Annotated in this window: 63 protein-coding genes and 2 tRNA genes (1 of these 65 only partly in view); 20 read left to right on the plus strand and 45 right to left on the minus strand. The window is 62.4% G+C overall.

Features of this window, described 5'->3' with window-relative positions:
* A protein-coding gene (locus EB235_RS25725) for an HPP family protein (RefSeq protein WP_027034587.1) crosses the window boundary here: on the plus strand, positions 1–501 show its final stretch. The gene continues 579 nt to the left of window position 1, outside the view; only the last 501 of its 1,080 coding nucleotides appear in the window; its start codon lies off the left edge, out of view; the stop codon is at positions 499–501.
* A 61-nt stretch (positions 502–562) separates the two neighbouring features.
* On the opposite strand, the gene EB235_RS25730 is transcribed toward EB235_RS25725, so the two are convergent.
* Positions 563–1,453: a crotonase/enoyl-CoA hydratase family protein gene (locus tag EB235_RS25730; RefSeq protein WP_027034586.1), complete on the minus strand. Its 891-nt coding sequence runs from the start codon at positions 1,451–1,453 to the stop codon at positions 563–565.
* A 79-nt stretch (positions 1,454–1,532) separates the two neighbouring features.
* On the opposite strand from EB235_RS25730, the gene EB235_RS25735 reads away from it, so the two are divergent.
* Both EB235_RS25735 and EB235_RS25740 read left to right on the plus strand, forming a co-directional pair.
* Positions 1,533–2,117, plus strand: coding sequence for a TetR/AcrR family transcriptional regulator (locus tag EB235_RS25735; RefSeq protein WP_027034585.1), 585 nt, complete (start codon positions 1,533–1,535; stop codon positions 2,115–2,117).
* 84 nt (positions 2,118–2,201) lie between these two features.
* Complete coding sequence (locus EB235_RS25740; protein ID WP_245268940.1) at positions 2,202–2,891, plus strand: hypothetical protein; 690 nt, start codon at positions 2,202–2,204, stop codon at positions 2,889–2,891.
* Here EB235_RS25740 and EB235_RS25745 read toward each other — a convergent pair.
* The 7 genes from EB235_RS25745 to EB235_RS25775 form a co-directional block, all read right to left on the minus strand.
* Entirely contained in the window at positions 2,829–3,698 is an 870-nt protein-coding gene (locus EB235_RS25745; protein ID WP_027034583.1) for a tetratricopeptide repeat protein, read from the minus strand. The genes EB235_RS25740 and EB235_RS25745 overlap by 63 nt on opposite strands.
* 15 nt (positions 3,699–3,713) lie before the next feature.
* Positions 3,714–4,940 carry an anion transporter gene (locus EB235_RS25750; protein ID WP_027034582.1) on the minus strand — a complete coding sequence of 409 codons (1,227 nt, stop codon included), beginning with the start codon at positions 4,938–4,940 and terminating at the stop codon, positions 3,714–3,716.
* Positions 4,941–5,074: 134 nt separating this feature from the next.
* Positions 5,075–6,037, minus strand: coding sequence for a glycosyltransferase family 4 protein (locus EB235_RS25755; RefSeq protein ID WP_027034581.1), 963 nt, complete (start codon positions 6,035–6,037; stop codon positions 5,075–5,077).
* A gap of 235 nt (positions 6,038–6,272) precedes the next feature.
* The gene (locus tag EB235_RS25760; protein ID WP_027034580.1) at positions 6,273–7,235 is read right to left on the minus strand and encodes a glycosyltransferase family 4 protein; all 963 of its coding nucleotides are present in this window, start codon (positions 7,233–7,235) and stop codon (positions 6,273–6,275) included.
* Positions 7,236–7,462: 227 nt separating this feature from the next.
* Positions 7,463–8,251 carry a GGDEF domain-containing protein gene (locus tag EB235_RS25765; protein ID WP_027034579.1) on the minus strand — a complete coding sequence of 263 codons (789 nt, stop codon included), beginning with the start codon at positions 8,249–8,251 and terminating at the stop codon, positions 7,463–7,465.
* 186 nt (positions 8,252–8,437) lie between these two features.
* Entirely contained in the window at positions 8,438–8,659 is a 222-nt protein-coding gene (locus EB235_RS25770) for a hypothetical protein (protein WP_027034578.1), read from the minus strand.
* Positions 8,660–8,943: 284 nt separating this feature from the next.
* A tRNA-Pro gene (locus EB235_RS25775) sits at positions 8,944–9,020 on the minus strand.
* Between the two features lie 124 nt (positions 9,021–9,144).
* Here EB235_RS25775 and EB235_RS25780 point away from each other — a divergent pair.
* The 3 genes from EB235_RS25780 (at position 9,145) to EB235_RS25790 (ending at position 10,077) form a co-directional block, all read left to right on the plus strand.
* Positions 9,145–9,450 (plus strand): ETC complex I subunit, encoded by a 306-nt coding sequence (locus EB235_RS25780; protein ID WP_027034577.1) that lies wholly within the window; start codon positions 9,145–9,147, stop codon positions 9,448–9,450.
* A 48-nt stretch (positions 9,451–9,498) separates the two neighbouring features.
* Positions 9,499–9,575 (plus strand) — tRNA-Arg (locus tag EB235_RS25785).
* 76 nt (positions 9,576–9,651) lie between these two features.
* Positions 9,652–10,077, plus strand: coding sequence for a cupin domain-containing protein (locus tag EB235_RS25790; protein ID WP_027034576.1), 426 nt, complete (start codon positions 9,652–9,654; stop codon positions 10,075–10,077).
* Positions 10,078–10,550: 473 nt separating this feature from the next.
* On the opposite strand, the gene hdaA is transcribed toward EB235_RS25790, so the two are convergent.
* The 3 genes from hdaA to EB235_RS25805 are packed head-to-tail and all read right to left on the minus strand — an operon-like array spanning position 10,551 to position 12,988.
* Positions 10,551–11,255, minus strand: coding sequence for a DnaA regulatory inactivator HdaA (gene hdaA / locus EB235_RS25795; protein WP_027034575.1), 705 nt, complete (start codon positions 11,253–11,255; stop codon positions 10,551–10,553).
* 1 nt (position 11,256) lies between these two features.
* Positions 11,257–12,459 carry an AI-2E family transporter gene (locus EB235_RS25800; protein WP_027034574.1) on the minus strand — a complete coding sequence of 401 codons (1,203 nt, stop codon included), beginning with the start codon at positions 12,457–12,459 and terminating at the stop codon, positions 11,257–11,259.
* Positions 12,431–12,988 (minus strand): CDP-alcohol phosphatidyltransferase family protein, encoded by a 558-nt coding sequence (locus EB235_RS25805; protein WP_027034573.1) that lies wholly within the window; start codon positions 12,986–12,988, stop codon positions 12,431–12,433. Before EB235_RS25805 ends, EB235_RS25800 begins: the two co-directional genes overlap by 29 nt.
* Positions 12,989–13,224: 236 nt before the next feature.
* Here EB235_RS25805 and purM point away from each other — a divergent pair, with 236 nt between their 5' ends.
* Genes purM through EB235_RS25825 form a run of 4 tightly spaced genes read left to right on the plus strand, consistent with a single transcriptional unit; the run spans position 13,225 to position 15,871 of the window.
* Complete coding sequence (gene purM, locus EB235_RS25810; protein ID WP_027034572.1) at positions 13,225–14,304, plus strand: phosphoribosylformylglycinamidine cyclo-ligase; 1,080 nt, start codon at positions 13,225–13,227, stop codon at positions 14,302–14,304.
* A 44-nt stretch (positions 14,305–14,348) separates the two neighbouring features.
* Entirely contained in the window at positions 14,349–15,008 is a 660-nt protein-coding gene (purN, locus tag EB235_RS25815; protein ID WP_051429899.1) for a phosphoribosylglycinamide formyltransferase, read from the plus strand.
* Positions 15,009–15,020: 12 nt separating this feature from the next.
* Entirely contained in the window at positions 15,021–15,365 is a 345-nt protein-coding gene (locus tag EB235_RS25820) for a hypothetical protein (RefSeq protein WP_027034570.1), read from the plus strand.
* A complete protein-coding gene (locus EB235_RS25825; RefSeq protein ID WP_027034569.1) occupies positions 15,362–15,871 on the plus strand; it encodes a SixA phosphatase family protein in 510 nt (169 codons plus the stop codon). The genes EB235_RS25820 and EB235_RS25825 overlap by 4 nt, the downstream gene beginning before the upstream one ends.
* Before the next feature lie 50 nt (positions 15,872–15,921).
* Here EB235_RS25825 and EB235_RS25830 read toward each other — a convergent pair whose 3' ends face one another.
* The 4 genes from EB235_RS25830 to EB235_RS25845 form a co-directional block, all read right to left on the minus strand.
* Positions 15,922–16,161, minus strand: coding sequence for a DUF680 domain-containing protein (locus EB235_RS25830; RefSeq protein ID WP_027034568.1), 240 nt, complete (start codon positions 16,159–16,161; stop codon positions 15,922–15,924).
* 256 nt (positions 16,162–16,417) lie between these two features.
* The gene (locus EB235_RS25835; RefSeq protein WP_027034567.1) at positions 16,418–16,651 is read right to left on the minus strand and encodes a DUF680 domain-containing protein; all 234 of its coding nucleotides are present in this window, start codon (positions 16,649–16,651) and stop codon (positions 16,418–16,420) included.
* Positions 16,652–17,031: 380 nt separating this feature from the next.
* The gene (locus EB235_RS25840) at positions 17,032–17,259 is read right to left on the minus strand and encodes a DUF680 domain-containing protein (protein WP_027034566.1); all 228 of its coding nucleotides are present in this window, start codon (positions 17,257–17,259) and stop codon (positions 17,032–17,034) included.
* Positions 17,260–17,299: 40 nt separating this feature from the next.
* Positions 17,300–17,503 carry a DUF680 domain-containing protein gene (locus tag EB235_RS25845; RefSeq protein WP_027034565.1) on the minus strand — a complete coding sequence of 68 codons (204 nt, stop codon included), beginning with the start codon at positions 17,501–17,503 and terminating at the stop codon, positions 17,300–17,302.
* A 484-nt stretch (positions 17,504–17,987) separates the two neighbouring features.
* Between EB235_RS25845 and EB235_RS25850 the strand changes: the two genes are divergently transcribed.
* A complete protein-coding gene (locus EB235_RS25850) occupies positions 17,988–18,665 on the plus strand; it encodes a response regulator (protein WP_027034564.1) in 678 nt (225 codons plus the stop codon).
* Positions 18,662–20,020 carry a sensor histidine kinase gene (locus EB235_RS25855; protein ID WP_027034563.1) on the plus strand — a complete coding sequence of 453 codons (1,359 nt, stop codon included), beginning with the start codon at positions 18,662–18,664 and terminating at the stop codon, positions 20,018–20,020. Before EB235_RS25850 ends, EB235_RS25855 begins: the two co-directional genes overlap by 4 nt.
* A 13-nt stretch (positions 20,021–20,033) precedes the next feature.
* Here EB235_RS25855 and EB235_RS25860 read toward each other — a convergent pair whose 3' ends face one another.
* The 10 genes from EB235_RS25860 to EB235_RS25905 all read right to left on the minus strand — a co-directional run bounded on the left by EB235_RS25860 (position 20,034) and on the right by EB235_RS25905 (position 30,423).
* Positions 20,034–20,912, minus strand: coding sequence for an ABC transporter permease (locus EB235_RS25860; RefSeq protein WP_027034562.1), 879 nt, complete (start codon positions 20,910–20,912; stop codon positions 20,034–20,036).
* An 11-nt stretch (positions 20,913–20,923) separates the two neighbouring features.
* Positions 20,924–21,733, minus strand: coding sequence for an ABC transporter ATP-binding protein (locus EB235_RS25865; protein ID WP_027034561.1), 810 nt, complete (start codon positions 21,731–21,733; stop codon positions 20,924–20,926).
* A 105-nt stretch (positions 21,734–21,838) separates the two neighbouring features.
* Entirely contained in the window at positions 21,839–22,795 is a 957-nt protein-coding gene (locus tag EB235_RS25870) for an ABC transporter substrate-binding protein (protein ID WP_432431185.1), read from the minus strand.
* 245 nt (positions 22,796–23,040) lie between these two features.
* The gene (gene dapB, locus EB235_RS25875) at positions 23,041–23,835 is read right to left on the minus strand and encodes a 4-hydroxy-tetrahydrodipicolinate reductase (protein ID WP_027034559.1); all 795 of its coding nucleotides are present in this window, start codon (positions 23,833–23,835) and stop codon (positions 23,041–23,043) included.
* A gap of 9 nt (positions 23,836–23,844) precedes the next feature.
* Positions 23,845–25,938 (minus strand): ATP-dependent helicase, encoded by a 2,094-nt coding sequence (locus tag EB235_RS25880; protein ID WP_027034558.1) that lies wholly within the window; start codon positions 25,936–25,938, stop codon positions 23,845–23,847.
* Between the two features lie 62 nt (positions 25,939–26,000).
* A complete protein-coding gene (locus tag EB235_RS25885) occupies positions 26,001–26,174 on the minus strand; it encodes a hypothetical protein (RefSeq protein WP_080680996.1) in 174 nt (57 codons plus the stop codon).
* Between the two features lie 96 nt (positions 26,175–26,270).
* Positions 26,271–26,483, minus strand: coding sequence for a hypothetical protein (locus EB235_RS25890; protein WP_032926127.1), 213 nt, complete (start codon positions 26,481–26,483; stop codon positions 26,271–26,273).
* A 337-nt stretch (positions 26,484–26,820) separates the two neighbouring features.
* Positions 26,821–27,981, minus strand: a complete 1,161-nt coding sequence (locus EB235_RS25895) for a M20 aminoacylase family protein (RefSeq protein ID WP_027034556.1) — start codon at positions 27,979–27,981, stop codon at positions 26,821–26,823.
* Between the two features lie 4 nt (positions 27,982–27,985).
* On the minus strand, positions 27,986–29,218 hold the full coding sequence (locus EB235_RS25900; protein WP_027034555.1) for a Zn-dependent hydrolase: 1,233 nt from the start codon (positions 29,216–29,218) through the stop codon (positions 27,986–27,988).
* Positions 29,215–30,423: a diaminopropionate ammonia-lyase gene (locus tag EB235_RS25905; RefSeq protein WP_027034554.1), complete on the minus strand. Its 1,209-nt coding sequence runs from the start codon at positions 30,421–30,423 to the stop codon at positions 29,215–29,217. The genes EB235_RS25900 and EB235_RS25905 overlap by 4 nt, the downstream gene beginning before the upstream one ends.
* A 74-nt stretch (positions 30,424–30,497) precedes the next feature.
* Between EB235_RS25905 and EB235_RS25910 the strand changes: the two genes are divergently transcribed.
* Positions 30,498–31,007 (plus strand): Lrp/AsnC family transcriptional regulator, encoded by a 510-nt coding sequence (locus EB235_RS25910; RefSeq protein ID WP_167334911.1) that lies wholly within the window; start codon positions 30,498–30,500, stop codon positions 31,005–31,007.
* An 80-nt stretch (positions 31,008–31,087) separates the two neighbouring features.
* Positions 31,088–32,230 carry a flavin-containing monooxygenase gene (locus EB235_RS25915; RefSeq protein ID WP_032926126.1) on the plus strand — a complete coding sequence of 381 codons (1,143 nt, stop codon included), beginning with the start codon at positions 31,088–31,090 and terminating at the stop codon, positions 32,228–32,230.
* 32 nt (positions 32,231–32,262) lie between these two features.
* Here the strand turns inward: EB235_RS25915 and EB235_RS25920 are convergent, their stop codons facing one another.
* The 8 genes from EB235_RS25920 to EB235_RS25955 all read right to left on the minus strand — a co-directional run bounded on the left by EB235_RS25920 (position 32,263) and on the right by EB235_RS25955 (position 39,806).
* The gene (locus tag EB235_RS25920; RefSeq protein WP_027034551.1) at positions 32,263–34,371 is read right to left on the minus strand and encodes a molybdopterin-containing oxidoreductase family protein; all 2,109 of its coding nucleotides are present in this window, start codon (positions 34,369–34,371) and stop codon (positions 32,263–32,265) included.
* Positions 34,372–34,513: 142 nt separating this feature from the next.
* On the minus strand, positions 34,514–34,717 hold the full coding sequence (locus EB235_RS25925) for a hypothetical protein (protein WP_027034550.1): 204 nt from the start codon (positions 34,715–34,717) through the stop codon (positions 34,514–34,516).
* Between the two features lie 17 nt (positions 34,718–34,734).
* Positions 34,735–35,052, minus strand: coding sequence for a hypothetical protein (locus EB235_RS25930; protein WP_027034549.1), 318 nt, complete (start codon positions 35,050–35,052; stop codon positions 34,735–34,737).
* A gap of 109 nt (positions 35,053–35,161) precedes the next feature.
* Entirely contained in the window at positions 35,162–37,039 is a 1,878-nt protein-coding gene (locus EB235_RS25935) for an ABC-F family ATP-binding cassette domain-containing protein (RefSeq protein ID WP_027034548.1), read from the minus strand.
* Between the two features lie 148 nt (positions 37,040–37,187).
* The gene (locus tag EB235_RS25940; protein WP_080680995.1) at positions 37,188–37,640 is read right to left on the minus strand and encodes a MucR family transcriptional regulator; all 453 of its coding nucleotides are present in this window, start codon (positions 37,638–37,640) and stop codon (positions 37,188–37,190) included.
* A 161-nt stretch (positions 37,641–37,801) separates the two neighbouring features.
* Entirely contained in the window at positions 37,802–38,005 is a 204-nt protein-coding gene (locus tag EB235_RS25945; RefSeq protein ID WP_027034546.1) for a hypothetical protein, read from the minus strand.
* Positions 37,998–38,924, minus strand: a complete 927-nt coding sequence (locus EB235_RS25950) for a DMT family transporter (protein WP_027034545.1) — start codon at positions 38,922–38,924, stop codon at positions 37,998–38,000. Before EB235_RS25950 ends, EB235_RS25945 begins: the two co-directional genes overlap by 8 nt.
* A 45-nt stretch (positions 38,925–38,969) precedes the next feature.
* Entirely contained in the window at positions 38,970–39,806 is an 837-nt protein-coding gene (locus EB235_RS25955; protein ID WP_027034544.1) for a hypothetical protein, read from the minus strand.
* Positions 39,807–39,916: 110 nt separating this feature from the next.
* Here EB235_RS25955 and EB235_RS25960 point away from each other — a divergent pair, with 110 nt between their 5' ends.
* Both EB235_RS25960 and EB235_RS25965 read left to right on the plus strand, forming a co-directional pair.
* Positions 39,917–40,873, plus strand: coding sequence for a LysR substrate-binding domain-containing protein (locus EB235_RS25960; RefSeq protein WP_027034543.1), 957 nt, complete (start codon positions 39,917–39,919; stop codon positions 40,871–40,873).
* 66 nt (positions 40,874–40,939) lie between these two features.
* Positions 40,940–41,530 carry a GNAT family N-acetyltransferase gene (locus tag EB235_RS25965; protein WP_027034542.1) on the plus strand — a complete coding sequence of 197 codons (591 nt, stop codon included), beginning with the start codon at positions 40,940–40,942 and terminating at the stop codon, positions 41,528–41,530.
* Positions 41,531–41,616: 86 nt separating this feature from the next.
* Here EB235_RS25965 and EB235_RS25970 read toward each other — a convergent pair whose 3' ends face one another.
* Positions 41,617–42,246 (minus strand): hypothetical protein, encoded by a 630-nt coding sequence (locus tag EB235_RS25970; protein WP_027034541.1) that lies wholly within the window; start codon positions 42,244–42,246, stop codon positions 41,617–41,619.
* Between the two features lie 229 nt (positions 42,247–42,475).
* Positions 42,476–42,988, minus strand: a complete 513-nt coding sequence (locus tag EB235_RS25975; protein WP_027034540.1) for a DinB family protein — start codon at positions 42,986–42,988, stop codon at positions 42,476–42,478.
* 67 nt (positions 42,989–43,055) lie between these two features.
* Here EB235_RS25975 and EB235_RS25980 point away from each other — a divergent pair, with 67 nt between their 5' ends.
* Positions 43,056–43,748: a glutathione S-transferase family protein gene (locus EB235_RS25980; RefSeq protein WP_027034539.1), complete on the plus strand. Its 693-nt coding sequence runs from the start codon at positions 43,056–43,058 to the stop codon at positions 43,746–43,748.
* A 10-nt stretch (positions 43,749–43,758) separates the two neighbouring features.
* Here EB235_RS25980 and EB235_RS25985 read toward each other — a convergent pair whose 3' ends face one another.
* Complete coding sequence (locus EB235_RS25985) at positions 43,759–44,031, minus strand: DUF2934 domain-containing protein (protein ID WP_080681114.1); 273 nt, start codon at positions 44,029–44,031, stop codon at positions 43,759–43,761.
* A 228-nt stretch (positions 44,032–44,259) separates the two neighbouring features.
* Here EB235_RS25985 and ndk point away from each other — a divergent pair, with 228 nt between their 5' ends.
* Positions 44,260–44,682: a nucleoside-diphosphate kinase gene (gene ndk, locus EB235_RS25990; protein ID WP_027034537.1), complete on the plus strand. Its 423-nt coding sequence runs from the start codon at positions 44,260–44,262 to the stop codon at positions 44,680–44,682.
* A gap of 65 nt (positions 44,683–44,747) precedes the next feature.
* Here the strand turns inward: ndk and EB235_RS25995 are convergent, their stop codons facing one another.
* On the minus strand, positions 44,748–45,554 hold the full coding sequence (locus tag EB235_RS25995; RefSeq protein WP_032926125.1) for an alpha/beta fold hydrolase: 807 nt from the start codon (positions 45,552–45,554) through the stop codon (positions 44,748–44,750).
* Between the two features lie 24 nt (positions 45,555–45,578).
* Positions 45,579–45,953, minus strand: coding sequence for a hypothetical protein (locus tag EB235_RS26000; RefSeq protein ID WP_027034536.1), 375 nt, complete (start codon positions 45,951–45,953; stop codon positions 45,579–45,581).
* Positions 45,954–46,129: 176 nt separating this feature from the next.
* Here EB235_RS26000 and EB235_RS26005 point away from each other — a divergent pair, with 176 nt between their 5' ends.
* The gene (locus EB235_RS26005) at positions 46,130–46,933 is read left to right on the plus strand and encodes a helix-turn-helix domain-containing protein (RefSeq protein WP_027034535.1); all 804 of its coding nucleotides are present in this window, start codon (positions 46,130–46,132) and stop codon (positions 46,931–46,933) included.
* 5 nt (positions 46,934–46,938) lie between these two features.
* On the opposite strand, the gene EB235_RS26010 is transcribed toward EB235_RS26005, so the two are convergent.
* The 6 genes from EB235_RS26010 to EB235_RS26035 all read right to left on the minus strand — a co-directional run bounded on the left by EB235_RS26010 (position 46,939) and on the right by EB235_RS26035 (position 52,081).
* Positions 46,939–47,703: a YbaY family lipoprotein gene (locus tag EB235_RS26010; protein ID WP_027034534.1), complete on the minus strand. Its 765-nt coding sequence runs from the start codon at positions 47,701–47,703 to the stop codon at positions 46,939–46,941.
* A gap of 97 nt (positions 47,704–47,800) precedes the next feature.
* Positions 47,801–48,280: a molybdenum cofactor biosynthesis protein MoaE gene (locus tag EB235_RS26015; RefSeq protein WP_027034533.1), complete on the minus strand. Its 480-nt coding sequence runs from the start codon at positions 48,278–48,280 to the stop codon at positions 47,801–47,803.
* 5 nt (positions 48,281–48,285) lie between these two features.
* Positions 48,286–48,543, minus strand: coding sequence for a molybdopterin converting factor subunit 1 (gene moaD, locus EB235_RS26020; protein ID WP_027034532.1), 258 nt, complete (start codon positions 48,541–48,543; stop codon positions 48,286–48,288).
* 1 nt (position 48,544) lies between these two features.
* Positions 48,545–49,141: a CDP-diacylglycerol--glycerol-3-phosphate 3-phosphatidyltransferase gene (pgsA, locus tag EB235_RS26025; protein ID WP_027034531.1), complete on the minus strand. Its 597-nt coding sequence runs from the start codon at positions 49,139–49,141 to the stop codon at positions 48,545–48,547.
* A gap of 97 nt (positions 49,142–49,238) precedes the next feature.
* Positions 49,239–51,320, minus strand: coding sequence for an excinuclease ABC subunit UvrC (uvrC, locus tag EB235_RS26030; protein ID WP_027034530.1), 2,082 nt, complete (start codon positions 51,318–51,320; stop codon positions 49,239–49,241).
* On the minus strand, positions 51,317–52,081 hold the full coding sequence (locus EB235_RS26035) for an SDR family oxidoreductase (protein WP_027034529.1): 765 nt from the start codon (positions 52,079–52,081) through the stop codon (positions 51,317–51,319). Before EB235_RS26035 ends, uvrC begins: the two co-directional genes overlap by 4 nt.
* A 413-nt stretch (positions 52,082–52,494) precedes the next feature.
* Between EB235_RS26035 and EB235_RS26040 the strand changes: the two genes are divergently transcribed.
* Positions 52,495–53,157, plus strand: a complete 663-nt coding sequence (locus EB235_RS26040; RefSeq protein ID WP_027034528.1) for an outer membrane protein — start codon at positions 52,495–52,497, stop codon at positions 53,155–53,157.
* 63 nt (positions 53,158–53,220) lie between these two features.
* Here EB235_RS26040 and EB235_RS26045 read toward each other — a convergent pair whose 3' ends face one another.
* Positions 53,221–53,817 (minus strand): glutathione S-transferase family protein, encoded by a 597-nt coding sequence (locus tag EB235_RS26045; RefSeq protein WP_027034527.1) that lies wholly within the window; start codon positions 53,815–53,817, stop codon positions 53,221–53,223.
* Positions 53,818–53,845 lie beyond the last annotated feature (28 nt).

Genomic DNA, 53,845 nt, shown 5'->3' on the forward strand with positions numbered 1-53,845 from the left:
CCCGAGGATATTGACGCCGCGCTGACCACGCTTGACGAAACCTTCGACATTGACCGCAACGACCTCGAACGGCTGCTGAGGCAAGTCGAGCTGCAGGCCATGGTGCGCTCGCACCGGACGCTGCTGTGCAAGGACATCATGTCCCGCGACGTGATTTCAGTGGCTGAGGGAGCCACGGCCGACGCGGCGCGCCAGCAGCTGCTTGATCACAACATCCGCACCTTGCCGGTGATCGACGCGGATGCCCGGCTGGTCGGCGCGGTCGGCCTGCGTGAGCTGACGAAGGCCACCGACACGGTGAAGGGCGTGATGTCGAAGGCCGGCACCGCCTCGCCCGAGACGCCCGCGATGAGCTTGCTTCCGGTTTTGACCGACGGCCGCAGCCATGCCGTGGTCATCGTCGACGGCGAGCGGCGCATTCTCGGCCTGATCACGCAGACCGACCTTCTGGCTGCGGCAGCACGCGTGCTGGCGGCAGACAAGGGATCTGCGGCAGCTTAGGATATCGAAGCCGATTGAGCAGCACCTGTTTGGAGGAGGAAGCGGGCTCTTCCGCCGGGCATCAAGGGCCAAGTGGCGGTGACGGTGCCTCGATCCGTGAGCCAGGCCGATCGCGTGCCGCCGAGGCTCGCCTGGCCTCGTCCGGCCGCGTGATATGTGTCCACGAGCCGTCGTAATTTGGCTTTCGCCGCTCGATCCAGGCATCGAGCCCTTCGCGCAGGTCTGTTGTCAGTGCCATTCGTGCGAACTGCTCGGCTTCGACAGCCAGGCCTTCGGCGATGCTCTGGTTGAGGCCCCTTGCCACCGCGGTGAGGATGCTGGCGACGGCCGGCCGGGAATGCCGCACAATACGCCTGGCCAGATCAAATGCCGCCGGCATCAGTTCGGCATGCGGGACAACCTCGTTGACGAGACCCAACTCAAGAGCCCGCGGCGGTGGAAACCAGTCGCCGGTCAAAAGCAGCTCCAGCGCCCGCTTGCGCCCGGCCAGCCTCGGCAAGCGTTGCGTTCCGCCAAAGGTCGGCGGCATTGCAAGGTTGATCTCGGGCTTGGCGAACAAGGCGCGGTCGCTGGCAATGGCAAGCGGCACGGCTTCCGTGATTTCGCAGCCGCCGCCGAAGGCGATACCGTTGACGGCGGCAATTATAGGCTTGCGGAAGGCTTCAAGCCGCGCGGTCAGCCGTTGGCCGCGCATGACGAAGTCGCGCATCGCGACATCCGCGCCACGTGCCACGCTCGCCGAGAATTCGTGGATATCGCCACCCGCCGAAAATGCCCGCTCGCCAGCTCCGGTGAGAATGACGGCGCGGACGCGGTCGTCGATTTCAATGTCGTCCAGAACCGCGAGCAGGCGATCGATCAGGGCATAGTTCAGAGCGTTGAGCTTTTCAGGGCGATTGAGGGTAAGGACGGTCACCCCGTCGCGGGTGTCGTTCAGGACAAGATCGGCCATTGTTCTTCCTTTCCAGGTATGGCGGAAAGGGATCACGCTTTCGATTGCGTGTATATTCACTAGTCGGTATACTTAACCCATGTCAGAAGCTGCCAGCCCGACCCGCAAACGCATCGTCGATGCAGCGACCAAGCTGTTCTATGCCGAGGGAATCGGTCGCGTCAGTGTCGACGCCGTTGCCGAGGAGGCGGGCCTCACCAAGCGGACACTTTATTACCACTTCAAGAGCAAGGACGACCTCATCGCGGCCTATCTCGACGGCCGCGATCAACCCAATCTGAAACGCATGGCCGGTTGGTTCGATGCCGCGGAAGGCGGCGTGGATCGCAAGGTCGAAGCGATTTTTGTCAATCTAGCCCGGTCCGCGCGCCATCCTAAGTGGAAGGGATGCGGCTTTCTGCGCACGGCAGCCGAACTCGCCTCGCTGCCCGGCCATCCGGCGGTCAAGGTCGGAGCGCGCCACAAGTTGAATTTTGAAGCGTGGCTGGCCGGCGCCTTGTCCGACCACGGCATTGAGGAACCACAGACGCTGGCGCGCGAGATCGTGCTTCTGATCGACGGCTCGTTTTCGATCATGCTGATCCACCGCAATCCCGACTATATCGAAGCCGCGGGACGCGCTGCGGCGACACTTGTCCGGGCGAGATCCCGGAACAACGACTGACCGGCGCCGCTTGGAGCGTGGCCGGCAAGCATGCTATCGCAAGGCCAGGAGGCGGCGATGCGTGTGATTTTCCGATGCGATCCAATGCTGGTCGAGCACTTGCCGCGCCCGATCCTGGCGCGCGGCACGCTGCCGGATTGGCTGCGCGCAATGCCCGCCACCGCCTATTCGGCGATCCATGGCCGCGACATTCGCACGCTCAAGCAGTGCCCGCCGGTGGTTGACGCGATGACCTATGGCTTCATGGTGCTGCTGCCGTGCGACGTCGTCGTCGACAAGGGTACTTTTTCTTGGAACTGGAATATCCCGGACCCGGTCACCAAAAACCACCCGAGAGCGCCTCTGAGCTTTCACACTCCGGGCCAACTCGCCGGCAGCCCGTTTGCCAATCCAGGCCACGCCGCCCTTAAATTCAACAGCTTCTGGACCATTGAGGTCGAGGACGGTTGGTCACTGTTCGCGACCCACCCGGTCAATCGCGGGGATCTTCCCTTCAGGCTGGTGACGGGTCTGGTGGATTCCGACCGGTTCAGCGACGGCGGCATCAATTTCCCGGCGGTCTGGACGGAGCCCGAATTCTCCGGCGTGCTCCGGAAAGGAACTCCGGTCGCGCAATGCTTTGCGGTTCCGCGGGCCACGCCTCAGCTCGAATACGAGGTGTTCGACGAGAAACGGCAGGCATCCTATGCGCAGACGGTCGCGGATGTCCTGTCAACGCCCGGCGTCTACCGCAAGCGCTTTCGCGCCCGGCGGGGGCGCGCCGCCGGCGAGTGAGCGACGCAGCGCTTCCTCATCGAGCCACAGCCTGCCGCTCGGTACCGATGTGAGCGCCATGGCGATCACGCCGAACGTGGATGGGCGCAGACGATAGGCCATCGAATACGCCGCCATGGCCCCGTCGAGGTCGCCGGTTTCCTGCAAGACGACGCCCAGATTGACGGCTGCCTCCGGTGCGTCCGGGTTCATCTCCAGCACCCGTCGATAGGCCTGGGCAGCACCGCCGAACTTGCGCATGTCCTGGCGCACTAGCCCGAGGTCGAACCAGGCAGCCGGATGCCCACCGCCGGCGACGGCGCGTTCGAGGAAGGCTTCCGCCTCCAGCGGCTCGCCGCGTCCCCACGCAAGGCGCCCGAGGCGGGCCATTGCCTCCTCGGATTTTGGTTCCCTTTGCAAGGTGAGTGTCCAGGATGCACGAGCGGCCGAGGCATCGCCTGCCTGATCGAGAGTGCGTGCCCGCTCGAGCAGGATCTCCGACTTCGACGATTGCCTTGCCGCGCGATCCAGGAGTTGCAAAGCCGCTTCAAACCGGCCTTCGGCCCGAGCAATCCGGCATGCGAGAATCAGGGCTGGCACATTGTCCGGACGAGCGGCAAGGCTCGCTTCGATGCGCGCACGAGCCTCCGGCAAGTCGGCCCGCGCGAACAGGACCGCCGCCATCAGATGGCAAAGCGCCGGATCGTCCGGGTGCTGCTTCAGGCCCAGCTCACATAAATCCGCTGCCTGACCGTGATTGCCGGAATTGAAAGCGGCCACAGCCCGGCGGATCAAATCTCCAGTTTCACCTTGATTGGCGTTCACCATTGCTCTGCCGCCCCTCTAGAACCCCAGCGCCAGCCATGCCGTTCCGGCGACGAGCGTGATCAGCGTCAGCGGCAAGCCGACTTTGAAGAAGGCGCCGAAAGACAGCGGCGTGCCTGCAGTTTTGGCTTGCTCGGCGACGATCAGGTTGGCGACCGAGCCGAGCAGCGTGAAATTACCGGCGAGCGTCGAGCTCATCGCCACCACCAGCCAGGCGCGTTCGGGGTTTTCCAGCCCAGGTATGAACGGCCGCAAGGCCAGCACGGCCGGCACATTGCTCATGATGTTGGACAGCACCGCGGTGAAACCCGACAGACGCCAGACATCGTTGAGGCCGAGATTCTTGGCCGAGGCGATGAGATCAGGCGTCAGCAGCATCTTTTCGGCGCCGGCAACGACCACGAACAGACCGGCGAACATGAACAGCAGCGGCCCGTCGATCTCGCGATAAATGCGTTCCGGCTTGATGGCGCGGGTGAGCAGGAGAATGGCGCCACCGATCAATGCGGCCTTGGCAACGGGAACGCCTGCGAAGAAAGCAATCGCCAGCCCGATGCAGACAATCACTGCCTTCAGCACCTGCCCTCGATGCATGCGGCCACGCGAAACTTCTGGGGTCAATTGGGCGGTGCGGGTGAATTCGGCCCGATAGACGATGCGCACGATGACGATGACGGCGACCAGGCCGAACAGGGCGACCGGCGCCAGCGCCGCCGCAAAAGCCGGATAGGAAATGCCCGACAGCGCGCCGATGACCATGTTCTGCGGATTGCCGGTGATGGTGGCGACGCTGCCGCAGTTTGACGCGGTGGCGGTGGCGATCAAATACGGAACCGGGTTGCGGTTGATGACGCGGGTGACGTGGACGACGATCGGCGCCATGACCAGGCAGATGGCATCGTTGACCAGGAAGGCCGACAGCACACCGGTGAGCAGCGTCACCATCACCAAGAGCATGAACGGCGCATGCGCATGTTCGATGGCGATGGCGCCAAGACCGCGAAAGGCACCGGAGACCTTCAGATGCGCGACCACGATCATCATGCCGAGCAGAAGCGTGATGGTGTCGAAATTGATTGCCCGGTAGGCATCCTCCATGCTGAGCGCGCCGATGGCGATCATCGCGGCGCCACCAAGCAGCGCAATGCCTGCCCGGTCGAGACGAAGGCCAGGGATGCGGCCAATGGCGACGCCGGCATAGGTCAGGACCAGGATCAGCAGTGCCGCCGCGCCCATCAATGTCATTGTTAGGAAGTCCTGCTCGATCTGTTGGCCCACCGATGTCGGCCGCCCGGTGGTTTGATTTGCGCCAGCTTTAGCGCGATGTTGGAAGCGATGCCAAACGGATTGGGCAAACTGTCGTTCCACGGCTTGCGCCGCTAGTGTCGATAAAAATCCAGCCGCTGTTGCAAAGCCTGTGGTGAAAACAGTTGCTCGACGGTCCGCCGCGCTCTGTGGCCCACGGTCGCTCGCAGCGCCGGATCGCTTTTGAGATCGGCCAGGATCCGCAATGCCTGTTGTGTCGTCTCGATCAGAAAACCGCTTTCGCCATGGCTGATGTGGTCGGCATAGCCGCCATGCGAATGACAGACCACGGGCAAGCCACAAGCCATCGCCTCGATCACCACGCGGCCGAACGTCTCCACATGCGAGCCGGTGCGGTAGTACAACACGTCGAGCGTCGGCAGGAATTTTTCTGCCGCAAATTGACCCACCGGCAGGAGTTCTAACTGTGGATGCGGCGCAAGCCTGTCTTTGAGCTGCGTGCCACCCTGGATCCGCACCGCGACGCCCTTCGCCAGCAATGCCTCGTATAGCGACACATCGTCGGCATGATGTTTGTCCGGCGTGTCCCTGCTCATGCGCCCAATCGTGAACGCACCGCCGCCTCTTTCCAGCCGTGGCGAAAATCGCCCGATATCGATCGGTGATGGGTGCACGACGCCGTCGGCCTGCAATATACGTTTTTGAAAATCGGAGACCAGAACCAGTTCGGCGCCGGGCCAACCCAGCAGGGCCGGCATGCGCGTCGTCAGCGCCATGACTTTGGGGTGAAAGGTGCTGAAGTCGTAGATCAATCGGCGTGGGCGCGGTATCAGGTAGGGCCAAATCTTGTTTCGCCAATGCGCACCGATAAAGACATAAGTGCCACCGTCCGGAACCTGTCGCGTCAGCGGCGAGATGCGGCGGATCGGAAATTGGCGCATCAACTCGTCTGACACCCTTGACGATGCCGCCCAAAGACGTGCCCCGGCCTCGGCACCTAGCAGCCGATACAATTCGAGGGTCTTGAGTTCACTGCCGCCAAATGGATCTTGAAAGCCATTGAACAGGTGAATCATGCGCTCTCGCGCTTGACTGGTTCGGCCATCTATCTGCCCCTAATACCCAAGTCCTTGGCCGGAAGCCGGCTCAGGACGCCCGGGCGAAAGAAATAGAGCGGGCTTTGGAAATGGCCATAGCGGCGCGAATGAATGGATTAGATATCACTCATATTTGATGACGGTCGTATCGACGTATCATCGGAAAGCGCTGTCGCACGCATAGCTTCCGCAAAAGCGAGACGACCAGACATCACTATCGTCGGTAGAAATTCAGCCGCTCCAGCTGTGCCTGCGGCGAAAACAGTTGCTCGACGGTCCGCCGCGCCCTGTGACCCACGGTCGCGCGCAGCGCCGGGTCTGCCTTGAGCTCCGCCAGGATTCGCGATGCCTGTTGCGTCGTCTCGAACAGAAAACCATTTTCGCCATGCCTGATATGGTCGGCATAGCCGCCATGCGAATGGCAGACCACGGGCAAGCCGCAGGCCATTGCCTCGAACACCACGCGGCCGAACGTCTCCACATGCGAGCCGGTGCGATAGTAGAACACGTCGAGCGTCGGCAGGAACTGTTCGGCGGCAAATTGGCCTTCCGGCAGGAGTTCGAGCAGCGGGTGCGGCGCGAGCCTGTCCTTGAGCGGCATCCCGCCCTGGATCCGTACCGCAGCGCCATCGGCCAGCAAGGCCTCATAGAGCGCCAAATCGTCGGGATGATGCTTGTCCGCCGTATCGCGGCTCAGTCGCCCCACCGTGAACGGGCCATCGGGTCTTGCCGACCGTGGGGAGAACCGGTCGATATCGATCGGCGATGGATGCACGGTACCTTCGACCTGCAGCAGGCGCCGTTGGAAGTCGGAGATCAGCACCAGTTCGGCATCGGGCCAGCCCAGCAGGCGCGGCATACGCGTGGTCAGCGCGATGATCTTCGGATGAAAGGTGTTGAAGACGTAGATCAGCCGGTGCGGCCGCGCGATCAGGTAAGGCCATATCTTGTTACGCCAATGCGCGCCAAGAAAGACATAGGTGCCGCCGTCCGGCACGTCGCGCGTTGTCGGCGAGACACGGCGAATCGGAAATTGCCGCATCAGTTCATCTGACACGCGCGAAGAGGTTGCCCACAGACGCACATGCTGCTCGGCGCCCAACAGCCGATACAGCTCCAGGGTTTCGCGTTCACTGCCGCCAAACGGGTTTTGAAAACCGTTGAACAAATGGATCATGATCGGTGCGCTTGCCTGGCCTTGTCCGGGGCAGTCTCGTCACTCGTTCACCGGCACCAAAAAGGTCGTGGCCGCACTGGCGGCCTGGACGCCCGAAGAGCTCAAGAAAGCAGAAATATCTCTAGCAATGCCTATACATTACTTGCCGGGAGGAAGCATACCCAAAAGAAAGCGTCAAGGAAGTGGCCTTCATCCGCCCCCCACTCATTCGCTCTGCAAGACTGCGGTCAATGCACCGTGGCGACGCTGGGCTGAGACACCTGGGAGGCTTCCGTCGGGTCGAAACTGACCTGATCGCGTCCGTTCGATTTGGCGGCATAGAGCCGTCTGTCGGCGGCGGAGAATATCGCCTCGTAGGTCGTCGGGCCGCTGAAGCTTGTGCCTCCGATCGAGACGGAGAGCGGACAGGAGCGGCCGCCGGGCGAAAAGTCCATCTCGCGTATTCGTCGGCGGATGGCTTCGGCAACCAGCCAGGATTGCGAGGGATCGACACCGGGAAGGAACACGCCAAACTCCTCGCCGCCAATGCGGCCAACGATATCGCCGCCGCGCAGTTGTCCCTTGATCGCCTGCGCGATCAGCTTGAGCGCCTGGTCGCCACAGTCATGGCCGAGGCGGTCGTTGATCGCCTTGAAGTGGTCGGCGTCGATGATCAGCAACGCGCCGGAACGGGTCTGCTCCTGCTTGCGGGTCTGCTCGAGATAGGCCTCGACCAGCATCGAGAAGGCGCCACGGTTCAGCACCGCCGTCAGGCTGTCCGTCGCGGCAACGATGCTGAGGTCGCGCTGGGCTATGGCCAGTTGGCGGATCTTCCACATGAGAAGAAACAGAAACGACCCGCCCAGCACCAGGGGCAGCATGAGATCTGTCAGTTGCGCCCGCCACACGGCCTCGGGTGAAAGATAGGGGAAATTGAACGAATCGACGAAGAACGCCACGGCAATGAAGAATGCCGTACCGGCAGCCGTGACCGCGATCACCCTGCCCCAGCTCGTCGGCGACAGATCGAGCTTCATTGCGTTCAACTCCGTTAGTCGCCGCTACTATGACGTACCAACGCAAACAAAATGATAAGACTTTCCTTCAATTCGAGATCAGATGACCAGAAACCGGAGCACGCTCACCCCATGGGGTGCCGTGCTCGGGCGATGGAAGCGAGCTCGTTCGCCGAACTTCGGGTAGATCCGGAGAAATCCTTGATATCAGCGGCTGGGCGCCGGTCCACCCGTCTCGACGACGAAGGATGCCGCGATCAGATCGTCGGCATCCAGTCGTAGCGAACCATCGCCGGCCCCCATGATGGCGGCGACCTTGTGGAAGGTCTTCATCTCATGATCGGAAATTTCGGCATCCTGCATTCTGGCCCTGAGTTCAGCGATACGTCGCCCCAACGCAGGGGACGTTCCAATTTCACGTTTCGACATGGCCTGGTTTTCTCCTCCCCCAACCCGCTTTGTTTGCCCCGCCCATTCGCCGGCCGCACTTTGCCTTTTGTGAGGCTCCGCGAATACAAGGCCCCGAACGCGTGGTGTGGGCTAAGGTTCCAGGCTTCGCGGATCACGAAATAATTCCGGCGCGACCACGCCAATGGGCGAAAAATCGAAACCCAACTCCTCGTTGAGCGGGGTTGTGGTGGACAATCAATGACCGGTCGAAAGCGCGGGCCGCTGTCGCGGTGGGCGCCTCGATCGCGTGGGATATGAGATGATGGTCGGAGTGGAGAGATTCGAACTCCCGACCCTCTGGTCCCAAACCAGATGCGCTACCAGCCTGCGCTACACTCCGAACGGTCTGTTGCCTATTCATTTCGGTGTTACATGGCAAGTGCAAAAACCTTGCCGACATGCTCATTGCGCAGTAATGACGGGCGAAGGGTGGCGATGCCGCCTTGGATAATAACGAGGTGGCCATGTCCGCGCGCATTTTCAGCCCTGCCAAAACCGCAATGCAGTCCGGCAAGGCCAAGACTGGTCAATGGGTGCTGGAATTCGACCCGGAGATGCGCAAGAAGATCGATCCCCTGATGGGCTACACGACCTCGGGAGACATGAAGAGCCAGATCAGGCTCACCTTCGACACAAGGGAAGAGGCAGTTGCCTATGCTGAAAAGCAAGGGCTGACCTTCCGTGTCGAGGAGCCAAAAGAGACCAAGCGCCGCCAGATTTCCTATGCGGAGAATTTCCGCTATGACCGCAGGACGCCCTGGACGCATTGATCGGCGGCCAGCGCCAAGTATCCAGCCGGCCCAACGGGGCCGGCCAGCGGTCCCGTAGCTCAGCTGGATAGAGCACCGGCCTTCTAAGCCGATGGTCACAGGTTCGAATCCTGTCGGGATCGCCAATAATTTCAATGACCTGCGCCAGTCTGAATGGCTGACCATCTCCGCATGTGGGTAGCCAACAAAGGTCGAAAGAGAATGAGCACGAACGACAGGCCTGTCATCACCCGAAAAGGCCAGGAGAGCAGCAAGACCAGCCAGTCCGGCGGCATGGCGCTGGTGACCGGGGTTGGGCCGCAACACACGTCGGCGACGAAGCTGTGGTTCGGCAAGGCCAGCAATGCGCCCGGCTTTCGGTCGCTGCCGCACCACCATGGCGAGGCGGAAACCGGCGCTTATCTGCTGTCTGGCAACGCCCGCATCTATTTCGGCGACAACTACCAGGAGTTCGTGGAATTGTCGGCGGGCGACTTCATGTTCGTGCCGCCGTTCCTGCCGCATCTCGAAGCCAATATGAGCACCACGGAAGAATTGTGGTGGCTGGCCTGCCGCACTCCGGAAAACATCGTGATCAATCTGCCTGATGTCGACGACGCGCAACTCGCCGGCTACCGACGCGCCTGAGCGTTGCTGAAGACAACTGGTCCACGCTTTGTCGTCGTCGCCGCCTGCTACGTGGCGGTGCATACCGCGGTCTATCTGCTGGTCCGGCATCTGACTGGGCTGTGGGCGTAAAGGGGCCGCCTTTTAAAGGACACTCCGTCGACCGCGCGGTCTGAAGGCAAGCTCGCCGGGCGAGAACCCCAACACCTCATTCCCGGCGAGCCTACAACCTGATTTGGAACGCAATCAGGACCGGGGTCAGCCGGCAAGCCTGCGCAGCAAGATGGGTGCCAGCTGTTGTTTCCCGAAATGGGACGGTGTCTGGGGACGCCGGAGCGGCTATTTGCAGGCCGGCTCAATATCGAGGTTCTCTAGATCAGGATGACGTTTGGTTGAATCGTCATGCCGATCTAACTCTTTGTTGGAGCATCATCTCTGGACAAACGGAAACCGTTTGTCCGAGAAAACCGGTTCCCACTTTTCAGGATCATGCTCTAAATCCCGAACTCGCCCTGCCCCTCATCCATGGCGTTGACCGTTTCGGCGGCCAGCGCCCGCGTGATCGGCGTCTTGCGCTCGAGTGCCGTTCGGTCCAGCCGTTCCACCACGCGCATCGCTGTCGCCAGCGAGCGTTCGATGCGCCGCACCAGATACTGCACGACATGCGGTTCGACCTCGACCTGGCGGTCGGCGAACAGCTTGGTGATGACACCGGCCAGCAGGAGATCGTCCGGCTCATGGATCTCGACTGTCGCCGCCGCCTTCAGCCGTGAAGCCAGATCGGGCAGCGAAACACCCCAGGCGGATGGAAAGCGGCGTGCGGTCAACAGCAGCGTCGACCCGGCGCCGCGCACCGCATTGATCAGATGGAACAGGCCTTGTTCGTCGATCGCGCGTGCATCGACATCGTCGATCAGCGCCGGGCTGGCGCCGAGATTTGTGATGCTGTCACCAATGCGCCCGGCATTCACGGCCACGGCGTTGGCGCGCGCGGCCCAGATCGAGGCCAGATGCGTCTTGCCGGATCCCGCGGGGCCTGCCAGCACCACCACCGGCGAGGGCCAGTCCGGCCATCGATCGATCAGCGTTACCGCCTGGTTGTTGGTGCCGGAGACGACGAGGTCGTCAAGCGAATAGCCAGTGCCATGGCCGAGATCGAGCGGCAGTTGGCGCGGCGGATCGGTTCGCTGGGCCGTCACTTCAACGACGCGGTTGCGTGCGGTGGCCGCCGCCACGATCGGCAGGCAGAGGTGGCGCGGGCTCCGTCGCGTGGCCCTTGTAGAGCGGCGATTCGAGGTAGCGGGCGATAGCAAACCGCACCAGCACTGCAACGGCCGCCGAAGCCGGCACGGCAATCAGCAGGCCAACGAAGCCGAACAGTGCGCCGAAGGCAAACAGCGCGAACATCAGCCACACCGGGTGCAGTCCAACGCTTTTGCCGACCAGCCTGGGCTGCAGGATGTTGCCTTCGATGAACTGGCCGATGAAAAAGACCACCGCGACGGCGACAACCATCATCCAATCCGGCGAAAACTGGACGAAAGCGACGCCGACGGCCAGCACCAGTCCGGTTAGCGAGCCGACATAGGGGATGAACGAGATCAGCCCTGCGAACAGGCCGATGAGGATAGCGAAATTCAACCCGGTCAGCGTCAGGCCGGTGGCGTACATGGCGCCCAGCACCAGGCAGAGAGTGCCCTGCCCGCGCACGAAGCCGGCGGTGGCGGTGTTGATGTCGCGGGCGATGCCGCGCACGGTGGCGACATGGTCGCGTGGCACCCAGCTGTCGATGACGGCGACCATGCGGTCCCAGTCGAGCAGCATGTAGAAGGCGACCACCGGCGTCACCACGAACAGGCTGACCACCGAGACCAGCGCCATGCCGGAACTCCACAGCGATGTGAACACTGTTGTGATCAGGCCAAAGCCGGAGGTCAGCAGCGAGTTCAAACCGTCGCGCAAGCCGTTGGCGTTGACGCCGAATTTCTGCTCCAGCCATTTCGGGTCAAAGGAGGTGAGCAGGCTCTGGAGCCGGGTCAGGTACTCCGGCAACTTTCCGGCGAATTGGGACATCTGCGTCGCCAGCACCGGAATGAGGACGACAAAGGCCAGCACCAGAACGATCAGGAAGGTGACGAGGATGACGACCGTCGCCATGAAGCGGGACAGGCCGAACCGCTGCAGCCGGTCCGCGACCGGATCGAGGAAATAAGCAAGCACCATTCCCGCCACGAACGGCAACAGGATGTTACTGAAGATATAGAGGAAAAGGGCGAGCAAAACCGCGCCAGCCACCCAGAACGAGATCTGCCGGCGGAACGCCGAGGCCGCGGCAAGATTGGCAGCCGCAGCCTCCAACACTACCGCTTCTTTCTCAGATGTCCGGATTGGAGCCTTCGCCATAGCCGCTCATATGCCTCAGCCAAGCCACGAGATAGGCCGCGGCCGAAGCCACGGTCAAGACCCCGGACAGCAATATGAGGGCTGGCCGCAGAGGGTCGAGGTGCACGGCAAAGGCAAGTTCGCCCAGCACAACCGCCGCCAGCACGATCTGGATGGCAGTATTGGCCTTCGACACCAGAAACGGTTTTATCTCGACCGGCTGAGCCATCACCGTGGACAACAGGACCGCGCAGACGATCAGCGCGTCGCGCGACACCATGGTGACGACCAGCCACAGCGGCAGTTGTCCGATGAAGCCCAGGACGACGAACACCGAGACCAGAAGCAGCTTGTCGGCCATCGGATCGAGATAGGCGCCAAGCCTGGACTGCTGGTTGAAACGGCGGGCGATGAAGCCGTCGACGCCATCCGAGACGCCGGCGACAAGGAAACCCGCAAAAGCCCAGTCCCAGCGCGCCTGCAGCATGGCCAGCACCACGGCAGGCACCAGGACTAGGCGCAGGGTGGTGATCAGGTTGGGGATGGTCAACGCATTGTCCCGCCGCGTCTTTTGTTGAGAGATAGATGAGGGAGATGGGGTGGGCGCGCAAGGGATGAGCGACGCAGAAGCTGCTGACCTCCCCCTCGTAGGCCACAAAGGGGGAGATCGGCCGCCGCCGCTTCGCCAATCGCTTTTGTCGGGGGCAAAACCGCCGCATTGGCGCGTCATCCTTGCTCCCTGAAACCATTCATGCGAAGAGCCCGCAAACGAGCAGGAAAATTGCGATGAGCAAGCGCGACCCGAGCACGCTGAAGAACGGGCTTACCTACGCAGAGGCCGGCGTCGATATCGATGCCGGCAATCTGATGGTCGAGAAGATCAAGCCGCTGGTGCGCGCGACGCGCCGGCCGGGTGCCGATGGCGAGATCGGCGGCTTTGGCGGTCTGTTCGACCTCAAGGCCGCCGGCTTCATCGATCCGGTCCTGGTTGCCGCCAATGACGGTGTCGGCACCAAGCTGAAGATCGCCATCGATGCCGGCAAGCACGATACGATCGGCATCGACCTCGTCGCCATGTGTGTCAACGACATCGTCGTGCAAGGTGCCGAACCGCTGTTCTTCCTCGACTATTTCGCCACCGGCAAGCTCGATCCCGACCAGGGCGCCGCGATCGTCGGCGGCATCGCCGAAGGCTGCCGACAGGCCGGCTGCGCGCTGATCGGCGGCGAGACGGCTGAAATGCCCGGCATGTATCATGGCAAGGACTATGACCTCGCCGGTTTTGCCGTGGGGGCTGCTGAACGCGGTCAGCTTTTGCCGACCGACGATATCGTCGAGGGCGACGTGCTGCTCGGGCTCGCCTCCTCCGGTCTTCACTCGAACGGCTTCTCGCTGGTGCGCCGCATCGTCGCCACCAGCGGTCTGGCGTGGAGCGATCCGGCGCCGTTCAACGACGACGCGACGCTTGCCGAGGCGCTGCTCGAGCCGACGCGCATCTATGTTAAGTCGATCCTGAAAGCCATCCGCAACACGCATGGCATCAAGGCGCTGGCCCACATCACCGGCGGCGGCTTCCCGGAAAACATTCCGCGCGTGCTGCCCAAGGATTTTTCGGCCGAGCTCGACCTCGAAGCCATCGACGTGCCGCCGGTGTTCTCCTGGCTGGCCAAGACCGGCGGGGTGGCACCGGAAGAGATGATGCGCACCTTCAACTGCGGCATCGGCATGATCCTGGCGGTCGCGTCCGGCCAAGCGGCACAGGTCGCCGCCGTTCTGCAGGAAGCCGGCGAGACGGTGACGCCAATCGGCCGCATTGTGCCGCGCCGTGACGCCGGCGTCATCTATCGGGGCTCGATCGGCCTGTGAGCAGAAAACGCACAGTCGTCCTCATCTCGGGGCGCGGCTCCAACATGACCGCGCTGATCGCCGCGGCCAGCGACCCGGCCTTCCCGGCTGAGATTGTCGGTGTCATCTCTGACAAGGCTGATGCCGCCGGCCTTGGCGTCGCCCGAGCGCGCGGTATCGCCACGCAGGTTATTTCGCGTGCCGACCATGGCAGCAAGCAGGCGCATGACGCTGCGATCGACGCCGCACTCACGGCCTTCAATGCCGAGATCGTGGCGCTGGCCGGCTACATGCGCATCCTCACCCCCGGCTTCGTCCAGAAATGGCAGGGCCGGATGATCAACATCCACCCTGCCCTGCTGCCGGCCTTCAAGGGGCTCGATACGCATGCGCGAGCGCTGGCCGCCGGCATGCGCATCCATGGCTGCACCGTGCATTTCGTCACGTCAGAGATGGATGACGGCCCGATCATCGCACAAGCTGCCGTGCCGGTGATGGTCGGCGACAATGCCGATACGCTGGCTGCCCGCGTGCTGAAGGCCGAGCATCGGCTCTACGCGTTGGCGCTGGGGCTGGTCGCCGAAGGCAAGGCGCGCATGGAGGCCGGGCGAACCGTGCTTGCCCACTTTGCCGACGACGCCGACAACGGCACCTCGGTGGTGATGGCGCCCGATCCGCTGCGCGAAGAAGCCGATCTGGAACATCTGGCACGGATCACGCCCTGAGAGCCCAGGCCAATGGACGTTTTCGACAGCGCGATCCGGACAAAAGGCGACCTAGCCGGCGTTTTCGAGTACGATGAGGCGGGAGATCCGCAAAACGCCACGGCCTATTTTTACCTCTATCGGGCCCAGGGCAGCGTGCCAGGCTCCGTCGTTGATGCAATTCACATACGATCGGGCACCTGGGCCATCAGCGGGTCGGATATCGCCGTCCGGTGGGATAAGGATGAGCGTCGCGTCGGGCTGTTTGTCTTTGGGTCCCTTTCCGCGGCTTTCGACACTGAGGCCGGCACAAAGCACGGCGGCGGATATGGCAAAGACTTTCATGCCGACATCCCTTGGTCGGAGTCAAATCGATGAAACAACTGCTTCTCCTGCGCCACGCCAAGTCGAGCTGGGATGACCCTGCCCTCGACGATTTCGACCGGCCACTCGCCGAACGCGGATTGAAGGCGGCCCGACTGATGGGACGGGAGCTTGCGGTGCGCGACTGGTTGCCGGACCTGGCGCTGGTGTCTCCGGCGCTGCGCACCAGCGATACCTGGCGGCTGGTGGCCGCGGAACTGCCTGTGCATCCGCGCATCGCGTTTGCCCAGGCGCTCTACGATGCTTCGGCCGCGGATATTCTAGGCCGGATTCGCAAGGCCGATCCATCGAGCAATTGCCTGCTGATGGTCGGCCACAATCCCGGGCTGGAGGATCTGGCGAAGCAGCTTGCCGCGCCCACATCGGAGGTCAAGTCGCGCAAGAGGCTCGAGGAAAAATTCCCGACGGCGGCCCTTGCGCGCTTCGTCTTCGAGGGCGAGTGGTCCGCCCTGTCCTCCGCGCGGCTGACGCATTGCCTGCGCCCGAAGGATCTTGGTTAGAAGTCCATGCCGAACAGATGCGGCAGGGCAAGCCTGCCGCGTCCGAGACCTCAGTTGCCCCAGATGCCCTGGCCGGGTTCCGGCCATTCGGTGGTGGTTTTCATCTTGGTGTCGGCTGCCTTGTGCCCGGCCATATCCGTATTCTTGACCGCGCCGGTGGCGGCTTGATCCACACCGGCGACTGAAGCAACCGGCTGGTTGGCATCGTCGGAGCCGAAGTGGTCGCTGCCGGCAAATGCACTGCCGGTGGCGACGAGGATGGCAGCGACGGTGAGAGCAATCTTGTTCATTTCAATCTCCTGGTTTCATCCGTTAGGCGGCGTCTTGGGAGGACGGTTCCGCTATGGACAAGACCTCAGGAAGTCCGGCTTTATTCCCGGACGTGGAATGTTTTTTGCCGACTGTGAAGATCGGCTGCTGAAGCCGGCGCTGCCGATCTGGCATCCATAAAACAAGAGCGGCGGGCCAAACCCACCGCTCTTTGTTATCGAGGCCTGCTGCGAAGAACAGCAACCCCAGATGCTTCTGGCGCGATTGAGCGTTGGCTCATTTGCCCCAGATGCCCTGACCGGATTCCGGCTGGACTGAATCAGGCGTCAGCTTGAAGCCGTGGTGCTCGACCGGCTTGCGGATCGAAGCCGTGCGGCCGTGGTCAATATTGCCCGCGGGTGCGGTGACGGCCGGCTGGTTATCGGTGGCCGAGTGATAGTTGTCGCTGCCGGCGAAAGCGCTGCCCGTGGCAACGAGGATGGCGGCGGCGGTAAGTGCGATCTTGGTCATTTTCTTTACTCCAGTAGTTCTGTCCGTCTAGTGGCGTGCCCTTGGGAGGAATTTCGCGTCGCTCGGACAGTCTGGAAATGGGTTTTTCGTTCGCCGACTTCCAATCACGAAGATGTTCTATCACGTGCCGAATCCAGACCTTGAATCTCGGCCCCGGCGTCAAGCGTCTAAAATTTTATTTTTTGATATCATATAGTTATAAGAGATCTTCTGACGCGTAGGGCGATGATCCGCCGAGCCGGCGGTCATCATCCGTTCACGACGCGTCAACATTAATTGAACCGATCGGTTCGACTTTTGGTCGGCGCAGCCGCGCGCACAAAAAACAAGAGCGGCGGGCCAAGCCCACCGCTCTTTGTCGTCTTCCGGGGTTCGAAGAATTAACGGCCCCAGATGCCCTGGCCCGACTGAGCCGGAACGTTGGCATTGGCGTCGCCCTGTGTCTTCAAGGACTTCGCGATCGAACCGGTGTGCAAGGTGTCGACGTTTGAAGCCGACTGGCTGACAGCAGGCTGGTTGGCATTGTTGGAATTGTAATTGTCGCTGCCAGCAAAAGCGGTGCCCGTGGCAACGAGGATAGCGGCGGCGGTGAGGGCGATCTTGGTCATTTTAAGTACTCCTGAATTCGAGATTGAGTGTCGGCTGGGACTAGTGGCCGAAGAGGTTGCGGTCAGCGCCCTGCGGAGCCTGCGTCTGGACGGTCGCGGTCGACTTCGAGATCGAAGCGGTGACCGAATGGTCGACAGTGGCGGCGGGCTGGTTCGCGCTGTTGGAATTGTAGTTGTCGCTGCCGGCAAAAGCGGTGCCCGTGGCAATGAGGATGGCGGCGGCGGTAAGAGCGATCTTGGTCATTTTGGTAACTCCAGTTTTATTCCTGTCCGTCTAGTGGCGTGCCATCTTTGGGGAATTCGCGTCGCTCGGACCACCCCAAGGTGGGAAGGGCTTTTTTGGATTACCAGTCGTCTCGGTTTTGCAGTGCTTTATTATATTAGAGACAATTCATATTGCAGCGCAGCAATTTTGGCCCAATTTTCTTAATATATTCAGTATCTTACAGCGATCCCTCCTGACGGAAATGAAGCCTCCCAGGCGGTCATTGTTCACCATACGCGATACAATGCGTCAACCAGAACCGAACCGTTCGGTTCGATTTGACCTCCGAAATCGACCGATCGAACATGCGAAACCCATTGTCATCAGCCGCAAAACCGCATTTGTCTTGCGTTGAAATCGATACTGTCGCTCATTCAGTTGGGGTTGGCGGATGCCACGGCTGATCAAGCCAAGGCGATCCGCTGAAAACCGAAAGCGGGCGGATACCGGAACAGCCATAGACATGCGACTGCTGCTTGTTGAGGACAATCACGAACTGGCCGATTGGCTGGGCAAGACCCTGCGTCAGGCAAACTATGTGGTCGACATTGTCCATGACGGTGAGGATGTCGAGCATGCGCTGGCCGCCGGCGAGCATGCGCTTGTCATCCTCGACCTGGCGCTGCCGCGCATGAGCGGGATGGAGGTGCTGCGCACGCTGCGGGCACGAGGCAATGCGGTGCCGGTGATCGTGCTGACCGCCAATGCCAGCCTCGACGGCCGGGTCAAGGGCCTCAATGAAGGCGCCGACGACTATCTGGCCAAGCCCTTCCAGATCGAGGAGCTCGAGGCACGCATCCGTGTGCAGCTGCGCCGCGCCAATGACCGCACCGCGCCTGTCGTTGCCTGCGGCGATCTGGTCTTCGATACCAACACCCGACTGTTTTCGCTCGCCGGCCAAACGCTGGCGCTGACACCACGCGAACATGCGGTGCTGGAGCAGTTGATGGTCAAGGCCGGGCGCACGGTGAGCAAGGCAGCACTTTTGGCAGCGATCTACGACTTCGAAACCGACGCCGATCCCAGCGCCATCGAGATCTACGTCCATCGTGTGCGCAAGAAGCTTGAAGGGTCGCGTGTCCAGATAGCCACCTTGCGTGGCCTCGGCTATCTCTTGCGTCACGACGATTTGGCGCCATGAGGATCAACAGTCTTCGGCTGCAATTGCTGGCTTGGGTGGTGCTGCCGCTCGCCGGGCTCGCCACCATCAATCTGTGGACCAGCCACCGCAACGCGCTGACAACCGCGGATCTCGTCACCGACCGCATGCTGATGGGCTCGGCGCGGGCTATTGCTGAACGTGTCGCCGTGGCTGACGGCGTGCTCGACGCCACGATCCCACCTGCGGCGCTTGAGATGTTCGACACCGGCGACCACGACAGCGTCTACTACCATGTCAAGGCTGCTGGAGGGCGGTTGCTGACCGGCTATCCGGATTTGCCGGAGGCACCAAAGTCCTCCGACACAGAGGCAAGCTATCGCGACCATCGGCTGAGGCTGCTTACGTTCAGCCACGCGGTGGTCGGTGCCGGCAAGGATTCGCCGATCACCGTCACCGTTGGCGTCTCGCTTGCCGGACACGACGCCATGGTGCGGCGTCTGTGGTTTGGCGCCTTTGCCCAACAGCTGGCACTGGTGGCGATTGCAGGCTTGTTCGTTCTGCTGGGTCTGCATCGGGGCCTTGCACCCTTGATACGCTTGCGCGATGCGGTGCGCTCCCCAAGTCGCAGCGACCTTGACCCTGTCGAAGTACCCGGCGCACAGAACGAGATCCGCCCGCTGATCGACGCGCTGAACGCCTATATGGAGCGGGTGCGGGCGCAGATGGCGGCGCAGCGCCGCTTCATCGCCAATGCGGCGCACCAATTGCGCACCCCACTGGCACTGTTGTCGACGCAAGCGAGTTACGCGCTGCGTGAAACTGTCCCCGACGCGCGCCAGGAAGCGCTGATGGCGCTGCAGGCAAGCTCCGGCAAACTGGCGCGGTTGGCCGAACAGTTGCTCACCCTGTCCCGGGCGGAGCCGGGCAGCCGGCGGCCGCGCACCGACCGCATCGACCTGACTGAGGCCGCCCGCCACGTGCTGGAAACGCAGGCGCCGACGGCGGTCGCCCGCAACATCGATCTCGGCCTTGAGGAGGCCGGTCCGGTGCCGGTTATCGGCGACGGCACCATGCTGCGTGAGATGATCGTAAACCTTGTCGACAACGCGCTGCGCTACTCCCGGTCAGGCGGCAGCGTCACGGTGCGGCTGGCCGCCTTCGGTGGCGAAGCCGTGCTGACGGTCGCCGACGACGGGCCTGGCATTCGGGTGGACGAGCGAGACCACGTGTTCGAGCGCTTCTATCGCATCGCCGGCTCGACCGAGGAAGGCAGCGGGCTTGGCCTCGCCATCGTGCGCGAGGTTGTCGAAAATGCCGGCGGCCGCGTCACCCTCGGGGATGGCGCGGCCGGCGGTCTTGTGGTTGAAGTGCGGCTGCCGCTGGCGGGGGATTAGTATATTTCGCCGCTCACTGCGTCTCATGCAATGGCTGGGGACGCCATTTTGCCAGGCGGTTCTCGACCATCGTCATCAGGTACTCGGCAGCGAGCGCCACCACCATGACGATGACGATCGCGGCGTACATGCCGGCGGCATCAAAGGACCCCTTGGCGATGTTGATCAGCAGGCCGATGCCGAAGCGCGCGCCGACGAACTCGCCAACGATCGCGCCGATGATGGCAAAGCCGAAGCTGACATGCAGGCTGGCGAAGATCCAGCTCATCGCCGAAGGGACAATCACCGAGCGGGTCAATTGCCAGTCGGACGCACCGAGAATACGGGCATTGGCGATCATAGCCCTGTCGGCTTCCCGCACGCCCTGAAAGGCATTGTGGAAGACAACGAAGAAAACCATTACGAAGGCAAGCGCCACTTTCGAAGCGAGGCCAAGGCCGAGGATCATGATGAAGATCGGTGCCAGAACCACACGCGGAATGGAATTGATCACCTTGATGTAGATGGAGAAGATGTCGGCAGCCATCCGGTTGCGGCCGAGCGCGACGCCGACGATGATGCCGGCAACCGAGCCGGTTACGAAGCCAATGACCGACTCCTCCATGGTAACATAGAGATGATACCAGAGCGGCCCCTCGGACGTTCCTTCCGTCGTCCATTCATAGAGCCGCTGCGCGATCGCGCTCGGCATTGCGTAGAAGAACGGATCGATCCAGGCTTGACGCGCGGCAATTTCCCACAAGCCTAGAAAGGCGACGAGAATCGCGACCCGCCAGAAAATCACGGTGCGGCGACGGTGCTGCGATGCCTTTGCCGCGGCCGCTTCGATTTCCGCGTCTGATGTACCAGGCTTGAAAGCCCCTGCTCTGATGTCGATGGCGGCATCTGTCATGGCGTTCCTCCTCAGGCTGCCGCGCGCGCATAGCTGGTCTCGACCTCTTCCTTGAGGTCGGCCCAGATGGTGCGCGAGTAATCGATGAAGCTCTGTTCATAGCGGATATCGGCGACCACGCGCGGGCGCGGCAGATCGATCGTGTAGACCGACTTCACGGTGGCCGGCCCGGCGGTCAGGACATAGACCTTGTCGGCAAGCGCGATCGCCTCTTCGAGGTCATGCGTGACGAAGACCACGGAGGCTTTTGCCTGCGACCACAGGCGCAGCAACTCCTCGTGCATCAGCACGCGCGTCTGCACGTCGAGCGCCGAAAACGGCTCGTCCATGAGAAGGATTTCCGGGCCATTTATGAAGGTCTGGGCCAACGCCACGCGCTTGCGCATGCCGCCGGAAAGCTGGTGTGGATAATGCTGCTCGAAACGAGACAAGCCGACGCGTGCCAGCCAGTCGCGTGCCGCAGCCGTAGCATCCGACTTGGCCCTGCCGCGAAAGAGCGGGCCGGCCATCACATTCTCGATCACAGTTCGCCAGGGAAACAAGGCATCGCTTTGAAAGACAAACCCGATGCGCGGGTCTATTCCCTTGACGGGCGCGCCCATGACACGAACCTCGCCGGCACTTGGGCTTGCCAGTCCCGTGACGAGGTTGAGGGTGGTGGATTTTCCGCAACCGGTTGGACCGACGACGGCGACGAATTCGCCGCGCTCGACGGTCATAGTGAAATCGCGCAGCGCTGTCAGCGATTTGCCGCTGGGCGAGAGGAACCGCCGACTGACATTGATCAGTTCAATCGCTGGCGTGGTCTTTTCAGGGGTCATGGTGGAACTCCGGGTTCGAGCGGACGCCAGCCGTCGGCCAGGCCGCCGGACGTCAAGAACTGACGATTGCCGGCGCGATGTCGCGCATCGCGCCGGCACGGTCTGCTATTTGGCGTTCTTGACGAATTCCGAGGTGTAGGTCTTGGAGAGGTCGATCTGCTTGCCCTGCAGTTCCTTCTTGAAGGCTGAAAGAACCGTCAGCACCGTCTCCGGGCCTCCTTCGGGCATTATCCCGTCGGGGGTGAACATCGCCTTGCCGGCATCGAGGGCCTTCACGTAGCCTTCCTTGTCGCCGACATAATAGTCCTTCGGCATCTTGTCGGCGATCTCGGCGCCGCTATGCGTGTTGATGAACTTCTGCGTCTTGACGAAGGCATTGGCCAGCTTCTGCACTGTGTCCTTATGCGCTTCGACCCAGTCGGTCTGCATATAGAGGGATGCGGCCGGGTAAGTGCCGCCAAGCGCAGCCTTGGTGCCCTCCATTGTGCGCATATCGATAAGAACGGTCGCTTCGCCGGTTTTCAGCAGCCGGGTGATCGTCGGCTCGGTCGTCATGCCTGCCTGGATCTTGTCCTGCTGCATGGCGGCGATGAAGGTTGTGCCGGCGCCAACCGGAACCGAGGTAAATTCGCCGAGCTTCAGGCCGTTCTTGACGGCGAGATACTCCGTAAGAAAATTCGTCGATGAGCCCAGACCGGTCACGCCCAGACTCATTCCCTTGAAGTCGGCGGGTGATTTGATCTCGGGGTGTTTCGTCGAAACCAGCTCGACCTCGCCCGGCGCCTGGCTGAACTGGACGATGGATTCGACGAATTTGCCTTTTGCCTGCAGATCGATGCAGTGATCGTAGAAGCCGACGACTCCCTGTACGGCGCCAGCGAGCATCTCGTTTTCGGCATCGACGCCGGCCGGTTCATTCAGCAGCTCGACATCGAGACCCTCGTCCTTGAAGTAACCGAGCGCCTCGGTCAGCTTGGCTGGCAGATAAATCTGTTTCTCGTAGCCGCCGACCATGATGGAGATCTTCTCGTCGGCGCGTGCTGACGGCGCTGACAAGGCCATGGTGGCAACGAGTGCGGTTGTGGCGGCTGAATCAAGCAGAATTCGCGCGAGCGACATGGCCTCTTCCCTTTGTTCGTTTCCCGCGCCCCTCTCTCTCCCATCGCTTTCCGCGACAAATATGGGGCGCCAGTCAACAATTATGGCACCAACCTTTCATCCAGCTTTCAAGGTAAAGCCGAAAATTACGGCAAACCTTACGGATCGGTAAGCTGCGGCCGGTGGTCGCCACGGCGCGCCGTCATAATTTACGCCGTGTGCCTGGCTCGGCTGTCCAGCCCAAGCACGTCGTGCATGTCGTACTCGCCGGGCAGGCGTCCCGCCACCCAAAGCGCGGCGGCGATGGCGCCACGCGCGAACATGATCCGGTCGCCGGCGGCATGCGACAGGGTGACGGTTTCGCCCTCGGCACAGAAGCTGACGCTGTGCTCGCCGATGATGCTGCCGCCGCGCGTCACCGCAAAGCCAATTTCGCCGTTGGGGCGGGCGCCGGTAACGCCGTCGCGGACACGCTTGGCGACAGTATCAAGACCGACAGCGCGACCGCCGGCAATGGCTTGCCCCAGCATCAGCGCGGTGCCCGACGGCGCATCGATCTTGTGGCGATGATGCGCCTCGAAAATCTCGGCATCCCAGTCGTCGGCATCGAGCGCCCTCGCCGCTTGTTCGACGAGCCCAACCAGCATGTTGAGCCCAAGCGAAAAACTGCCGGAGCGCACGATGGGAATCGTTGTCGCGGCGTCGGCGATGGTGGCTAGCTCGGCGGTATCGAAACCGGTCGAGCCAATCACCAAAGCGGGACGGCCTCGGCTCGCGCAAAACCTTGCCAGCTCGGCCGACGCCGCTGGTGTGGTGAAATCGATGACCACATCAGCCATCGCAAGCGCGTCCTCGCGATCGACCAGCCCCTCGCCGACACTGCCTGGCCGATGAAAGCGGGCGACGAGCGCCAGCCGCGCATCGGCCCGCGCGGCGTCCGCCATCTGGCGTCCCATGCGGCCCAACGCCCCGGCGATGGCGATCCTGATCGGCGGTTGTGCCATGGCCTTCGGCTATTTCCACATGCCGCGCATGCGCGCACCGATGTCGACGCGCACCTCCGGCCGGGGCGCCCTGCCTTGTGCTGCTTGCGCGCTTGGCCACGATATCTGCTGGAACGCAGCGAGGATCGAGGCCGGTATGAAGCGGGTGCGCGAGGCATAGAGGTGGCGGTCGCCGCGCGCCGCCTGGCCGTGCGGAAAGAAGCGCTGCGGCATGACCAGGTTGAGATTGTCCTTGGCCCGCGTCATCGCCACGTAGAGCAGCCGGCGCTCCTCCTCGATGTCCTCCTTGGTGCCGACGCCGAGATCAGCCGGGATGCAGCCATCGACGGTGTTGAGGACAAAGACATTCTTCCACTCCTGGCCCTTGGCCGAGTGGATGGTCGACAGGATCAGATAGTCCTCGTCGCGATGCGGCGGTCCGGCCTGGTCGCTGGTCGCGTCCGGTGGATCGAGCGTCAGTTCGGTCAGGAAGCGCTCGCGCGAAGCATAACCGGAGCCGATCTGCTCGAGCTGCAACAGGTCGGCCCGGCGCGTGATCGCATCCTCGTGGATGCGTTCCAGATGCGGCTCGTACCACAGCCTGACCTGTTCGAGATCGGCCGGCCATTTGGCACCGGCCCGCAGGCCGGAATAGAGCGAGACGAAACCCGGCCAGTCATCGGCCGCGCGTTGTGGCGGACGCCAGCCGGCCAGCCCCATCGCCTCGTCCAGCGCTGTCGTCATGGCTTCGACGATGTGCGCGGCGGCCGACGGGCCGATGCCCGGCATCAGCTGCAGGACGCGAAAACCGGCGACGCGGTCGCGCGGGTTTTCAGCAAAACGCAGCACCGCCAGCACGTCCTTGACGTGGGAAGCATCAACGAATTTCAGCCCGCCGAACTTGACGAAGGGGATGTTGCGCCGCGTCAGCTCGATCTCCAGCGGTCCGCTGTGATGCGAGGCGCGAAACAGCACAGCTTGCGATTTCAGTGCCGTGCCAGCCTCGCGCTCGGCAAGGATCGTGTCGCAGACGAAGTTCGCTTGCTCGACTTCGTCGCGCACACTCACCAGTCTCGGCCGGTCGGTGGATTTGCGGTCCGACCACAGGTTCTTGGTGAAGCGTTCCGAGGCCTCGCCGATCACCGCGTTGGCGGCGGCCAGAATGGTCTCGGTCGAGCGGTAATTGCGCTCCAACGTCACCACATCGGCGGCCTGTGCGAACTGCTTGGGGAAATCGAGAATGTTGCGCACCTCGGCGGCACGGAACGAATAGATCGACTGCGCGTCGTCGCCAACCACCGTCAGCCCGGCGCCGTCGGGTTTGAGCGCCAGCAGGATCGAGGACTGCAAACGGTTGGTGTCCTGGTATTCATCGACCAGAACATGGTCGAAACGCTCACCAAGATGCGTCGCGATCTCAGGCTCGGCCGTCATCTGCGCCCAGTAGAGCAGCAGATCGTCGTAATCGAGCACGTTCTGCGCCTGCTTGGCCTCGACATAGCCGGCGAAAAGCAGCTTCAGCTGCTCCGCCCAGCCGGCGCACCAGGGAAAAGCTGAGCCCAGCACCTCGCCGAGCGGCGCCTGCGCGTTGACGGCGCGAGAATAGATCGCGAGGCAGGTGCCCTTGGTCGGAAAGCGCGCCTCTGTCTTGGAGAAACCGAGTTCATGGCGCACGAGATTCATCAGGTCGGCGGAATCCTCGCGGTCATGGATGGTGAAGGCCGGATCGAGGCCGATCTCCAGCGCATAGTCTCGCAACAGCCGGGCGCCAATCCCATGGAAGGTGCCGGCCCAGGTCAGCGCGTCGGTGATCACCGCGGCGTCGCGGCCGAGCACCTCACCGGCGATGCGCTCGACACGTTTTGCCATTTCGGATGCGGCGCGGCGCGAAAAGGTCATCAGCAGGATGCGGCGCGGGTCCGCCCCTTTGACGATCAGATGGGCGACGCGATGCGCCAGCGTGTTGGTCTTCCCGGAGCCGGCGCCGGCAATGACCAGCAAGGGACCTGCGATCTTGCCGTCGCCATGCTCGACGGCCTGACGCTGGGCATCATTCAACCGGGCGAGATAGGCGGGCGCGACGGTCGTATCCCGAAATTTCGAATCAGGGGCGGCAAGGTTCATGCCCCATCAAGCATCGTTTCCGCTTTGTTCGCAACGGCAGCGACCGGCAATGACAGCTGGATCTATCTCCGGGGATCAACACCCATGGCCGCCGACTGCCGGCGCAAGCTCTCGCGGTCAAACTGTCTTGGCGGCAACAGCAGCGGATCGACCGTATCGGGCACATCCTCGACCATCTTTCTGGTGAGGCGGTATGTGACGTAGGCCAGAGCGCCAGCGACGAGCAAACGGAACATGGTTTGATACTCCTTTGGAGCAGAAGCAACCGGGGAGACAGCGTTTGGTTCCCACCGGCTATCCTGACCTGGCTGAAGCAGAGAGCGAAACTTCCGCTACTGCGCGTATGTGCCCGGCATTTCGGCGATGCATTCTTCGAGGCGCTGCAGGCGGAACTTCGCATTGCGCAGTTCGTGCCCGGCTTCATGGCGCCCGTGACGGCCAGGCTTTGACGAGACCATCAGGGCGCGCTCAAGCTCGGCAATGCGCGCACGCAGCTGCCGGGCCTCGTCCTGCCGCAACGCCTTAATCCATCCACGTCCACGCATCACTCTTCCTGCCACCACCCCGAAGGCATGCGGGAGTTATGCCGCAGAGCTCCTAATTTCCAGCAAGGCCAAACGCTCTAAATTTAACTTTCGCTAATTTAGCGTCGGCAGCAATGAAATTAGGGAAGAAGGCCGGCGCCGCTTGGGAGGAGAAGGCGCCGGCCAAGCGGATATATCAGGTCCGCCGCACAACGCAGGCTAGCTGAGTCTTGCCCTGACGTCATGTGGTTGTCACCGGTTCCGCGCCCGGGCACGCCGCAGTCTGGGGTGATGATGCCGTGGAGTGGGTTTAAGTCAACAATATCAGCGGCCACGACCGGCTGGTTGACCGATTGAATCAGGTCGCGAGCCTTTGCCTGGTGATGGCGACATGAAAATTGGCACCGAACAACAGCCCGTCATCGTTGAAGTCGTAGCTGGAATTGTGGAGCGGTGCCGAGGCTTCGCCATTGCCGAGGAAGACGAAGCAGCCCGGCACATGGTCGAGGAAGCGGGCGAAATCCTCCGACCCTGTCATCGGCTCACGGGCGACCGCGATATTGTCTGGCTCGAAGACGTTTTTGGCGGCGACGAAGGCCGCGTCGACCAGTTCGGCATCGTTGCGCAAGGGCACGAATTCTCTGGTGTAGCTGACCTCGGCGCTGACGTTGTAAGCTGTAGCGATGCCCTCGGCGATGATGCGCATCTGGCGCTCGATCTCGGCGCTGACTTCGGGGCGGAAACTACGCGCGTCGCCAAGGATGCGGGCAAGACCGGGCAGTGCATTGCGGGTGCCGTCGGTGATCAGTTCGGTCACCGAAACCACCGCTATGTCGGCCGGGCTCAGCCGGCGCGAAACGATGGTCTGCAGATTGGTGACCAGCGCGCAGGCGGCGACCAGCGTTTCGTTTCCCGAATGCGGCCGCGCCGCATGGCCACCGATCCCTCTGAGCACGATCTCGAAATTGTCCTCCGCTGACATAACCGGGCCGGCGCGGGTCTCGAAATGGCCGACGGCGAGGCCAGGCATATTGTGCAGGCCAAAGATCTCGTCGAAGGGGAAGCGCTGCATCAGGCCATCGTCGAGCATGGCCAGCGCGCCCCTGCCCCACTCCTCGGCCGGCTGGAAGATGAAGCGCACGGTGCCGTCGAAACCGCCCTCGCCGGCCAGCAGCTTGGCCGCGCCAAGCAGCATGGCGGTGTGGCCGTCATGACCGCAGGCATGCATCACTCCGGGATTGCCGGAGCGATAGGGCGCGGTCGACTGCTCGGTGATACGCAAAGCATCCATGTCAGCCCGCAGCGCAATCGCGCGGTTACCGCTGCCGCGCTTCAGCGTGCCAACGACACCGGTGCCACCGACGCCCTCACTGACATCGTCCAGGCCGAATTCGCGCAGCTTGGCGGCGACGAACGCAGCAGTCCGTTTCTCCTCAAAGCCGAATTCGGGATGTGCGTGCAGATCGTGCCGCCAAGCGGTCATCTCGCGCTTCAACGTTTCGGGATCGAGTTCCGCCATGTCTTCACCCCTCGAGCTCGGCAAGTTCAATGACGACATCAAGCAGGATGTTGGCGCCGGCAACAAGCTCGGCGTCTTCAGTGTGCTCGCGCGGACTGTGGCTGATGCCTCCAGCGCTCGGCACGAAGATCATCGCCGCCGGCGCGATGCGGGCGATCATCTGCGCGTCATGGCCCGCACCCGAGGTCATGCGCCGCGAGGCAAGCCCGCGCTTCCTCGCCGCGGCCTCGATCAGCTCGACGACCCGGCCGTCGAAAATAACGGGTTCGAAGCGCGCCAGCCTTTCGACTGTCACGGTGACGCCCTCGGTGCCAAGCTGTTCCAGAAAGGCAGCCAGTGCCGCCTCTTCCGCCTGCAAGCGCTGCTCGTCGGGATCGCGCAGATCGACGGTGAAGACGGCGCGCGATGGAATGACGTTGATGGCGTTCGGCTCGAAGCGCATCGTGCCGACGGTGGCAACGGTCGGCGCGTTGGAAGCCGCTGCCCGGTCATGCAGGAAGGTGACGACACGCGCCGCCGCGTATCCGGCATCGCTGCGCATCGACATTGGCGTGGTGCCGGCATGGTTGGCGACGCCATCGAGGGTGATGCGCTGCCAGGAGATGCCTTGCAGGGTTTCCACCGCACCGATCGGGATGCCTTCGCGCTCCAGAACCGGCCCCTGTTCGATATGCAATTCGACATAGATATGCGGCTTGAGAAAACCCGGTTCGCGGTCACCGGCATAGCCAATACGGGCCAGTTCCTGCCCGAGCGTGCTGCCATCGGTCCCGACAGCGGCGAGTGCTGCTTCGACATCAACGCCGCCAGCATGGACCAGCGACCCCATCATGTCGGGAGAAAAGCGCACGCCTTCCTCGTTGGTGAAGGCAGCGACGGCGAGCGGGCGCAACGGCGAGAGGCCGGACGCCCTCAGCGTCTCGATCACCTCCAGCCCGGCAATCACGCCGTAGCAGCCATCATAGATGCCAGCGTCGATGACCGTGTCGATGTGGGAGCCGATGAGCAGCGGTGCCTCGCCGGCATTGTCGGCGCTTTGCCAAATGCCAAAGATGTTGCCGATGCGGTCGATGGCGACATCGAGCCCGGCCTGCCGCAGCCAGCCGACGAAGAGGTCGCGGCCCTGCCTGTCGGTGTCGGAAGCGGCCAGCCGGATCAGCCTGCCCTCGCCATCGCGGCCAACGGCGCCGAGTTCACGAATGCGGCCAAGCAGGCGCTGTGCATCGATCGCGATCACGGTGTTGCTTCGGCGGCGAACTTGCCGGCCAGCACATCGGCCGGGCTCATGCCGACCAGTTCCGCATAGCGATGCGGGTCGGTCGCCCCTTCGGTGTTGATCACCAGCACGCGGGATTTGTCGTCGAGGCCGAGATCGGCCCTGTTATCGGCCATCGCCCGGATCAGTCCGGCAAGGCCGACGCCGCCGCTCTCGCCGGCGACGATGACCGGATCGGCGCCGGCCGGCCGTGCCAAGCGTCGCATTACCGCGATGGCGTCGTCCTCGTCCACGGTCATGAAGGCATCGGCGACGCGCGCCAGCATGCGCCAGGCGACCTGCGAGGCCTCGTAGCATTCAAGCATGGCCATGACAGTCGGCTGATCGTGCGCCACCTTGACCACACGCCCTGCCACAGCGGCTGCGACGATGCATGCGGCACGCGCGGGCTCGACGACAATGAAGGTTGGCCTGGCGTCGCCGAGCACGATGGCGAGATGGCCGGCCACCGCGGCGGCAATGCCGCCAACGCCCGCCTGGACGAAGACGTGGGTCGGCGGCTGGCGGAGCTGGCGCAGCGCTTCGCGCACGATCGCCGTATAGCCCTGCATCACCAGGCCGGGGATGCGCTCATAGCCCGGCCACGACGTATCCGACACAACGGTCCAGCCCTTCTCGGCCGAAACTTGCGCGGCCTGCCTGACCGAATCGTCATAATTGCCGTCGACACGAACCATCTCCGCGCCATAGCGGGCTATTGCCGCGATGCGTTCCTCGCTGACGCCGGCATGGACAAAGATCACGGCCCTGGTGCCGGCAAGTTCGGCACCCTGCGCGACCGAGCGGCCGTGATTGCCGTCGGTGGCGCAGGCAAAAGTCATCTTCGCGGCGACCGAGCGAACCTCGGGCTGACCGAGATCGGCGACATCGACGGAGCGCCCAAGCCGCTTGCTTGCTTCCTCCAGCACCAGACGGAAGACAGCATAAGCGCCGCCCAGCGCCTTGAAGCTGCCAAGGCCAAGACGGAAGCCCTCGTCCTTGACATGCAGTGCATCGAGGCCAAGTGCGCTCGCCAGTGCCGGCAGCGCGTGCAGTGGCGTCACCAAATGATTGTCACGATGGGCAAGAAAGCGCTCCACCGTATCCGCCCCGGCAATCCCCAGGGTTTCGGCATCGGCCGCATCAAGCGGCTTGCCGTGCAAGGCATTGCGGTTGGGCAGGAACACTGGCGGCCTCCTTGGTATCAGGCGAGACCATATTGCAGGACGGGCGCAAAGAGCGCTGTAATTGGACCTCCGAAATGCAAGTTTGTTTCACCTGGATACCTCCATTGCCCCAATCGCCGGCCTCACTCGACAGTTTCGATCTCGCCATCCTTGCCATCCTGCAGCGGGACAACACGACGCCGCAGCGGCTGATCGGCGAAGCGGTGAACCTGTCGGCACCGGCGGTGCAGCGCCGCATCAAGCGCATGGAGCAGGCCGGCGTCATCGCCAGCAATGTCGCGATCATCGAGCCGGCGGCGGTCGGCCAGCCCATCACCATCTTCGTCGAGGTGGAGCTGGAGAGCGAACGCACCGAACTGATCGACGCGGCCAAGCGGCAATTCTCGGAAACGCCCGAAGTGCAGCAATGCTACTACGTCACGGGCGAAGCCGACTTCATCCTCATCATCACCGTGGCCGATATGGGCGCCTATGAGGCACTGACGCGAAAACTGTTCTTCGGCAGCAACAATGTCCGGAAATTCCGTACCTTCGTCGCCATGGACCGCGTCAAGGTCGGACTGACGGTGCCACTGCCCGACTGAGCTAGCTGGCTGGCAGGCTCCAGTCCGGTCCTGCCGTGCTTTTCGACATTCTCTGGACGCGAATTTGTTGGGAGGCGCGCTTGGAAGACACCACGACAGTTGCAATCATCGGTGCCGGGCCGGCGGGCCTGGCCGTTGCCGCATGCCTGCGGCAGGCTGGGGTCGAGTTCATCATCATCGAAAAAGAGCAGCAGGCCGCGCCCGCCTGGCGACGCCATTACGAGCGCGTCCACCTGCACACGACCAAACGCTATTCGTCGCTGCCCTTCGTGCCCTTCCCGAAGCACTATCCGCGTTACGTGCCGCGCGATCTCTTCGTCGAGTATCTCGATACCTATGCGCAACGCTTCGACCTCAAACCCCGGTTTGGAGAAACGGTGAAAGCCATCGCCCGAAAAAGTCGCGTCTGGCGTGTGAATGCGACATCCGGCCCGCTGCGCGCCAGGCATGTGGTGATCGCGTCAGGCTACAATGCCGAGCCCTTGCGGCCGGGATTTGCAGGCATCGACAGCTTCATGGGGAAGACACTGCACAGCGCCGACTATCGCAATGCCACGCGTTTCGCCGGCCAGTCGGTGCTGGTCATCGGCATGGGCAACACCGGCGCCGAGATTGCGCTCGATCTGGCGGAAAACGGTGCGCGACCGACAATTTGCGTGCGCGGCGGCGTTCATATCGTGCCGCGCGAACTGTTCGGCGTGCCCATCCAGATGGTCGGCATGGCAACGCGCTTGGGGCCGCAGCGCCTCAATGACGCTTTGTTCCCGGTCATTCTCGACCTGGTGCTGGGCAGGCTGGAAAAATATGGACTCAAACGGCCGGGACAGGGACTGCTGGAGCAGATTGCGATTGCATCGCGCATTCCGGTGATCGACGTCGGCACCATCGCCAAGATCCGCGAAGGCGCGATCAAGGTTGCGCCCGACATCGCCGAAATCTCGGAACGCGGCGTCCGTTTCGCCAACGGCACACACAGCGAATTCGATGCGATCATCTTTGCCACCGGTTACCGGCCGGGCTATGCCAAACTCCTCGAACCCGGCATCCAGCCGGACCGCAGCGGCGTTACCGCGCAGGCTTCGGATCTCGGCCTCTACCTCATTGGTTTCCACAATGCGGTCACCGGATTGTTGCGTGAGATCGGCATCGAAGCCCAGGCGATCGCCGACGACATCCGGCAGCGGCTGAACAGGAAAAAGGCGGCCGAAATCCTGCCGGTATAGTCGGCCTCAGACGGCCGACGCGCTCGCCCAGCTCAACTTGCCTTGCGCAGCCACACCTTGTTGTCGTGGAAGGCAGCGCCGCCATAAGGTGCCGGCGCGTCGGCGCCGGTCAGCACATTGATGCCCTCGCCGCGCTCATGCGCGCTGTTTGGCCAGATGCCTTCGGCGATCACCACACCGCGCTTGATGCCTTCGAAGAACTTGGCGTGCAGCACCAGGTCGCCGCGCCGGTTGCCGACCTCGACACGGTCGCCATCGGCAAGCCCCAGGTCCGCAGCATCGTCGGGATGCAGGAGCAGCGCTGGCCTGCCTTCCTTTTCCTTCGACACCGGCGTCTCGGCAAAGGTCGAGTTGAGGAAATTGCGCGCCGGCGAGGTCGTCAGCCGGAACGGATGCGCCTCGTCGGCCACTTCGATCAGATCGACATGATCGGGAAATTCCGGCAGCTGATCAACCGGCCCGAACAAGCCCATGCTCTTCGGTGGCCGGTTGGGCGCGGCCTGCCCACTCCAGTTGGCGCGGAAGTGGAATTTTCCATCCGCATGCCCGAAACCGTTGACGAAATGTGCGGCTTCGAAATCCGGCTGAAGATCGATCCACTTGTCTTCCTTCAGACTGGCGAAGCTGCCCAGCCCACGCTTGCCCAGGATGATGTCGATATGCTGCTGTTCGGTCAGACCAAAGCCTGGGCGGTCGGCGACGCCAAGGCGTTCCGCCAATTGCTCGATGACGAAGTGATTGGTGCGCGGGCCTTCCGGCGGCTCGATCAACTTGGGGCCGAGCGTGATGTGCTGGTTGCCGCCACCCTTGTAGACGTCGTCGTGCTCGAGGAACATCGTTGCTGGCAGCACGACGTCGGCAAGCTTGGCCGTGTCGGTCATGAACTGCTCATGCACGCAGGTGAACAGGTCGTCGCGCAGAAAACCTTGCTTCACCAGGCGCTGCTCGGGCGCCACATTGGCCGGATTGGTGTTCTGGATCAGCATCGCCGTGACCGGCGGCCCGCCGTAAAGCGCGTCCGCGGCACCCGTCAGCACCGGACCGGTGCGCGACTGGTCGAGATAGCGGATCGAGGGATCGCGCATCTTCGAGCCTTCCAGCACATCCTGGTTGAGCTTGAAGATGCCGGAATTGGAATGGAAGGCGCCGCCGCCTTCATATTGCCAGGCGCCGGTGACCGCGGCGATGCAAGACGCGGCATGCATGTTGACCGAACCGTTGCGCTGGCGGGCAAAACCATAGCCGAGCCGGAAATAGGTTTTCTTCGTCGTGCCGACGAGGCGGGCGAAGGCCTCGATTTCGGCGACCGCCAAACCCGTGATCCCAGCCGCCCACTCAGGCGTGCGCGTCCGCAGATGCTCTTCCAGCCCCTTCGGATCGTCGGTGTATTTTTCGAGATAGGCGCGGTCGGCCAGGCCTTCCCTGAACAGCACATGCATGACAGCACATGCGAGCGCGCCATCGGTGCCGGGTTTCAGGACCAGGCCGAGATCGGCCTGCTTCATCGTCGCGTTCTCGTAGACGTCGATGACGACGATCTTCGCCCCGCGTTCCTTGCGCGCCTTGATGGCGTGGGTCATGACATTGACTTGGGTGACCACGGCATTGGTGCCCCAGATCACCACGCAATCGGATTTCGCCATCTCGCGCGGGTCGGGCCCGCGCAAGGCGCCGGCCCCCATCATCCAGCCGGTCCAGGCCAGATTGGTGCAGATCGAGCCGAAGAAGCCGGAATATTTCTTGGCATGGCGCAGTCGGTCGATGCCGTCGCGCTGCACCAGCCCCATCGTGCCGGCATAGTAATAGGGCCAGACCGTCTCGGAGCCGTATTTTTCCTCGGCCGCGATGAATTTTTCGGCGACAAGGTCGAGCGCCGCCTCCCAGCTTGATTCCTTCCACGTGCCGTCGCCCTTGGCGCCGGCGCGGATCAGCGGCTTCAGCAGCCGGTCGGGATGATGGACGCGGTCCGCGTAGCGCGCGACCTTGGCGCAGACGACACCCGCCGTATAGCTGTTGGACTTGGCGCCATGGACGCGGCCGATGCGGTTGCCATCGAGCAATTCGACCTCGAGCGCACAGGTCGAGGGGCAATCATGGGGACAGGCCGAATGGCCGATGCGGAGTTTGGCGTGCTGGTTCATGGGAGCAGATTAGCCGGTTCCGAACGTCGCGTGTAGGGCCAGATTTGCCTACAAGCTGCCTTTAGGGGATGCCTTTTCTACCTGATGCGGCGGCGGTTTACCCTTTCCTTGAAGGAGAGCTAATCCCGTTTGTGGCAGGGCTTCATGGGTGGTCGAAACCGATGTTCTTGTAGAGCGCATTGTAAGCACCGCATCCCGGACAGCGTATGTGACGGTCGATATGGGTTGCGTCTGCCGGAGTGTCTAAAACCGTCAGCTCCGCCTCGCCACAGTCGGGGCATTTGATGATAGTTCTGGGATCAACGGCCAGTATCTTGCCGGCTTCGATCCACAAATCCTTCGACATCGACGGCTCTCCGAACGCTATTTCTCGCGCATAGCATCGCCTAACTTACTGACCGAATTGAACCGCTCGGCAATCTCAAAGAAGAGCAAGTTGAAGTGGTGGTCGAACATTTCGTTGTCGCGATTGTAGTATGCGTAGGTGCTGAGCTCGACTCCGGCGTTAAACAGAAGATCGATAAGACGATAGTTAGCCCCGTGATCGGCACCGATCTTGGTGCGCTTAAGAGCTTTCAAGGCACGCTCGGCCGCGGCAGGGTCAAAATGCCGTTGGTGCAAGCCGAAGAAGAACCCGCCCTCGCGCACGAATTCATTGATGAAATCATCTATGGCCGACATAGGCGCCTCGGCGGTCCGGACGTGAGATTAGCGAGATGACGAGACAGCGTGTAGGGCCAAGATGGCGCCTCGCCCTTCTCCCGCAAAGGGAGAAGGAAAGAGCGCCCCCCTACTCCGCCGTGCCTTCCTCATATTCGGCCGACATGGTCAGCCATTTTTCCTCGTGGCCGGCGAGCGTCTGGGCAAGCTGTGAGCGTTCCTTGGCCAGCCGCGTCGCCGTCGACGGATCCTTCTCATAGACCGCCGGATTGGACAGCTCGTCCTCGATGCCGTCGATGCGCTTCCGGATACGGTCCATCAGCGCTTCGGTAGCGCGGATTTCCTTCGCCAGCGGCTCAAAAGCGGCGCGGCGCGCGGCCGCATCGCGGCGACGGTCGGCTTTCGAGGCCTTGTCCGCCTCGCGCTTGCCGCGGCGGTCGCCGGACACGCCGGTGACCAGCGTCTTGTAGTCTTCCAAGTCGCCATCATACGGGTTGACCGCGCCATCCTTGACCAGCCACAGCCGGTCGGCCGTCGCCTCCAGGAGATGGCGGTCGTGCGAGATCAGGATCACGGCACCCGGGAATTCGTTCAGCGCATGGATCAGCGATTCGCGGCTGTCGATGTCGAGGTGGTTGGTCGGTTCGTCGAGGATGAACAGGTTCGGCCCCTCGAAAGCCGACAGGCCCATCAACAACCGCGCCTTCTCGCCGCCGGACAGGTCCTTGGCGGGCGTATTCATTTTCTCGGTCGTCAGACCAAACTGGGCGACGCGGCCGCGCACCTTGGATTCCGGCGCCTCCGGCATCAGCCGGCGCACATGTTCGTAGGCGTTTTCCTCCGGCCTGAGATCGTCAAGCTGATGCTGGGCGAAGATCGCCACCTTCAGCCCGGGCGCCACGGTCATGGTACCGCTCTCCTGCTTGAGCCGCCCGGACAGCAATTTGGCGAAGGTCGACTTGCCATTGCCGTTGGCGCCCAGCAGCGCGATGCGGTCGTCGGCGTCGATACGCAGCGTCATCTTCTTCAGGATCGGCTGTCCTTCGGTGTAGCCGACATTGACGTTGTTCAGCGCCACGATCGGCGAGGCAACCGTCTTCACCGGCTCCGGGAAAGAGAACGGCCGCACCGAATCGTTGACGATGGCCGCGATCGGCTTCATCTTTTCCAGCGCCTTGATGCGCGACTGCGCCTGTCTCGCCTTCGAGGCCTTGGCGCGGAAGCGTTCGACGAAGGATTCCATATGCTTGCGGGCCGCCTCCTGTTTGACGCGACCCTTTTCCTGCAACTCTTTCTGCTCGCTATACTGGCGCTCGAACTGGTCGTAGCCGCCGCGCCAGAAGGTCAGCTTCTTCTGGTCTAGATGGACGATCGAATTGACGGCGCGGTTGAGCAGGTCGCGATCGTGCGAAATCAAAAGCACTGTGTGCGGATACTTCGACACATAGTTTTCCAGCCACAATGTGCCTTCGAGATCGAGATAATTGGTCGGCTCGTCGAGCAGCAGAAGGTCAGGCTCGGAAAACAGCACTGCAGCGAGGGCCACGCGCATGCGCCAGCCGCCGGAGAAGGATGAGGCCGGACGGCGCTGCGCGGCGTCGTCGAAGCCAAGGCCGGCCAGAATGGTGGCCGCGCGGGACTCAGCCGAATGCGCATCGATGTCGGCCAGCCGCATGTGGATGTCGGCGATGCGGTGCGGATCCGTCGCCGTCTTTTCCTCTTCGAGCAAAGCGGTGCGTTCGAGGTCGGCCTTGAGCACGATCTCGATCAGCGGCTCCTCGGTGCCTGGTGCTTCCTGCGCCACCTGGCCGATGCGGGTGTTCTTCGGGAGGCTGATCGAGCCTGTCTCGGAGGGAAAATCGCCGGTGATGGCCTTGAACAGCGTCGTCTTGCCGGTGCCGTTGCGGCCGACAAGGCCAGCCTTGGTGCCGGCCGGCAAGGTCAGCGAGGCGTGGTCGAGAAGCAGGCGTCCGGCCATGCGGAGCGAAAGGTCATTGATTACAAGCATGGCCGCGCTTTTGCACCGGACATCAACGCTTCGCAAGACCTTGTGGGCCAGTTGGCCGCACAAGGCCTGAAAACGGCGCGCGCAACCGCGCCGTCAAGCAGCCGGTTATTGGGCAGCCGGCAGTTGCTTGCCTACCGGCCAGAGGGCCTCAGGCAGTGGCCTTGCTGCGTTTTGTCGCCTTGGCCACGACGGCCGGTGCCGCTGCCGGCTTGCGGCCAAGCCCTGTCGACTTCGCCAGCGCCGACCGGGTCGCCGAGTAATTCGGAGCAACCATCGGATAGTCCGGCGGCAAACCCCATTTGGCCCGATAGTCGTCCGGGCTCAAACCATAGTCTGTCCTGAGGTGTCGCTTGAGCGACTTGAACTTCTTTCCGTCCTCCAGGCAGACGATGTAGTCGGGAAACACCGACTTTTTCGGATTGACAGCCGGAACCAGGCTCGGGCTTTCCACGACGGCCGCACCTGCCAGCTTTCGAACCGAGGCGCTGACGCTGGCAATCAGGTCAGGCAAGCCGGAAGCCGGAAGCGGATTGTTGCCGACATAGGCCGAGACAATATCGGCCGTTAGCTCGATAACGGTCTTATCATCGATATTTGACAATTCTTTCACCCTATTTGCGACAAAGTCATCCACCCCAGCGAAGACTTTTGTCGATGTATCTCTTTAACCGAGCCCCTCAACGGACCGCCAAGTCGCAAAACGAATCAAGACTTGACGTCAACTATCTTTCTGGGAAATCGACGTCGCGCAAATTAGAAAATCTAATACTTGGAGACAGCAGACTTGGCTGTCTGGCCCTCGGCCAATATCTCAAGAATACGTTTCCAGCGAGCGCAACGCCCGAAATCCTTCTGTTCAATCGCCTTTTCGGCCTTCATCGCGGCGTAAAGCGATGCGTCGGCACCGAATTCCTTGAGCAGCCAATGCGCTTCCTGCCTGGCGAGACGTTCATTGTCGTCAAACATAGTCTTGCGCCTCCGAACGTTGCAGGCCGACCGCAATACAACTGCCGATGACCAGGACGGCTCCAGTAATCGCGGTCGCCGTCAGCCGTTCGCCGGACAGGGTCAGCAGCAGCGTCGAAGCAATCGGCGTGAGATAGGCGATGACGGCGACCTTGCCACTGCCTTCGAGCTTCAAGGCGCGCGACCAGAAGTAATAACCCAGCCCCATTGGGCCAGCGCCGAGATACAGCCCGAGGGCGAGATCCGTTCCGGCGGGCCAGGCAACGCCTTCGCCAGCGGACCACACAAGCGTCAAGACGACGCCGACCAGCGACGAGGGCAGCAACAGGCGCTCCGGCGAAGTGGCGAGCCGGCCCACCATCAGCGAATAGAAAGCCATGCACAGCGCGGACCCGAACGCGGCGAAATAGCCTACGAGATCGCCTTGGAGCCAGGTGTGGTCACGCCCGCCCGAAATCACCAGCGCGACGCCGACGAACCCAAGGATCGCGGCAACGCCCAACAGAGCCGGACGCCGGGGATTTTCGAAGACGATCACTGCCGCGGCAACCATCAAGGGCCAAGTGTAGGCCACGAGATTCGCTTCGATCACCGGCATCGAGGCGAAGGCAATGTATTGCAGCACCATGGTGCCGACCAGACCGATGAAGCCGACAGCGAGCGGTGCAAGCGCGGCTCTGGCAGCGACCGGCGGTGCTCCATCCCGGCTCATGAACCGGATCAAGCCGAAGACCAGTGCAGCTCCCACAAATTGCAGGAACTGCACCTGCGACACCGGATGGTTTGCGAGCAGGGATTTGCCGACCAAGGCATTGGTCGACCACAAAGCCACCGCGCCCGCGGCAAAGACCAGCGCGGATATCGAGCCTGATCCGTGCTGAAAGTATCGGCGGGGGGCTCTATCTCCGGGCTTGACCATGATCGCGTCCGAAAACAGGTCCCCACCTTTTGGGATCATGGTTGGCTACCATGATTCCCTGGCTCCGCTGGGAAACTGTGCTTCGGCAGCGGCGGCGGGCGTGGGATGCTCCGCCTCGAACCGGCGATAGGCCGGCAGCTGGTTGGTCCAGACATCTTCGGCCAGCTCGTTGACCCATTCGCGATCCTGGTCGTTGTCGGCGGCAAGATAGAACATTCTGTTATCGTCGACATAGGGCTTGGCCACCGAACGCTGGTTGAGCACCAGGGTAACGCGCTCGCCATACTGGATCGGCGCCGTGCGATGCAGGACGCCAAGGAATTGCCCGAGCGTCGCGTACTTCATCTTGTGATCGATGCGCATGATGCGGTTGCGCGGGATCTCGCGGCCGGATTCGAGGATGGCGCGGCCGGTCTCGGAGTCGTCGCAATAAATTTCGAGGTGACCGCCGACCAGCGGATCGCTGATCGACAGCGGAATGAGTTCGGTGACCGGAACGCCGTCGCAATGCCATTCGACCGCGCCATCCCTCGGATTCATGAACGTGACGGTCGAACCGACGATCGACAGCGGATAGGGCTCAAGCTTGGTGCCCATCATGTCGGACAGCCGCTCCAGGCGCAGCTTGTCGTGCAGCAACTCCTTGATTTCGGGGATGAAACGGTCAGCGCCAGTGATAAAGGTCAGATCGAGGTGCTTGTGCACGGCATGGCTGGCCTTGAGTTTCAAGGCGGCCTCCTCGATCGCGGCAAGCAGGGCCGGGTCATAGCCGTGCAGATATTGGGCGACGCCGAAGCTCGACACTTTCCAGGCGGTGTCGTGGCCGATGATGGCTTCTCTGCTCATCGCATAGCGGAGTTCGGGAATTGTATGGGCGTTCATTCTACTTCTCCAAGTGGGGGGCAACACTTGGTAAACAGTCGATTAAATTAGCCCCCCCTGTAAAATTAGGAATGCTGGTGCTAGAGTAAGCCCAGCTTAAGGTCGAAACCGTGCGTCTGCTCAGTCAGGTCAACCTCAATTCGCTGAAAATCGTGGAGAGTGCTGCGAGGCACGGCAATTTCACGCGTGCCGGCGAAGAGCAGTTTATCACCGCCTCGGCGGTCAGCCAGCGCGTCAAAAGCCTTGAGGACCAGCTGCGCTTCAAGATTTTCCAGCGTGGCGGCAATGCGGTGTCGTTGACGCCGGAGGGCGAGACTTATGTGTCGCGCGTTCGCGAGGCGCTGGAGCGGATCGTCGCCGCCAGCATGGAAGCGACCGGGCAATCGCAGGAGCATGTGCTGAAGATATCCGTGCTGCCGACGTTTGCCGCGCGCTGGCTGTTCCCGCGCCTGCCGTCGTTCCAGCGGCAACATCCCGATATCGTGATGCGGGTCTCGACCTCCTACGCGACGCATGAGTTCACGACCTCCGACTTTGATCTCGAAATCCGCTATGGCGACGGCCACTTCAACGGGCTGCCGTCCGACCTGCTGTTTCGGGAAGACCTTACACCGGTGTGCAGCCCCAAGCTGTTCCATGAGGTTCTCGGCGACAAGCCGATGTCGAAGGTGACACCGGACGACCTCCAGCACTTCACGCTGCTGCATTCCGACACCTGCACCCAGAACTGGCAATCCTGGCTAGGCTTCGCCGGCGCCAGCTTCGTGCTCAGCGAGACCAAGAGCATCTATTTCGACTCCTGCATGATGTCTTACGAGGCGGCCAATGCCGGGATGGGCTTCGCTGTCGCCAACCGTGCCTATATGGCGAGCGACATCCGCGCCGAAAGGCTGGTCGCTCCCTTTGCCGTCCACCATCCGAATAGCGCCGGTTGGTATTTTGTCTCTCCGCCAAAGAGCCTTGCCGCACGCAAGGTGCTGTTGTTCAAGCAATGGGTCATGACGGAAGCCGCTCTGACGCAGCGCCAAGTGGATAGCGAAATCAGCGACTTGGCTTTGGCTGTCTGAAACTCGGATCAGCCGTTGATTGTCGCCCGATGACCACCAGCCAGAAAAATTGAGGACGATCGTTTAATGGACGCCCAATCCGGGCAACCCGCCTTGGTCGGCGAAATCGTTGAACTCGAGCCGCTTCAGCCGGAGCATTCGGAAGGGCTTCTGAGTGCAGCCGCCGACGGCGAGCTGTGGAACCTGAAGGCCACCGTGGTCCCAGGGCCAGCTACGATCGATGGCTATATTGCCAACGCCCTCGCCGGACGACAGGCCGGGACCGTCCTGCCTTATGCCATCGTCCTGCGCCGCACCGGGCTGATCTGCGGCAGTACGCGGTTCTGGAAGATCGATCGCACGAACAGAAAGCTGGAGATTGGGCATACATGGCTCAGCAGTTCATCCCAGCGATCAGGGGTCAATACCGAGACAAAGTACCTTCTCCTGGCCCATGCTTTCGAGGTCATGGCGTGTGTGCGGGTGCAATTCACCACGGATGAACTGAACGAAGCGTCGCGAGCGGCCATTCTGCGGATAGGGGCAAAACAGGAAGGGATCGTTCGCAATGAGCGGATCATGCCGGACGGCCGAAAGCGCAATTCCGTCCGATTCAGCATCATCGATTCCGAATGGCCTGATGTGAAGGCCATGCTGCAGCAGAAAATGCGGCGATAGCCGGCTGGCCATTGCCGGTGCCAGTCATAATGCGGTCCGCCGGAGCGGACCGCATCCCTCATTCTTGATTTGAATCCTACCGCCTATCAGCGCCTCGCGATCAGCAGGCAAAGCTGCCGCAGGTCGCGATCATAGGTGCCTTCGCTGCTGAGCACGTCGGCACAGCGCTTCTTCATCCGCGCGATCTTGCCATCCGACATCTGAGCCACCACGCCCGGCAGATTAGGATGGCTGGGATTGCTTGGGTTGCTGGGATTGGACGGATTGCTGGGGTTCGACGGGTTGCTGGGATTGGTGCCACCACCGATGCCCACGCCGACACCAACGCCGATGCCGCCCGTGCCGCCGACATTGGCACCGAGCCCGGCGGTGACGCCGCCGGTTCCACCGACATTGGCGCCGGCGCCGGCATTGATACCACCGCTGCCGCCGACCGAGGCGCCGAGCCCGGCGCTGACGCCGTTCGAGCCGCCGACATTGGCGCCGGCTCCGGCGTTGACGCCACCGCTGCCACCGACGGAAGCGCCGGCACCGGCACTGATGCCGCCGCTGCCGCCGATCGAAGCGCCAGCGCCGGCATTGACACCGCCGCTACCGCCCACCGAGGCGCCGACACCGACGCCAATCCCACCACCAGCGATCGCCGGCAGGGAAAGAACAATGATGATTGTACCACTCGCCAGCGCGCCGGCGATACTTTTGCAGATTCTAGCCATGACACTCTCCACGTGGTCACTCTATTTTCTTCATTGCAGCAAAAGGCCGATATGCGACCGATACGCTGCATGCAACACATGAACGTTCTTGGAAGTGTTTTAGTTTCTTTATTTTTTATATTGAAAAACGCCAGATATCGTATTTTTTACTTTTGATAAAAGAACTTCTATATAATTTTTCTCAAAATCATGACTTCTACAAAATCCGTGGCGAATTCACAGACCGAAATCAGGCATATGCGCGCCCTTCCTCGGTGCGCTGGAAATGCGCCAGATCAAGCGGCACGGAAGAGCGGCCCAGAACCGTCAGGATCATATGCGCCTGGCCGCGGTGATGGGTCTGGTGGTTGAAGACATGCGCCAGCGCGGGCGCCAGCCGTTGCGAGACAGTGCGCATGTCCGACACGGTCATATAGGTGAAGCGGCCCGACAGCGCCTTGTCGCTCGAGCCAGCGAGCCAGTCGATGATCCGCCGATCCTCGGCCTCGCGCGCCATCCTCAGGCTGGGCAAGGCCCGGTACAATATGACGTCCAGCGCCGTCGGCGCGTCGCCTTCGCCGGTGAAGCGCTTCATCCAGATGCGATCGGCTGCGAGCAGATGGTTGAGCGTGCCCATCAGCGAGCGGAAGAAGGCGCCGACGTCGCGATTGAATTCTTCATCATCAAGATCGGCGGCGGCATCATAGATGCGGCTATTGGCCCATTGATTGTACGCCGCAAACATCATGAAGTGCTGTTTCATCTCTTCTCCGCCGCGCCCGTTTCGGGGTGTTGGGAGCGATACCTAGACCGCAAAGGGACCCGCGCCAATGACCATTCTGCTTTACGATCTCGTCGGGCGTGACGAGAGCCGCCCGTTCAGTCCGCATTGCTGGAAGGCAACCATGGCGCTGGCGCACAAGGGGCTCGATATCTCAACCGCACCGACGCGTTTTCTCGACGTTCCCACCATCGAAGGCGGTGCTTCGAAAACCGTCCCGGTGATCCGCGACGGCGACAAGGTCGTGATCGATTCCTTCGCTATCGCGCTCTATCTCGACGAGGCCTACCCGGGTCGGCCAACGCTGTTTGGCGGCGACGGCGGCAAGGCGATGGCGCGCTTCATCGAGCGCTGGTCGCAATTGACAATCCACCCCTACGTCACCACTGCAGCGCTCGTGGACCTCCATGCCATGCAGGACGAGGAGAACGCCGTGTATTTCCGCCAGAGCCGGGAGCAGCGCTTCGGCAAGCAGCTGGAAGACGTCGTCGCGGCGCGCGACGCCGGCCTGGCAGCTTTCCGGACTTCGCTTGAGCCGCTGCGTTCGATGCTCGGCTATCAGCCCTTCATCGGCGGTTCGGCGCCGCTGTTTGCCGACTATATCGTCTTCGGTGCACTGCAATGGGCACGCATCGCCTCGCCTTACAAGCTGCTCGACGATAGCGACGTGGTGGCGCAATGGTTCGCCCGCTGCCTCGACCTGCATGGCGGGCTGGGACGAAAGGTTGCCGCGGCGGCGTGACGCCGTAGGGCTACTTGGCTGCTGCCTTCTTCGGCTTGCCAGGCTTTTTGGCTGCCTTTGCCGCCTTGGCCTCGGCTTCCTTGGGCTCGGCCTTTGCCTTGCCGGCGCCGGCTGCCTTTTTGGATGGCTTTTTGGCCGACTTGCCCGTGGCATCCTCGAGGTCGACGTCGGCTGCCGCCTGGTGCCAATGGCGCTCGTGTTGACCGGCCGGTTGCCCTTCTTGCTGCCAGATCTGATGTGCGCGGTTGCGAATGCGCTCCTGGCGATCGTCTGTCATGGTCATATTGTCTCCATTCGGGCCGACTTCAGCGCGGCGCCGAAACCCCACTATAGCAAGCAAAGCATCGCTTTACAGCCATCCGATGTCGTCTCCTCGGCGCCGGCCTGACACAGAAACGTGCAGTCCCCCGGCGCTTCGCTCGCGCTCCCTGCCCATCGGGCCTTGGCAATGGGCCGGGCGACTTGTATAGAGCCCGCCACTCCAATCTCCATTCTCAGACAAGGACGACCCATGGCGCTCGAACGCACCTTCTCCATGATCAAGCCGGACGCGACCCGGCGCAACCTCACCGGCGCCATCACCAAGATGCTCGAAGATGCCGGTCTGCGCGTCATCGCTTCGCGCCGCGTGTGGATGAGCCGCCGCGAGGCGGAAGGTTTTTACGCCGTCCACAAGGAGCGGCCGTTCTTCGGCGAACTGGTTGAGTTCATGTCGTCGGCGCCGACGATCGTCCAGGTGCTGGAAGGCGAGAACGCCATTGCCAGGAACCGCGAAGTGATGGGCGCCACCAACCCGGCCAACGCCGCCGAAGGCACCATCCGCAAGGTGCACGCGCTGTCGATCGGCGAGAATTCGGTGCACGGCTCCGATGCACCGGAGACCGCGGCGGAAGAGATCAAGTACTGGTTCTCGGACACCGAGATTGTCGGCTGAGCCGGCGCTGTAATTTCCCATGCGAAAAGGCCGGCGTTTCGCCGGCCTTTTCCATTGGCGAACGGTCAGGTCTCGCGCACAAACTGCAGCATATCGGCATGCAGCCGGTCCATATGCGTGTACATGATGCCGTGCGGTGCGCCCTCATAGACGAGGAAGCGGCAATCCGGGATTAGTCTCGCCGACGGTATGCCGGTCAGTTCGATCGGCGCTGAGCGGTCGCGGTCGCCATGGATGAGCAAGGTCGGCAGCGTGATTTCACGCAATTCGGCGCGAAAATCCTGCTCGACCATGTCGCGGCTACAGGCGAGCGCCACGGGAACGGAAACCTGCACCAGGGTGTAGCCCCAGCGCAGCATGGCGGGCGACGTCTCCGGAATGAAGAACGGTGCGATGTTGTCGGCCACCCATTTCGGATAGTCGTGCTTCCACGACGCCCACAAGGCCTCGAAACCTTCCCGCGGCGCGCCACCTGGATTGTCGTGCGTCTTGAGCAGCATCGGCGTCATCGGCGCCAGCAGGATGAGCCGCTTGACGCAATCATTGCCGTGCCGGCTGATATAGCGCACCGCCTCGCCACCCGCCATCGAATGACCGACCAGGGTGATGCCGGAGAGATCCAGTTGCTCGATCAGCGTGGCAACATCGTCGGCTAAAGTATCGTGATCGTAACCCCGCGCCGGGTGATCGGAACGACCATGACCGCGCCGGTCGAATGCGATGCAGCGGAACCCTTGCTCGGCGAAGGCCGCTATCTGGTAGTCCCACATCTGGTTGCCGAAGCCGAGGCTGCTGAGGAACAGCATCGGCTGCCCCTGCCCCCATTCGCGCCAATAGAGCTGCGTCCCGTCGGTCGTGGTGATGAAAGGCATTTTTCGTCTCCTGGGTTTCGGCGTTCAGGCCGGGACGAACTGGTAGTCGACCAGGATGCGGCCCTCGGCGTTGACTGTTAGGACTTCGAGACCGGTCGCCAGTACGGTGTCGCTGTCGGCCGGCAGCATCTCCCAGGTGAAAGTGACGACGTCGTGCAGCAGGCGGGCATTCGCGGCGGCGCGGAAGCGGTTGCCGTCGTCGCGGACATTCTTCTCGTGCGATCCGCGCACCCGCGCCTCGAGCGCCTCGTAGCCGAGCACGGCGCGTTCGCCGACATAGTGCTCACCGTCAGGCACCCAAAGGTCTGCAATGCCCGTGCGGCGACGCTCGGCGTCCGTCTCGTTCCACACGGCGACATAGCGGGCGGCCAACGCCTGGGCATTTATGGACCTGGTCATGATTTCACTCCATCGGGTTGCGAGAGCGGCAATGCGCCGTGTCTTGGGATGGAGAATTCGCCGGGTCGACGAGCAAAATCCATGACCTCAGAGGTCAAAAAGCGACTGCGAGGTCACCGTGAATTTGACCCTCCAGGTCATTGAACCGCAGCCGCCGTGCGCGCTAGGGTCCGGCAATGACACTGCACCAGACACCCTTCGGCGTTCTGCTTCGGCGCTGGCGCGAGCAGCGTCGGATGACGCAGACCGATCTCGCTTTGGCGGCGGACAGTTCGACCCGGCATCTTTCCTATCTAGAAACCGGACGCTCGCGGCCAAGCCGGGAGATGATCGTACGGCTGGCCGAATGCCTTGCCGTGCCGCTGCGCGATCAAAACACGCTGCTGCTTGCGGCCGGCTTTGCACCCGGCTTCCAGGAGCGGTCGCTGGCGGAGCTGGAGGCTGCCAGAAAGGCGATCGACAGCGTCCTGCAGGCGCACAAGCCCTATCCGGCCTTCGCCGTCGACCGCCATTGGAAGGTGGTGCTGTCGAACGCGGCGCTGCCGCAGCTCTATGAGGGATGCTCTGATGATCTGATGCGCAGCCCGGTCAACGCCGTGCGCCTCATCCTGCATCCGGCCGGCATGGGTCCGCGCATCCTGAACTTCGCCGCCTGGCGCGCGCATACGGTGCATGTCCTGCGCCAGCAGATGGAGGCGCGCGCCGATCCGGTCATCCAGGGCCTGCTGGCCGAAGTGATGGCCTATCCCCTGCCGGCCGGATCCGACGCGGCGGAAGGGCTGGACGCGGCGCAGCGGCTGGCAACGCCGCTGCGCATCGCAACGCGCCTCGGCAACGTGTCCTTCCTCAACACCACGACCGTCTTCGGCACACCCAACGACGTGACGCTGGCGGAACTTGCGCTCGAAATGCTGTTTCCGGCCGACGACCCGACCATCGAGATCGTGAAGACCATGGTCAAGGAAACGGCTGCGGCGTGATGCAATCAGCTTGCCGCGCTGAAGCGCAGGATCTCGCGGCCGTCCTTGTCTGATATAGCGAGCTTGCCGGCATCGGCCTTGTAGGATGCCGCCTTGGCCAACGCATCGAACAACGCCTTTTCCTCGGCCATGACCTCCGGCGCGCAGGCCTTGTAGGTCGAGCCGATCTCGCTGATGGCGATCGCCTGGCCGTCAACCTTGGCGGTGGCGAAATAGGTGTTGCAGGGGCCACTGCCGCCGGCCTTGCCGGCCTCACTGACCCTGAACGTCGCCTGCGGCGCGGTGATAGCGCCGATGCCGTCGATATAATCGACCACCCAGAGCTGGCCAAAGACGGAAGCCGTCGGCTCGGTGCTTGCAGGGACCATCTTGAGCATGATGGTCTGCGGCGCGTCGGTGAGCGGATCGACCTGATGGCGCACATCGGAAATGAACATCAGCCTGCCGTCGACGGTGATGCGGGCCTGCAGCGCGTAGGTCATCTGCGACCGGATCACCGATGGGTCGAATTTGATCTCGAAACTGATCGGTACCTGGCCGGCGGGCTTGATCGTCTGCTCGCCGATAATCTTGGCCGGCGCGTCGGCCAGCGAGATATCGGCAAGCTGGACGGAAAGCACGGCACTGGGCGGCAAGGCGATGCGTTCGCGATAGATCACCTCGCCTCGCACCGCCGTTTCGGCGGCCGCAGACTGTTCCGGCACCGCCAGGATTCCGATGACCAAGGGAACAAAGCCGAAGACGAAGAACTCAGCGAGTCTGTCCAGCATGAACCACCTACCTTGGCCCGGACTGCCAATGCCCAGGCTGATCAACCTCGCGCAATTGGCCAAAGGATTGCGGTCAATGCATGGCTGCGACAGGGATTTATTCAGACGGCGACTTCCAGCGCCCGGCAGCGAGGGCGTCGGCTTCCTTGGCCTCGACCCAGCCGCCTTCGGAGCCATCGGTGCGATGCTCCTTCTTCCAGAAGGGTGCACGCGACTTCAGATAATCCATGAGGAAATCAGCCGCTTCGAATGCGGCCTGGCGATGCGCCGAGGCGGCCACCACCAGCACGATGTTCTGTCCCGGCGCGATCTTGCCATGGCGATGGATGACGGTGAGGCCTTGCAGTGGCCAGCGCTGAACCGCCTCAGCGGCGATGCGGCCGATCTCGGCCTCCGCCATCCCGGGATAGTGTTCGAGCTCAAGTGCCGAGAGCGCGCCCTGCTCGTCGCGGCAAAGGCCGGAGAAAGTGACTACCGCGCCGATGTCGGCGCGGCCTTGCGTCAGTGCGGCAATCTCGGCGGCGACGTCGAAATCCTGGCGCTGGATGCGTACGCTCGGCACCGGGACGGCCGACATCGGTGTCAGCCCCCGGTCATCGGCGGGAACAGCGCGATCTCGCGTGCGCCCGCTATCTTCTCGCGGTGATCGACATGTTCTTGGTTGATGGCAACGCGGATCACGTCGGGATATTGCAGCGCGTGCTCGTAGCCTTCGCCGCGCGATTGCAGCCAGCGCAAGAGGTCGGCGACCGTCTCGATGCCGGCGGGCAATTCGACATCCTCTTCAGGCATGCCGATCCGTTCACGCACCCAGGCAAAGTAGATCAGGCGGGTCGTCATCTCACTCGTCCATGATGTGCTTGAGGCCGGCGCGGAAATAGTCGTAGCCGGTGTAGAGCGTCACGAGTGCCGCGATCCACAGCAGCACCAGGCCGGTCTGCGTGGTCAGCGGGAAGATCTTGTCGCCGGCCGGTCCCGCCAGCAGGAAGGCGATGGCGACCATCTGGATGGCAGTCTTCCATTTGGCCAACTGCGTCACCGGCACCGAAACCTTGAGTGCGGCCAGATATTCGCGCAGGCCCGAGACCAAGATTTCGCGGCACAGGATGATGATCGCCGCCCACAACGACCAGCCGGCAATGCCGGCATGGCGGTCGGTGTCGGCAGCCAACAGCAGCAGACAGGTGGCCACCAACAGCTTGTCGGCAATCGGGTCGAGCATCTTGCCGATGTTGGAAGTCTGCTGCCAGGCGCGTGCCAGATAGCCGTCCAGGTAATCGGTGACCGAGGCGAGCAGGAAGATGATCAGCGCCGACCAGCGCGCGAAGTCGCTCGATTTCAGATGGCCTTCGAGGAAAAAGCACAGCACGACCAACGGCACCGCGACGATGCGGGCGTAGGTCAGCATGTTGGGCAGGTTGAACGCGCGCTTGGCCATGTCTGGTAGACTCTTTCTGCCTGCGTACTCAAATCAGAAGCCAATGTAGGGGGTCAACAGGCCAGATTCGACTGGCCAGATGAAAGTGCCGGATTTTTCAGCTTTCGTGGAAGTGGTTGTAGACCAGTTTCGCCACCTGTTCGGAAATGCCGTCCACCTTCCGCAGGTCCTCGATTGCCGCACGGCTTACCGCCTTGGCGGTGCCGAACGCCAGCAGCAGCGCCCGCTTGCGGCCGGGACCGATGCCAGCGATCTCGTCGAGCGGGCTCTTTACCATCTCCTTCTTGCGGCGGGCCCGGTGCGAGCCGATGGCAAAGCGGTGGACCTCGTCGCGCAGCCGCTGGACGAAATAAAGCACGGGGTCGCGCACGGGCAGTGAAAACGAGTCCTTGCCCCTGACGAAAAAACGCTCGCGGCCGGCATCGCGGTCCTGGCCCTTGGCAATGCCGATGGCGACGACGCGATCCTCAATGCCAAGATCCGAGAGGATCTTGCGCACCGCCGTCATCTGGCCCTGGCCGCCGTCGATCAGGATGACATCGGGCCAGGCCGGGAAGTTCCCGGAGATGTCGTCTTCGATATCATCGCCCGCTTCGGCTGCCATCGCCTCGCCAGCCGCATCGTCGGCCACGACAACGTCGCCATGCTCCTTGAGCAATCGCGAAAAGCGCCGCTCCATCACCTCGCGCATCATGCCGAAATCGTCGCCCGGCGTGATCTCGGTCGAGCGGATGTTGAATTTCCGGTACTGGTTTTTCACGAAACCTTCCGGTCCCGCGACGACCATGGCACCGACGGCATTGGTGCCCATAATGTGCGAGTTATCGTAGACTTCGATGCGCACCGGCGGCTTGGCGAGGCCGAAAGTCTCGGCGAAACCGGCCAGCAACCTGCCTTGCGTCGACGTTTCAGCCAGCCTGCGGCCCAACGCCTCACGGGCGTTCTGAAGGGCGTTGTCGGTCAGGTCTTTCTTCTCGCCGCGCTGCGGTACCGAGATCGCCACCTTGCGGCCGGCGCGGGTGGAGAGCGCCTCAGCCAGCAATTCCTGATCCTCGACGGTGTGCGACAGGAGAATGTTACGCGGCGTCGGCTTGTCGTCATAGAACTGCGCCAGGAAGGAGCCCAACACTTCAGCCGCCTCCAGCGCCGGGTCAGCCTTGGGGAAATAGGCGCGGTTGCCCCAGTTCTGGCCGGTACGGAAGAAGAACACCTGGATGCAGACCTGGCCGCCCTCCTGATGGATGGCAAAGACATCGGCCTCTTCGACGGTCGCCGGGTTGATGCCCTGATGGCTCTGCACATGCGACAGGGCGGCCAACCGGTCGCGATAGATGGCGGCGCGTTCGAAATCGAGGTCTTGCGACGCCTGCTGCATGGCGGCCGAGATTTCGGTCTTCACCTTCTGGCTGCGGCCAGACAAAAAATCCTTCGCCTCGGAGACCAGCTCGGCATAGCCGTCATGCGAGATTTCGCCGGTACACGGGCCGGCGCAGCGCTTGATCTGGTAGAGCAGGCAGGGCCGGGTGCGGTTTTCGTAGAAGGAGTTGGTGCAGCTGCGCAGCAGGAAGGCGCGCTGCAGCGAATTGATGGTGCGGCCGACGGCGCCGGCCGAGGCAAACGGGCCGAAATAGTCGCCCTTGCGCGAGCGCGCGCCGCGATGCTTGTAGATGCCGGGCGAAACATGGTCGCCGGTCAAAAGGATGTATGGAAACGACTTGTCGTCGCGCATCAGCACATTGAATCGCGGCCGCAAGCGCTTGATAAGATTGGCTTCGAGCAGCAGCGCCTCGATCTCGGTGCGGGTGACGACGAACTCCATCGTCGACGTCTCGCGCACCATGCGGCCGATACGGTTGGTGTGGAATCTGCCTTGCGCGTAGTTGGTGACACGCTTCTTCAGGCTGCGCGCCTTGCCGACATAGAGCACGTCGCCGGCGGCGTTCATCATGCGGTAGACGCCAGGCGCATTGGGCAGCCGCTTGACCAGCGTCTGGATCACCTCGGCGCCGACCAAGCCTTCGGCATCGCCGGCATGCGGCGTCCAGTCGATGGCCGTGAACGCGACATCCGGGCCGATCGGTTCGATGATCTCCTCGAGCGCCTCATCCTCGAGGTCGATTTCGGGAGGAAGATCATCGGCGCCGCCGCGCGGCTTGTTCTTTTGGTCTAGAGGACTCATTCCGCCATGCCTGTCACATCGGGCGTCTGCCATGCAAGATGCTGGCCGCCATCGAGCGCGATCATCTGGCCGGTAACGGAGCGCGCATCCCAGAGATAGCGGATGGTGGCGCCGAATTCCGGCAATTCCGGGCCGCGCTTCAGGATCAGGCCAGCCAGCTGTGCGTCAAAATCGGAATCATCCTGGCGCACATTCTTCAGCGTCGGACCCGGACCGATTGCGTTGACGCGGATGCGCGGGCCGAGCGCCTGCGCCAACATCTGCGTTTGCGTCCACAAAGCGGATTTGGACAGCGCATAAGAGAAGTAGCGCGGCGTCGGCCGCCAGACGCGCTGGTCGATGATGTTGACGATCAGCCCCTCCTGCCCTTCCGGCAAGGAGCGGGCGAAGTTCTGCGCCAACAGCGCCGGGGTTTTCACGTGAATGGCAAAGTGGCGGTCCCAGGCCTGCCAGTCGAAATCCTCGACCGAATCGTCGACGAAAAGCGAAGCGTTGTTGACCAGCAGCGAGATCGGCCCCAGCACGGCTTCCGCCTGGCCGACGAGGTCGCTGACGGCGTCCATATCGGTCAGATCGGCGCCTACCACCGCGGCGCGGCCGCCAGACTGGTTGATCCCAGCGGCCACCACATTCGCCTCATCGCGCGAGCCGTTGGCGTGGATGGCGACTGCAAAACCATGGCCGGCAAGGTCTTCGACAATTGCCTTGCCGATCCGTTTCGCCCCGCCCGTCACCAGCGCCGCGGCAGTGGCTTTGCTCATCTGTTGTCAATCCTCAATTTTGGCCCGAAAACACGACGCCGACGAAATATGGCTTCGCATGCGTTAAACGGCATTCGCACCTGGGGCAGCATTGTGGCGAAACGCCCGGTTCGGCATCGCGACTCGTCCTGGACTCGGAACCGCTGGACCACAATATAGGGCGCTGGACTCCTTGCACCAAGCGGTGTGCAGTGCAGCACGAAGTGGCTGCTGACATTTCGCTGTTGCGAAGATGCAACGTCAAGGTTCCGCCTCATTCGCGCCGGGGAATGACCCAAGTTCAGGTTCGCTTCAGCCGCATTTTGACACGACATTTGGAACCGACGAACGCCAGATCCGTTTCACCCCCCGGACGGGTTGATGGCGATCGTGAGAAACAAGCCTGTGTCCTGTGGCTTAAGGAGTAAAGAACAATGCAAGCCAATCTTAAATTCGCACGGCCGCTGGCCGTCGCGCTCGGGCTCTTCGCCCTGGGTGGAACCGCTTATGCCGCGGACGTCGTTCAGGAAGAGCCGCCGGCACCCGCGCCGATTGCTGAACTTCCTGTGGCGTCCTGGGCTGGCCCTTATGCCGGTATCAATGTTGGTTATGGCTTCAGCGGCCACACCAAGGAGAAGGATCTCGGTGTCGACAACGTTGACGTTGGCACCAAGGGCTTCGTCGGCAGCGTCTTCGGCGGCTATCAGTGGCAGCAGGAGAACTTCGTGTACGGCGGTGAAGCCGAACTCGGCTACAACGGCGTCAAGGGTGACGATAACGGCGTCAATTCCAAAGCCGGCTTCGAAGGCTCGCTGCGTGCCCGTCTCGGCTACGCCGTGACCCCGGAGATCCTGCTCTATGGCACCGGCGGTCTCGCCGGCAGAAGCCTGAAGGTGGAAGACACCACCTTCGGTTCAGACCGCGCCACCATGCTCGGCTGGACTGCTGGTCTTGGCACCGACATCAAGCTGACCGACAATGTGTTCGGCCGTGTCGAGTATCGCTACACCGACTTCGGCTCGAAGAGCTTCGACGGTATCGGCAAGGTCAAGGCCACCGACAACCGCGTCACCTTCGGCGTCGGTATGAAGTTCTAAGTCGTTCAAGCCACGACACGAAAAAGCCGGGCCTCGCGCCCGGCTTTTTTTGTGCCCTGCCTTTCAGCCCGGGATAGCCGACTTCAGCTTGGGAAACTTTTCGTCGAAGCGCGCTGCCCAGCGGGTCAGACGGCCACGGCCCTTTTCCCATTTGCCGGCGAAGCGCAACGAAAGGTAACCAAGACAGGCACGCAACGCCATCTGGCCGGCCGTGATCTTCTTGGGCAGTTTCGGCGGGTTGGCATTGAGCAGGTCGAGTGCTGCCGCGATCTTTGCCCACTGGCGGTCGAGCCAGGGCTGATAAACCATCTCGTCTGGCCGCGTGCGGCGCTCATAGACCATCGACAGTGCGCAGTCACAGATGCCGTCGGCCAGCGCCTCCAGCACTTCCGCTTCCAGCCGCTTGTCGGGATTGCGTGGAAACAGCGCGTTCTTCGAAATCCGGTTGAGATGCTGGGTGATGGCGCGGCTGTCGTAGACCGAACGGCCATCGTCGAGCACCAGCACGGGGATCTTGCCGAGCGGATTGGCGCCGATCAGTTCGACCGGTTTGTCCTCGGTCTTGACCGCAACCAGATCGATGGCGATGCCGGCATAGGCCGCGGCCATCCTTACCTTGGAACTGTAGGGAGAGGTGGATGCGTAGAGCAGCTTCGGCATGATCGGCTTCCTGTTTGCAGACGCTCAG

It is taken from the genome of Mesorhizobium loti R88b (genome assembly GCF_013170845.1).
Classification (GTDB): Bacteria; Pseudomonadota; Alphaproteobacteria; order Rhizobiales; family Rhizobiaceae; genus Mesorhizobium; species Mesorhizobium loti_B.

Bases quoted from the DNA above. Each gene is read 5' to 3' on its own strand.
- purM (WP_027034572.1), top strand. From the start codon at position 13,225: ATGAGCAAGCGCGACCCGAGCACGCTGAAGAACGGGCTTACCTACGCA.
- dapB (WP_027034559.1), bottom strand. From the start codon at position 23,835: ATGGCACAACCGCCGATCAGGATCGCCATCGCCGGGGCGTTGGGCCGC.
- EB235_RS25865 (WP_027034561.1), bottom strand. From the start codon at position 21,733: ATGACCCCTGAAAAGACCACGCCAGCGATTGAACTGATCAATGTCAGT.
- EB235_RS26040 (WP_027034528.1), top strand. From the start codon at position 52,495: ATGCAAGCCAATCTTAAATTCGCACGGCCGCTGGCCGTCGCGCTCGGG.
- EB235_RS25935 (WP_027034548.1), bottom strand. From the start codon at position 37,039: ATGCTTGTAATCAATGACCTTTCGCTCCGCATGGCCGGACGCCTGCTT.
- EB235_RS25965 (WP_027034542.1), top strand. From the start codon at position 40,940: ATGGACGCCCAATCCGGGCAACCCGCCTTGGTCGGCGAAATCGTTGAA.
- EB235_RS26015 (WP_027034533.1), bottom strand. From the start codon at position 48,280: ATGTCGGCCGTCCCGGTGCCGAGCGTACGCATCCAGCGCCAGGATTTC.
- EB235_RS25895 (WP_027034556.1), bottom strand. From the start codon at position 27,981: ATGGCGGAACTCGATCCCGAAACGTTGAAGCGCGAGATGACCGCTTGG.
- EB235_RS25930 (WP_027034549.1), bottom strand. From the start codon at position 35,052: ATGTCGGCCATAGATGATTTCATCAATGAATTCGTGCGCGAGGGCGGG.
- EB235_RS25975 (WP_027034540.1), bottom strand. From the start codon at position 42,988: ATGAAACAGCACTTCATGATGTTTGCGGCGTACAATCAATGGGCCAAT.
- EB235_RS25820 (WP_027034570.1), top strand. From the start codon at position 15,021: ATGGACGTTTTCGACAGCGCGATCCGGACAAAAGGCGACCTAGCCGGC.
- EB235_RS25950 (WP_027034545.1), bottom strand. From the start codon at position 38,924: ATGGTCAAGCCCGGAGATAGAGCCCCCCGCCGATACTTTCAGCACGGA.
- EB235_RS25885 (WP_080680996.1), bottom strand. From the start codon at position 26,174: ATGTTCCGTTTGCTCGTCGCTGGCGCTCTGGCCTACGTCACATACCGC.
- EB235_RS26005 (WP_027034535.1), top strand. From the start codon at position 46,130: ATGACACTGCACCAGACACCCTTCGGCGTTCTGCTTCGGCGCTGGCGC.
- EB235_RS25855 (WP_027034563.1), top strand. From the start codon at position 18,662: ATGAGGATCAACAGTCTTCGGCTGCAATTGCTGGCTTGGGTGGTGCTG.
- EB235_RS25925 (WP_027034550.1), bottom strand. From the start codon at position 34,717: ATGTCGAAGGATTTGTGGATCGAAGCCGGCAAGATACTGGCCGTTGAT.
- EB235_RS25780 (WP_027034577.1), top strand. From the start codon at position 9,145: ATGTCCGCGCGCATTTTCAGCCCTGCCAAAACCGCAATGCAGTCCGGC.
- EB235_RS25825 (WP_027034569.1), top strand. From the start codon at position 15,362: ATGAAACAACTGCTTCTCCTGCGCCACGCCAAGTCGAGCTGGGATGAC.
- EB235_RS25985 (WP_080681114.1), bottom strand. From the start codon at position 44,031: ATGACCATGACAGACGATCGCCAGGAGCGCATTCGCAACCGCGCACAT.
- EB235_RS25735 (WP_027034585.1), top strand. From the start codon at position 1,533: ATGTCAGAAGCTGCCAGCCCGACCCGCAAACGCATCGTCGATGCAGCG.
- EB235_RS25740 (WP_245268940.1), top strand. From the start codon at position 2,202: ATGCTGGTCGAGCACTTGCCGCGCCCGATCCTGGCGCGCGGCACGCTG.
- EB235_RS25880 (WP_027034558.1), bottom strand. From the start codon at position 25,938: ATGAACCTTGCCGCCCCTGATTCGAAATTTCGGGATACGACCGTCGCG.
- EB235_RS25870 (WP_432431185.1), bottom strand. From the start codon at position 22,795: ATGGCCTTGTCAGCGCCGTCAGCACGCGCCGACGAGAAGATCTCCATC.
- EB235_RS25800 (WP_027034574.1), bottom strand. From the start codon at position 12,459: ATGGCGAAGGCTCCAATCCGGACATCTGAGAAAGAAGCGGTAGTGTTG.
- EB235_RS25995 (WP_032926125.1), bottom strand. From the start codon at position 45,554: ATGCCTTTCATCACCACGACCGACGGGACGCAGCTCTATTGGCGCGAA.
- EB235_RS25850 (WP_027034564.1), top strand. From the start codon at position 17,988: ATGCGACTGCTGCTTGTTGAGGACAATCACGAACTGGCCGATTGGCTG.
- pgsA (WP_027034531.1), bottom strand. From the start codon at position 49,141: ATGGCCAAGCGCGCGTTCAACCTGCCCAACATGCTGACCTACGCCCGC.
- EB235_RS25790 (WP_027034576.1), top strand. From the start codon at position 9,652: ATGAGCACGAACGACAGGCCTGTCATCACCCGAAAAGGCCAGGAGAGC.
- EB235_RS25835 (WP_027034567.1), bottom strand. From the start codon at position 16,651: ATGACCAAGATCGCACTTACCGCCGCCGCCATCCTCGTTGCCACGGGC.
- EB235_RS25745 (WP_027034583.1), bottom strand. From the start codon at position 3,698: ATGGTGAACGCCAATCAAGGTGAAACTGGAGATTTGATCCGCCGGGCT.
- EB235_RS25765 (WP_027034579.1), bottom strand. From the start codon at position 8,251: ATGAAGCTCGATCTGTCGCCGACGAGCTGGGGCAGGGTGATCGCGGTC.
- EB235_RS26000 (WP_027034536.1), bottom strand. From the start codon at position 45,953: ATGACCAGGTCCATAAATGCCCAGGCGTTGGCCGCCCGCTATGTCGCC.
- moaD (WP_027034532.1), bottom strand. From the start codon at position 48,543: ATGACGACCCGCCTGATCTACTTTGCCTGGGTGCGTGAACGGATCGGC.
- EB235_RS25770 (WP_027034578.1), bottom strand. From the start codon at position 8,659: ATGTCGAAACGTGAAATTGGAACGTCCCCTGCGTTGGGGCGACGTATC.
- EB235_RS26045 (WP_027034527.1), bottom strand. From the start codon at position 53,817: ATGCCGAAGCTGCTCTACGCATCCACCTCTCCCTACAGTTCCAAGGTA.
- EB235_RS26035 (WP_027034529.1), bottom strand. From the start codon at position 52,081: ATGAGCAAAGCCACTGCCGCGGCGCTGGTGACGGGCGGGGCGAAACGG.
- purN (WP_051429899.1), top strand. From the start codon at position 14,349: ATGACCGCGCTGATCGCCGCGGCCAGCGACCCGGCCTTCCCGGCTGAG.
- EB235_RS25920 (WP_027034551.1), bottom strand. From the start codon at position 34,371: ATGAACCAGCACGCCAAACTCCGCATCGGCCATTCGGCCTGTCCCCAT.
- EB235_RS25760 (WP_027034580.1), bottom strand. From the start codon at position 7,235: ATGATCCATTTGTTCAACGGTTTTCAAAACCCGTTTGGCGGCAGTGAA.
- EB235_RS26010 (WP_027034534.1), bottom strand. From the start codon at position 47,703: ATGCTGGACAGACTCGCTGAGTTCTTCGTCTTCGGCTTTGTTCCCTTG.
- EB235_RS25945 (WP_027034546.1), bottom strand. From the start codon at position 38,005: ATGTTTGACGACAATGAACGTCTCGCCAGGCAGGAAGCGCATTGGCTG.
- EB235_RS25955 (WP_027034544.1), bottom strand. From the start codon at position 39,806: ATGAACGCCCATACAATTCCCGAACTCCGCTATGCGATGAGCAGAGAA.
- EB235_RS25730 (WP_027034586.1), bottom strand. From the start codon at position 1,453: ATGGCCGATCTTGTCCTGAACGACACCCGCGACGGGGTGACCGTCCTT.
- EB235_RS25755 (WP_027034581.1), bottom strand. From the start codon at position 6,037: ATGATTCACCTGTTCAATGGCTTTCAAGATCCATTTGGCGGCAGTGAA.
- EB235_RS25845 (WP_027034565.1), bottom strand. From the start codon at position 17,503: ATGACCAAGATCGCTCTTACCGCCGCCGCCATCCTCATTGCCACGGGC.
- uvrC (WP_027034530.1), bottom strand. From the start codon at position 51,320: ATGAGTCCTCTAGACCAAAAGAACAAGCCGCGCGGCGGCGCCGATGAT.
- EB235_RS25970 (WP_027034541.1), bottom strand. From the start codon at position 42,246: ATGGCTAGAATCTGCAAAAGTATCGCCGGCGCGCTGGCGAGTGGTACA.
- EB235_RS25840 (WP_027034566.1), bottom strand. From the start codon at position 17,259: ATGACCAAGATCGCCCTCACCGCCGCCGCTATCCTCGTTGCCACGGGC.
- ndk (WP_027034537.1), top strand. From the start codon at position 44,260: ATGGCGCTCGAACGCACCTTCTCCATGATCAAGCCGGACGCGACCCGG.
- EB235_RS25750 (WP_027034582.1), bottom strand. From the start codon at position 4,940: ATGACATTGATGGGCGCGGCGGCACTGCTGATCCTGGTCCTGACCTAT.
- EB235_RS25910 (WP_167334911.1), top strand. From the start codon at position 30,498: ATGCAAGTTTGTTTCACCTGGATACCTCCATTGCCCCAATCGCCGGCC.
- EB235_RS25890 (WP_032926127.1), bottom strand. From the start codon at position 26,483: ATGCGTGGACGTGGATGGATTAAGGCGTTGCGGCAGGACGAGGCCCGG.
- EB235_RS25980 (WP_027034539.1), top strand. From the start codon at position 43,056: ATGACCATTCTGCTTTACGATCTCGTCGGGCGTGACGAGAGCCGCCCG.
- EB235_RS25860 (WP_027034562.1), bottom strand. From the start codon at position 20,912: ATGACAGATGCCGCCATCGACATCAGAGCAGGGGCTTTCAAGCCTGGT.
- EB235_RS25830 (WP_027034568.1), bottom strand. From the start codon at position 16,161: ATGAACAAGATTGCTCTCACCGTCGCTGCCATCCTCGTCGCCACCGGC.